Source organism: Pseudomonas sp. GW823-FHT02C02 (assembly GCF_058797635.1).
Genome location: NZ_JBXAJV010000002.1, coordinates 287407 through 345077 on the forward strand (window position 1 = coordinate 287407; position 57671 = coordinate 345077).

Annotated in this window: 50 protein-coding genes (2 of these 50 only partly in view); 17 read left to right on the forward strand and 33 right to left on the reverse strand. The window is 59.4% G+C overall.

Annotation, left to right across the window (positions count from 1 at the left end; genetic code table 11):
* Positions 1-522, forward strand: partial view of a glutamine--tRNA ligase/YqeY domain fusion protein gene (locus tag AC1ROI_RS04005; RefSeq protein WP_102595562.1) — the 3' end only. 1176 nt of this gene lie to the left of the window's left edge; 522 of the gene's 1698 nt are visible here — the last part of the coding sequence; its start codon lies beyond the left edge, outside the window; the stop codon is at positions 520-522.
* A gap of 15 nt (positions 523-537) precedes the next feature.
* A complete protein-coding gene (cysS, locus tag AC1ROI_RS04010) occupies positions 538-1920 on the forward strand; it encodes a cysteine--tRNA ligase (protein ID WP_010458820.1) in 1383 nt (460 codons plus the stop codon).
* Between the two features lie 216 nt (positions 1921-2136).
* Here cysS and AC1ROI_RS04015 read toward each other — a convergent pair whose 3' ends face one another.
* On the reverse strand, positions 2137-3984 hold the full coding sequence (locus tag AC1ROI_RS04015; protein WP_102595560.1) for a sigma-54-dependent Fis family transcriptional regulator: 1848 nt from the start codon (positions 3982-3984) through the stop codon (positions 2137-2139).
* 374 nt (positions 3985-4358) lie between these two features.
* Between AC1ROI_RS04015 and AC1ROI_RS04020 the strand changes: the two genes are divergently transcribed.
* Genes AC1ROI_RS04020 through AC1ROI_RS04045 form a run of 6 tightly spaced genes read left to right on the forward strand, consistent with a single transcriptional unit; the run spans position 4359 to position 10296 of the window.
* Positions 4359-5453, forward strand: a complete 1095-nt coding sequence (locus AC1ROI_RS04020) for an ABC transporter ATP-binding protein (RefSeq protein ID WP_010458822.1) — start codon at positions 4359-4361, stop codon at positions 5451-5453.
* Entirely contained in the window at positions 5453-6550 is a 1098-nt protein-coding gene (locus AC1ROI_RS04025; RefSeq protein ID WP_077748734.1) for an ABC transporter ATP-binding protein, read from the forward strand. The genes AC1ROI_RS04020 and AC1ROI_RS04025 overlap by 1 nt, the downstream gene beginning before the upstream one ends.
* Positions 6547-7413, forward strand: coding sequence for a carbohydrate ABC transporter permease (locus AC1ROI_RS04030; RefSeq protein ID WP_102595558.1), 867 nt, complete (start codon positions 6547-6549; stop codon positions 7411-7413). The genes AC1ROI_RS04025 and AC1ROI_RS04030 overlap by 4 nt, the downstream gene beginning before the upstream one ends.
* Before the next feature lie 8 nt (positions 7414-7421).
* The gene (locus AC1ROI_RS04035; RefSeq protein WP_010458825.1) at positions 7422-8222 is read left to right on the forward strand and encodes a carbohydrate ABC transporter permease; all 801 of its coding nucleotides are present in this window, start codon (positions 7422-7424) and stop codon (positions 8220-8222) included.
* Positions 8223-8232: 10 nt separating this feature from the next.
* Complete coding sequence (locus AC1ROI_RS04040) at positions 8233-8505, forward strand: DUF2160 domain-containing protein (protein ID WP_010458826.1); 273 nt, start codon at positions 8233-8235, stop codon at positions 8503-8505.
* 48 nt (positions 8506-8553) lie between these two features.
* A complete protein-coding gene (locus AC1ROI_RS04045; protein ID WP_010458827.1) occupies positions 8554-10296 on the forward strand; it encodes an ABC transporter substrate-binding protein in 1743 nt (580 codons plus the stop codon).
* 126 nt (positions 10297-10422) lie between these two features.
* On the opposite strand, the gene AC1ROI_RS04050 is transcribed toward AC1ROI_RS04045, so the two are convergent.
* Together AC1ROI_RS04050 and AC1ROI_RS04055 are read right to left on the reverse strand one after the other, a co-directional pair.
* The gene (locus AC1ROI_RS04050; RefSeq protein ID WP_102595557.1) at positions 10423-11832 is read right to left on the reverse strand and encodes a heavy metal sensor histidine kinase; all 1410 of its coding nucleotides are present in this window, start codon (positions 11830-11832) and stop codon (positions 10423-10425) included.
* Complete coding sequence (locus AC1ROI_RS04055; RefSeq protein ID WP_010458829.1) at positions 11829-12503, reverse strand: heavy metal response regulator transcription factor; 675 nt, start codon at positions 12501-12503, stop codon at positions 11829-11831. Before AC1ROI_RS04055 ends, AC1ROI_RS04050 begins: the two co-directional genes overlap by 4 nt.
* Before the next feature lie 410 nt (positions 12504-12913).
* Here AC1ROI_RS04055 and AC1ROI_RS04060 point away from each other — a divergent pair, with 410 nt between their 5' ends.
* From AC1ROI_RS04060 to AC1ROI_RS04080, 5 genes are all read left to right on the forward strand, one after another.
* The gene (locus AC1ROI_RS04060; RefSeq protein ID WP_102595556.1) at positions 12914-14161 is read left to right on the forward strand and encodes a TolC family protein; all 1248 of its coding nucleotides are present in this window, start codon (positions 12914-12916) and stop codon (positions 14159-14161) included.
* 49 nt (positions 14162-14210) lie between these two features.
* Positions 14211-15404 carry an efflux RND transporter periplasmic adaptor subunit gene (locus AC1ROI_RS04065; RefSeq protein WP_102595555.1) on the forward strand — a complete coding sequence of 398 codons (1194 nt, stop codon included), beginning with the start codon at positions 14211-14213 and terminating at the stop codon, positions 15402-15404.
* Positions 15405-15445: 41 nt separating this feature from the next.
* Positions 15446-18601, forward strand: coding sequence for a CusA/CzcA family heavy metal efflux RND transporter (locus AC1ROI_RS04070; protein ID WP_102595554.1), 3156 nt, complete (start codon positions 15446-15448; stop codon positions 18599-18601).
* Between the two features lie 235 nt (positions 18602-18836).
* Positions 18837-19037 carry a co-regulatory protein PtrA N-terminal domain-containing protein gene (locus AC1ROI_RS04075; RefSeq protein ID WP_010458836.1) on the forward strand — a complete coding sequence of 67 codons (201 nt, stop codon included), beginning with the start codon at positions 18837-18839 and terminating at the stop codon, positions 19035-19037.
* Between the two features lie 79 nt (positions 19038-19116).
* Positions 19117-19449, forward strand: coding sequence for a DUF2790 domain-containing protein (locus AC1ROI_RS04080; RefSeq protein ID WP_077748809.1), 333 nt, complete (start codon positions 19117-19119; stop codon positions 19447-19449).
* 168 nt (positions 19450-19617) lie between these two features.
* Here the strand turns inward: AC1ROI_RS04080 and AC1ROI_RS04085 are convergent, their stop codons facing one another.
* From AC1ROI_RS04085 to AC1ROI_RS04205, 25 genes are all read right to left on the reverse strand, one after another.
* Positions 19618-20943, reverse strand: a complete 1326-nt coding sequence (locus AC1ROI_RS04085; RefSeq protein WP_077748738.1) for an OprD family porin — start codon at positions 20941-20943, stop codon at positions 19618-19620.
* 174 nt (positions 20944-21117) lie between these two features.
* Positions 21118-21432: a helix-turn-helix domain-containing protein gene (locus AC1ROI_RS04090; RefSeq protein WP_010458842.1), complete on the reverse strand. Its 315-nt coding sequence runs from the start codon at positions 21430-21432 to the stop codon at positions 21118-21120.
* Positions 21422-21772, reverse strand: a complete 351-nt coding sequence (locus AC1ROI_RS04095) for a toxin (protein ID WP_102595127.1) — start codon at positions 21770-21772, stop codon at positions 21422-21424. The genes AC1ROI_RS04090 and AC1ROI_RS04095 overlap by 11 nt, the downstream gene beginning before the upstream one ends.
* A 288-nt stretch (positions 21773-22060) precedes the next feature.
* Positions 22061-23524 (reverse strand): NADH-quinone oxidoreductase subunit NuoN, encoded by a 1464-nt coding sequence (gene nuoN / locus AC1ROI_RS04100; RefSeq protein ID WP_010458846.1) that lies wholly within the window; start codon positions 23522-23524, stop codon positions 22061-22063.
* Between the two features lie 7 nt (positions 23525-23531).
* Positions 23532-25064: an NADH-quinone oxidoreductase subunit M gene (gene nuoM, locus AC1ROI_RS04105; protein WP_010458848.1), complete on the reverse strand. Its 1533-nt coding sequence runs from the start codon at positions 25062-25064 to the stop codon at positions 23532-23534.
* Between the two features lie 40 nt (positions 25065-25104).
* Entirely contained in the window at positions 25105-26958 is a 1854-nt protein-coding gene (gene nuoL / locus AC1ROI_RS04110) for an NADH-quinone oxidoreductase subunit L (RefSeq protein WP_010458850.1), read from the reverse strand.
* The gene (nuoK, locus tag AC1ROI_RS04115) at positions 26955-27263 is read right to left on the reverse strand and encodes an NADH-quinone oxidoreductase subunit NuoK (protein WP_010458852.1); all 309 of its coding nucleotides are present in this window, start codon (positions 27261-27263) and stop codon (positions 26955-26957) included. The genes nuoL and nuoK overlap by 4 nt, the downstream gene beginning before the upstream one ends.
* A gap of 2 nt (positions 27264-27265) precedes the next feature.
* Positions 27266-27769 (reverse strand): NADH-quinone oxidoreductase subunit J, encoded by a 504-nt coding sequence (gene nuoJ / locus AC1ROI_RS04120; protein WP_007905076.1) that lies wholly within the window; start codon positions 27767-27769, stop codon positions 27266-27268.
* A 9-nt stretch (positions 27770-27778) separates the two neighbouring features.
* Positions 27779-28324: an NADH-quinone oxidoreductase subunit NuoI gene (gene nuoI, locus AC1ROI_RS04125; protein ID WP_007905075.1), complete on the reverse strand. Its 546-nt coding sequence runs from the start codon at positions 28322-28324 to the stop codon at positions 27779-27781.
* A gap of 12 nt (positions 28325-28336) precedes the next feature.
* Positions 28337-29344, reverse strand: coding sequence for an NADH-quinone oxidoreductase subunit NuoH (nuoH, locus tag AC1ROI_RS04130; protein WP_008146046.1), 1008 nt, complete (start codon positions 29342-29344; stop codon positions 28337-28339).
* Complete coding sequence (gene nuoG, locus AC1ROI_RS04135) at positions 29341-32055, reverse strand: NADH-quinone oxidoreductase subunit NuoG (protein ID WP_102595126.1); 2715 nt, start codon at positions 32053-32055, stop codon at positions 29341-29343. The genes nuoH and nuoG overlap by 4 nt, the downstream gene beginning before the upstream one ends.
* Before the next feature lie 137 nt (positions 32056-32192).
* Complete coding sequence (nuoF, locus tag AC1ROI_RS04140) at positions 32193-33548, reverse strand: NADH-quinone oxidoreductase subunit NuoF (RefSeq protein WP_010458862.1); 1356 nt, start codon at positions 33546-33548, stop codon at positions 32193-32195.
* On the reverse strand, positions 33545-34042 hold the full coding sequence (gene nuoE / locus AC1ROI_RS04145) for an NADH-quinone oxidoreductase subunit NuoE (protein WP_007946422.1): 498 nt from the start codon (positions 34040-34042) through the stop codon (positions 33545-33547). Before nuoE ends, nuoF begins: the two co-directional genes overlap by 4 nt.
* A gap of 2 nt (positions 34043-34044) precedes the next feature.
* Positions 34045-35829 (reverse strand): NADH-quinone oxidoreductase subunit C/D, encoded by a 1785-nt coding sequence (nuoC, locus tag AC1ROI_RS04150; protein WP_083377168.1) that lies wholly within the window; start codon positions 35827-35829, stop codon positions 34045-34047.
* A 72-nt stretch (positions 35830-35901) separates the two neighbouring features.
* The gene (locus AC1ROI_RS04155) at positions 35902-36576 is read right to left on the reverse strand and encodes a NuoB/complex I 20 kDa subunit family protein (RefSeq protein WP_010458867.1); all 675 of its coding nucleotides are present in this window, start codon (positions 36574-36576) and stop codon (positions 35902-35904) included.
* 10 nt (positions 36577-36586) lie between these two features.
* Positions 36587-37000 carry an NADH-quinone oxidoreductase subunit A gene (locus AC1ROI_RS04160; RefSeq protein ID WP_003223812.1) on the reverse strand — a complete coding sequence of 138 codons (414 nt, stop codon included), beginning with the start codon at positions 36998-37000 and terminating at the stop codon, positions 36587-36589.
* Positions 37001-37638: 638 nt separating this feature from the next.
* A complete protein-coding gene (aceA, locus tag AC1ROI_RS04165) occupies positions 37639-38964 on the reverse strand; it encodes an isocitrate lyase (protein WP_010458877.1) in 1326 nt (441 codons plus the stop codon).
* A 499-nt stretch (positions 38965-39463) separates the two neighbouring features.
* On the reverse strand, positions 39464-40225 hold the full coding sequence (locus AC1ROI_RS04170; RefSeq protein ID WP_102595125.1) for a secretin N-terminal domain-containing protein: 762 nt from the start codon (positions 40223-40225) through the stop codon (positions 39464-39466).
* A 252-nt stretch (positions 40226-40477) separates the two neighbouring features.
* Positions 40478-40903 (reverse strand): GNAT family N-acetyltransferase, encoded by a 426-nt coding sequence (locus AC1ROI_RS04175; RefSeq protein WP_083377166.1) that lies wholly within the window; start codon positions 40901-40903, stop codon positions 40478-40480.
* Positions 40896-42065 carry a ribosomal protein uL16 3-hydroxylase gene (locus AC1ROI_RS04180; protein ID WP_010458883.1) on the reverse strand — a complete coding sequence of 390 codons (1170 nt, stop codon included), beginning with the start codon at positions 42063-42065 and terminating at the stop codon, positions 40896-40898. The genes AC1ROI_RS04175 and AC1ROI_RS04180 overlap by 8 nt, the downstream gene beginning before the upstream one ends.
* Positions 42066-42151: 86 nt before the next feature.
* Complete coding sequence (gene purB / locus AC1ROI_RS04185) at positions 42152-43522, reverse strand: adenylosuccinate lyase (protein ID WP_010458886.1); 1371 nt, start codon at positions 43520-43522, stop codon at positions 42152-42154.
* Positions 43523-43648: 126 nt separating this feature from the next.
* The gene (gene hflD, locus AC1ROI_RS04190) at positions 43649-44272 is read right to left on the reverse strand and encodes a high frequency lysogenization protein HflD (protein WP_010458887.1); all 624 of its coding nucleotides are present in this window, start codon (positions 44270-44272) and stop codon (positions 43649-43651) included.
* Positions 44269-45393: a tRNA 2-thiouridine(34) synthase MnmA gene (mnmA, locus tag AC1ROI_RS04195; protein WP_010458889.1), complete on the reverse strand. Its 1125-nt coding sequence runs from the start codon at positions 45391-45393 to the stop codon at positions 44269-44271. Before mnmA ends, hflD begins: the two co-directional genes overlap by 4 nt.
* Positions 45394-45452: 59 nt before the next feature.
* Complete coding sequence (locus AC1ROI_RS04200) at positions 45453-45899, reverse strand: NUDIX hydrolase (protein WP_010458891.1); 447 nt, start codon at positions 45897-45899, stop codon at positions 45453-45455.
* A gap of 213 nt (positions 45900-46112) precedes the next feature.
* Positions 46113-48338, reverse strand: coding sequence for an NADP-dependent isocitrate dehydrogenase (locus AC1ROI_RS04205; protein WP_102595123.1), 2226 nt, complete (start codon positions 48336-48338; stop codon positions 46113-46115).
* Positions 48339-48832: 494 nt separating this feature from the next.
* On the opposite strand from AC1ROI_RS04205, the gene icd reads away from it, so the two are divergent.
* Entirely contained in the window at positions 48833-50089 is a 1257-nt protein-coding gene (gene icd, locus AC1ROI_RS04210) for an NADP-dependent isocitrate dehydrogenase (RefSeq protein WP_102595122.1), read from the forward strand.
* A 74-nt stretch (positions 50090-50163) separates the two neighbouring features.
* On the opposite strand, the gene AC1ROI_RS04215 is transcribed toward icd, so the two are convergent.
* On the reverse strand, positions 50164-50445 hold the full coding sequence (locus tag AC1ROI_RS04215; RefSeq protein ID WP_042932186.1) for a cold shock domain-containing protein: 282 nt from the start codon (positions 50443-50445) through the stop codon (positions 50164-50166).
* A gap of 224 nt (positions 50446-50669) precedes the next feature.
* On the opposite strand from AC1ROI_RS04215, the gene clpS reads away from it, so the two are divergent.
* Complete coding sequence (gene clpS / locus AC1ROI_RS04220; protein ID WP_010458899.1) at positions 50670-51053, forward strand: ATP-dependent Clp protease adapter ClpS; 384 nt, start codon at positions 50670-50672, stop codon at positions 51051-51053.
* A 30-nt stretch (positions 51054-51083) separates the two neighbouring features.
* On the forward strand, positions 51084-53354 hold the full coding sequence (gene clpA / locus AC1ROI_RS04225; RefSeq protein ID WP_007946437.1) for an ATP-dependent Clp protease ATP-binding subunit ClpA: 2271 nt from the start codon (positions 51084-51086) through the stop codon (positions 53352-53354).
* Between the two features lie 242 nt (positions 53355-53596).
* Here the strand turns inward: clpA and infA are convergent, their stop codons facing one another.
* From infA to trxB, 4 genes are all read right to left on the reverse strand, one after another.
* Positions 53597-53815 (reverse strand): translation initiation factor IF-1, encoded by a 219-nt coding sequence (infA, locus tag AC1ROI_RS04230; RefSeq protein WP_002553999.1) that lies wholly within the window; start codon positions 53813-53815, stop codon positions 53597-53599.
* 100 nt (positions 53816-53915) lie between these two features.
* Complete coding sequence (locus AC1ROI_RS04235; protein ID WP_010458901.1) at positions 53916-54623, reverse strand: arginyltransferase; 708 nt, start codon at positions 54621-54623, stop codon at positions 53916-53918.
* A gap of 57 nt (positions 54624-54680) precedes the next feature.
* Entirely contained in the window at positions 54681-55361 is a 681-nt protein-coding gene (aat, locus tag AC1ROI_RS04240) for a leucyl/phenylalanyl-tRNA--protein transferase (protein ID WP_010458902.1), read from the reverse strand.
* A gap of 63 nt (positions 55362-55424) precedes the next feature.
* Complete coding sequence (gene trxB, locus AC1ROI_RS04245; protein ID WP_102595121.1) at positions 55425-56384, reverse strand: thioredoxin-disulfide reductase; 960 nt, start codon at positions 56382-56384, stop codon at positions 55425-55427.
* A gap of 307 nt (positions 56385-56691) precedes the next feature.
* Here trxB and AC1ROI_RS04250 point away from each other — a divergent pair, with 307 nt between their 5' ends.
* A protein-coding gene (locus AC1ROI_RS04250) for a DNA translocase FtsK (protein ID WP_010458906.1) crosses the window boundary here: on the forward strand, positions 56692-57671 show its 5' end (the start). The gene runs 1429 nt beyond the window's last position; the window shows 980 of its 2409 coding nt (coding positions 1-980); the start codon lies at positions 56692-56694; its stop codon lies beyond the right edge, outside the window.

Consider the following 57671-nt stretch of genomic DNA (forward strand, 5'->3'; position numbering starts at 1 on the left):
TTCGCCCGTGAGATCTACATCGACCGTGAAGACTTCATGGAAGAGCCGCCGAAAGGCTACAAGCGCCTGGAGCCGAACGGCGAAGTGCGTCTGCGCGGCAGCTACGTGATCCGTGCCGACGAAGCGATCAAGGACGCCGAGGGCAACATCGTCGAACTGCGTTGCTCCTACGACCCGGAAACATTGGGCAAGAACCCTGAAGGCCGCAAGGTCAAAGGCGTGGTGCACTGGGTGCCGGCCGCGGCCAGCGTCGAGTGCGAAGTGCGTCTGTACGATCGCCTGTTCCGCTCTGCGAACCCTGAGAAGGCCGAAGACAGCGCCAGTTTCCTGGACAACATCAACCCTGACTCGCTGCAAGTCCTCACCGGTTGTCGTGCTGAACCCTCGCTGGGCAATGCACAGCCGGAAGACCGTTTCCAGTTCGAGCGCGAAGGTTACTTCTGCGCGGATATCAAGGACTCGAAACCAGGTGCTCCGGTATTCAACCGTACCGTGACCTTGCGTGATTCGTGGGGCCAGTGATTCAAGGAAACTAAAGTGCTTACGATCTACAACACGCTCACCAAGAGCAAAGAAGTCTTCAAGCCGCTGGATGGCAACAATGTGCGCATGTACGTCTGCGGGATGACCGTGTACGACTACTGCCACATTGGCCATGGCCGCAGCATGGTCGCGTTCGACCTGGTGACCCGCTGGTTGCGGTTCAGCGGTTATAACCTGACGTATGTGCGCAACATCACCGACATTGAAGACAAGATCATCAATCGGGCCAAGGAGAACGGCGAACCGTTCGACGTGCTGACCGAACGCATGATCACCGCGATGCATGAGGACGAGGCGCGCCTCAATATCCTCAAGCCGGACATGGAGCCGCGGGCCACCGATCACATCGCTGGCATGCAGACCATGATCCAGACCCTGATCGACAAGGGTTACGCCTACGCACCGGGCAACGGCGACGTGTACTACCGCGTCGCCAAGTTCATGGGCTACGGCAAGCTGTCGCGCAAGAAAATCGAAGACTTGCGCATCGGCGCGCGGATCGAAGTCGATGAGTCCAAGCAGGACCCGCTGGACTTCGTGCTGTGGAAAGGCGCCAAGCCGGGCGAGCCGAGCTGGCCTTCGCCGTGGGGCGACGGGCGTCCGGGCTGGCACATTGAGTGCTCGGTGATGTCGACCTGCTGCCTCGGCGAGACCTTCGACATTCATGGCGGCGGCAGCGACCTCGAATTCCCGCACCACGAAAACGAAATCGCCCAGAGCGAAGCGGCCACCGGCAAGACCTACGCCAACGCGTGGATGCATTGCGGCATGATTCGCATCAATGGCGAGAAGATGTCCAAGTCCTTGAACAACTTCTTCACCATTCGCGACGTGCTGGAAAAGTACCACCCGGAAGTCGTGCGTTACCTGCTGGTGTCGAGCCACTACCGCAGCGCGATCAACTATTCGGAAGACAACCTCAAGGACGCCAAAGGCGCACTCGAGCGTTTCTACCATGCGTTGAAAGGCCTGCCGAGCGTGGCGCCGGCTGGCGGCGAAGCCTTCGTCGAGCGTTTCACCCAGGTGATGAACGACGACTTCGGCACGCCGGAAGCCTGCGCGGTGCTGTTCGAGATGGTTCGCGAGATCAACCGTCTGCGCGAGAGCGATCTCAATGCGGCGGCAGGTTTGGCGGCGCGCTTGAAGGAACTGGCCAGCGTGCTGGGCGTGCTGCAGCTTGAGGCCGATGACTTCTTGCAGGCCGGCGCTGAAGGGCGCGTGGATGCGGCTGAGGTTGATGCGCTGATTCAGGCGCGTTTGACCGCCCGTGCCAACAAGGACTGGGCTGAGTCCGACCGTATCCGCGACCAGTTGACCGCGATGGGCGTTGTGCTGGAAGACGGGAAGGGCGGCACGACCTGGCGGTTGGCTGACTGACTGCTTCGAATGCCGCAAAACAAAACCCGCCTTGTGCGGGTTTTTGTTTTTGGGCAGTCCGCGAGGTTATGTGGTGTTTGATCTGGCGCCTTCGCGGGCAAGCCTCGTTCCTACAAGGTCGCGTCGTACACAATATTGGCGAACGACGTGCCCCTGTAGGAGCGAGGCTTGCCCGCGAAGGGTCTCCAGCCGGCCCCAGCCACGAGTGCTCACTCGTCAATCAGCCTGGCGCAACCGCTTGTAAAGAGTATTGCGGCTAACGCCAAGACGCCGGGCAAGGTGCGAAATATTCCCCCCAGCCGCCTGCAACAACCGGTTCAAATCCTCGGCATCATTCAAATCCACCGCCAGCGGTTCCGGCGAATCCACCGGCTCCATCTCCAGATCGACAAAAAAATCATCCGGCAAATGCTCCGGCCGCACCGGTTGTTCTTCGGCCATGGCCAGCGCCACCTGCATCACGCTGCTGACCTGCCTTAAATTCCCCGGCCACGGATGACGGCCGAACAACTCCATCACCTCACGGCTCAACCCGGCCCACTGCGATGGCTCGCGATGCTGTTCCCACAAGCGCTTGAACAGCGCCTGTTTGTCTGTGCGTTCCCGTAACGGCGGCAATTCCAGGGTCAAACCGCCGATTCGGTAATAAAGGTCCTCGCGAAACCGCCCGAGCTGCACTTGCTCGCGCAACGAACGGTTGGTCGCGGAAATGATGCGGATGTCCACCGGGAACAACTCGCTGCTGCCTACCGGTTGCACGCACCGTTCCTGCAAAACCCTTAGAAGGCGAGCTTGTGTCGGCAATGGCATGTCACCGATTTCATCAAGGAACAGGGTGCCTTTGTCGGCCTTGCGGATCAGTCCGATGCTGCCTTTCTGATTGGCACCGGTGAATGCGCCTTTCTCGTAGCCAAACAGCTCGGACTCCACCAGTTCGGCGGGGATCGCTGCACAGTTGACGGCGATGAACGGTTGTTTGCTTCGCGAACTGGCCTGATGCAGCGCTTTGACGAAGACCTCCTTGCCGACCCCGGTTTCACCGTGGATCAATAGCGGAATATCTTTTTCCAGCAAACGCTCGGCCTGACGCACGGCTTTTTCCACGCGACTGTCGCCGAAATGCAAGGTGCTGAGGCTGATTGTGGCGGGCATGGTCGCCGGCGGTTCCGCGCTCTTGGCCTCAGAAAACAGTCGAGCTTGAATCGACACCTGTTTCGGCCGCTTCAACAGGCATTGAAAACGGTTGCGCCCGGAGGCTTGCAACGCAAAAGGCAGGCCTTCCGGCTGGTTCAGCAATTCCAGCAACGACACCTTGAACAGGCTCTCGACACTGACCCGGGACAGGCTGATACCCAGCAGATTGTCAGCCCGGCGGTTAGCCGACAGCACCTGGCCGGTTTCATCGAAGATCAACAATCCGGCCCATTGGCTGTCGAGGTTGTTCAGCCCGGTGTTGAAGGTCAGTTGAAAATGCTGGCCGTGAAAGAGGTTGAGGATCAGCCGGTTTTCCACGGTCTGGCTCATCATCTTGACCATGCCAAGGGTGTGGGACGGCGGCAGGTAGCTGTCGCTGGACACGTCCAACACCGCGATCACCTTGCGCTCAGCATCGAAAATCGGCGCGGCGGAACCGGTCATGAAGCGGTTGGCTTTCAGGAAGTGTTCATCGTGTTCGATATGCACGGCCTGCTCGCAGGCGAGGGCGGTGCCGATGGCGTTGGTGCCGCTGCAACGCTCCATCCAACTGGCCCCGGCGCTAAAGCCGCGGGTCAGGCTCGGCTCGATGAAGCGCTGGGTGCCCCAGGACGTCAGCACCTGGCCCTGATTGTCGGCGAGCATGATCAGGCAATTGGAATTGCTCAGGATGTTTTCGTAATACGGCAGGACTTCCTGGTGCGTGGTCTGCACCAGCGAATGCTGGCTTTCCAGCAACTGGGCGATGCCATCGGCAGGCAACTGATCGAACGCCGGTGCGCTTTGATGATTGAGGCCGAACGCGCGGCAACGGGACCAGGAGTCCTGGATGATGGTGTCGTGGGACAAAACGGGGGCAGGTGCGGCCATGACAGTCAGCCTCTGAATAACGCTTTTATTGTTGTTATAGGTATTCCTTTGTGGGAGCGAGCTGCTCGCGATAGCGGTGGGTCAGTCAATACTGATGTCGACTGATCCACCGCTATCGCGAGCAGGCTCGCTCCCACAGGTTTTTGCTCGCGGGAAGGCAAAAAGCATCCGTAGAGTGTTGTTCACTATTGTTCATTGTCAACGGCTGGATTGTTCAATTGTTCAGTCGCCGTTGTTCATTTCTGTTCAGCAACGAACGTTGATTTGTCATCACTTCAAACATTTTCAAAGCAGATCAATAGCTTGCAATTTCTGGCATGAAACTCGCTCTACAGCCTGGGTCGCTTGACTCCAAATAATAAAAAGGCCGAGCCATGTCATTAACCCTGGAGCACGTCAGCCGTACCGTCGAGGGCCAGACCTGGATCGACGATGCGTGCCTGAGTTTCGAACCCGGATCCTTCAACGTTTTGCTCGGGCGCACGCTGTCCGGCAAGACCAGTCTGATGCGCCTGATGGCGGGCCTGGACAAGCCCGACAGCGGCCGGATCCTGATGAACGGTGTCGATGTCACACAACGCCCGGTGCGTTTGCGCAACGTGTCGATGGTCTATCAGCAGTTCATCAACTACCCGACCATGACCGTCTTCGACAACATCGCTTCGCCATTGCGCCAGGGCGGTGTCTCCAACGAGTTGATCCAGAGCAAAGTGCTGGAAACCGCGAAGATGCTGCGCATCGAGAAATTCCTCAAGCGCTATCCGCTGGAGCTTTCTGGCGGCCAACAGCAGCGCACCGCGATGGCCCGGGCGTTGGTCAAGGATGCCGAGCTGATTCTGTTCGACGAGCCGCTGGTGAACCTCGACTACAAACTGCGTGAAGAACTGCGCCAGGAAATGCGCGAGCTGTTCAAGGCCCGGCACACCATTGCGATTTATGCCACCACCGAACCCAACGAAGCGCTGGCATTGGGTGGCACCACCACCATTCTTCACGAAGGCCGGGTGGTCCAGAGCGGTAAATCCTCCGAGGTCTATCACCAGCCAAAAACCGTGCTGGCTGCCGAATTGTTCTCCGAGCCGCCGATCAACCTGATGCCGGGACGGATTGCCGGTAACGAAGTGAGCTTCGCCAATTTTGTGCACTTCCCGTTGAACGTCGATTTGCGCCCGGTGGGCGAGGGCGAGTTCCGTTTTGGCGTGCGCCCAAGCCATATCTCACTGGTGCCGAGCAACGACGATGACCTCGAACTCGCGGTGACCGTCGAGGTCGCCGAGATCAGCGGCTCGGAAACCTTCCTGCACGTGCGCAACGAGCATTTCCTGCTGGTGCTGCACTTGCCCGGCGTCCACGAATACGACGTCGACGCGCCGATCCGCATCTATATCCCGACCCATAAACTGTTTGTATTCGATGCGCAGGGGCGGCTGGTCCAGGCGCCGGGTCGCCGTATCGCGAGGGTTGCCTGATGGCCGAAATCCGTTTGCAGAACCTCGCCCACAGCTACACCAGCACGCCGACCGGCCCCGAGGATTACGCGATCCGCGAGATGGACCACGTCTGGGAACAGGGCGGTGCTTATGCCTTGCTCGGGCCTTCGGGCTGCGGCAAGTCGACGCTGCTCAACATCATTTCCGGGTTGCTCAGCCCGTCCCAGGGCCAAGTGCTGTTCGACAGCAAAGTGGTCAACGACCTGACTCCCGAGAAGCGCAACATTGCCCAGGTTTTCCAGTTTCCGGTGGTCTACGACACCATGACGGTGTTCGACAACCTGGCCTTCCCCCTGCGCAATCAGGGCATGGCCGAGGCGAAAATTCACAGCAAGGTGCAGGAAATTGCCGAGGTCCTTGACCTCCAGGCGCTGCTGAGCAAAAAGGCGCGCAACCTCACCGCCGACGAAAAACAGAAAGTCTCGATGGGCCGTGGACTGGTCCGCGACGACGTTTCGGCCATCCTCTTTGATGAACCGCTGACGGTGATTGACCCGCACCTGAAGTGGAAACTGCGGCGCAAGCTCAAGCAGATCCACGAGCAGTTCAACATCACCATGGTCTACGTCACCCACGATCAACTCGAAGCGTCGACCTTCGCCGACAAGATCGCGGTGATGTACGGCGGCCAGATAGTGCAGTTCGGCACCCCGCGAGAATTGTTCGAGCGGCCGACCCACACCTTTGTCGGCTATTTCATTGGCAGCCCGGGGATGAACCTGATCGAGGTGCAGCCACAACCGGGCGGCGTCGGTTTTGCTTCGACGCATCTGCCTTTATCCGACGCACAACAGAAGCGTATCGCCGAGTCCGAGTGGAAAACCCTGAAGGTCGGCATCCGTCCGGAGTTCGTGCACGTGTGGGACGAGCCGTTCGATGACGCGATGCAGGCACAAGTCGTACACGTCGAAGACCTCGGCACCTACAAGATCATGACCCTGAACCTTGACGGTGCGCCGTTGAAAGTGCGCCTGGCCGAAGACAAACCGGTACCGGAAGGCACGGCCTGGATCAGCTTCCCGGCGCAGTGGTTGATGGTCTATGCGGACGATTACCTTCTGGAGGTGCAGCCATGAACAAGGTGCAGAACAACAAGGCCTGGTGGCTGGTCCTGCCGGTGTTTCTGCTGGTGGCGTTCAGTGCGGTGATCCCGATGATGACCGTGGTCAACTACTCGGTGCAGGACATCTTCGACCAGTCCAGTCGCTACTTCGTCGGTGCCGACTGGTACAAACAGGTGCTGCTTGATCCGCGCCTGCACGACTCGCTGCTGCGGCAATTCATCTATTCCGCCTGCGTGCTGCTGATCGAAATTCCGTTGGGCATCGCCATCGCCCTGACCATGCCGACCAAGGGCCGCTGGTCATCGCTGGTGCTGATCATTCTGGCGATTCCGCTGCTGATTCCGTGGAACGTGGTCGGCACCATCTGGCAGATTTTCGGTCGGGCCGACATCGGTCTGCTCGGCGCCAGCCTCAAGGCCATGGGCATCAACTACAACTATGCGGCCAATACCATGGACGCCTGGGTCACGGTGCTGGTGATGGACGTCTGGCACTGGACGTCGCTGGTGGCGCTGTTGTGTTTCTCCGGGTTGCGAGCGATTCCGGACGTGTACTACCAGGCGGCGCGAATTGATCGGGCCTCGGCCTGGGCAGTTTTCCGACATATCCAGTTGCCCAAGCTCAAGAGCGTGCTGTTGATCGCCGTGATGCTGCGGTTCATGGACAGTTTCATGATTTACACCGAGCCCTTCGTCCTCACGGGCGGTGGTCCGGGGAATGCCACGACCTTCCTGAGTCAGACGTTGACCCAGATGGCCGTAGGGCAATTCGACTTGGGGCCAGCTGCTGCTTTCTCCTTGGTGTATTTCCTGATCATCCTGTTGGTGTCCTGGCTGTTCTACACCGCCATGACTCACTCTGACGCCAACCGCTGAGGTCCGCCATGAGTAAAAGAAAGCTCATTCCACTGCTGATCTACATCCTGTTCCTGCTGGTGCCGATCTACTGGCTGCTGAACATGTCCTTCAAGAGCAACACTGAAATCCTCGGCGGTCTGACGCTGTTTCCGCAGGATTTCACCTTCGCCAACTACAAGGTGATCTTCACCGATCCGAGTTGGTACAACGGCTACCTCAACTCGCTGTACTACGTGAGCCTGAACACGATCATTTCCCTGAGCGTGGCGTTGCCAGCGGCTTACGCGTTCTCGCGCTACCGCTTTCTCGGTGACAAGCACCTGTTTTTCTGGTTGCTGACCAACCGCATGGCGCCGCCGGCGGTGTTCCTGTTGCCGTTCTTCCAGCTGTATTCCTCGATTGGTCTGTTCGACACGCACATCGCCGTGGCGCTGGCTCATTGCCTGTTCAACGTGCCGTTGGCGGTCTGGATTCTGGAAGGCTTCATGTCCGGCGTTCCGAAAGAAATCGACGAGACCGCCTACATTGACGGCTACAGTTTCCCCAAGTTCTTCGTGAAGATTTTCGTCCCGCTGATTGGTTCCGGGATCGGCGTCACGGCGTTCTTCTGCTTTATGTTTTCCTGGGTCGAACTGCTGCTGGCGCGAACGCTGACATCGGTGAATGCCAAACCGATCGCGGCGGTGATGACCCGCACGGTCTCGGCGTCGGGTATCGACTGGGGCGTGCTGGCAGCGGCGGGGGTGTTGACCATTCTGCCGGGCATGCTGGTGATCTGGTTTGTTCGCAACCACGTGGCCAAGGGCTTTGCCCTGGGCCGGGTCTGAGGAGCTGATGATGGAATGGATGAGCTGGACGGTCCCCACTGCGGCGTTCTTCATTGTCATTGGCCTGATTCTGACGGGCATGACGACCTGGGAATTACGTTCGCCGAGTGTCCCTCGGCGTGGTTTCTTGCCGATTGCCACTACCCGTGGCGATCGGCTGTTTATCGGTCTTCTCGGCAGCGCCTACCTGCATTTGCTGGTAATCGGCGTCACCGACTGGAGCATCTGGGTTGCGTTCGCGTTGTCCCTGGTGTGGCTGTTGGCTGTGATGCGTTGGGGCTAGTCGAAATCGATCGGCAATGTTGCTCCAAAAACCAAACAGGAGGTCTCTATGTTCGACAAAAACAATAAGCTGCGACATAGCATTTCATTGGCAGCCATGCTGGCACTCAGCGGTCTGAGCGCTTCGGCCTGGGCCGATGCCTACGAAGACGCCGCGAAGAAATGGATTGGCAGCGAGTTCAAGCCGTCCACCCTTACGCCAGAGCAGCAGCTCGAAGAGCTGAAGTGGTTCATCAAGGCCGCCGAGCCGTTTCGCGGGATGAGCATCAAGGTGGTTTCGGAAACCATCGCGACCCACGAATATGAATCCAAAACCCTGGCCAAGGCCTTCACCGAAATCACCGGGATCAAGCTGACCCACGACTTGCTGCAAGAAGGCGACGTGGTGGAAAAGCTGCAAACCCAGATGCAGTCGGACAAAAACATCTATGACGGTTGGGTCAACGACTCGGACCTGATCGGTACGCACTTTCGCTACGGCAAGACCGAATCGATCACCGACCTGATGGCCAATGAAGGCAAGAACTTCACCTCGCCGACCCTGGACCTCAAGGACTTTATCGGCATTTCGTTCACCACTGCACCGGACGGCAAGATCTATCAATTGCCTGACCAACAGTTCGCCAACCTGTACTGGTTTCGCGCCGACTGGTTCGAGCGGGCGGATTTGAAAGCGAAATTCAAAGAAAAATACGGTTATGAACTGGGCGTTCCGGTGAACTGGTCGGCCTATGAAGACATCGCCAAGTTCTTCAGTGAAGACGTCAAGGAAATCGACGGCAAGCGCGTCTACGGGCACATGGACTACGGCAAGAAAGACCCGTCCCTCGGCTGGCGCTTCACCGATGCCTGGTTCTCCATGGCCGGTGCCGGCGACAAAGGCATTCCCAATGGCTTGCCGGTGGACGAGTGGGGCATCCGCGTCGAGGATTGCCACCCGGTCGGTTCCAGCGTGACCCGTGGTGGCGACACCAACGGCCCGGCGGCGGTCTACGCGACGCAGAAATACGTCGACTGGCTCAAGGCCTACGCGCCACCGGAAGCAGCGGGCATGACCTTCTCCGAATCCGGCCCGGTGCCGTCCCAAGGCAACATCGCCCAACAGATCTTCTGGTACACCGCGTTCACCGCCGACATGACCAAACCGGGCCTGCCGGTGATGAACGCCGACGGCACGCCGAAATGGCGCATGGCGCCATCGCCACGTGGACCGTACTGGGAAGAGGGCATGAAGCTCGGTTATCAGGACGTGGGTTCGTGGACGTTCATGAAGTCCACGCCTGAGAAGCAGAAACTGGCGGCCTGGCTTTATGCGCAATTCGTCACGTCGAAAACCGTGTCGCTGAAGAAAACCATTATCGGCCTGACGCCGATTCGCGAGTCGGACATCAACTCGCAAGCCATGACCGACCTGGCACCGAAACTCGGCGGTCTGGTCGAGTTCTATCGCAGCCCGGCCCGCGTGCAATGGACCCCGACCGGGACCAACGTGCCGGACTATCCACGTCTGGCTCAACTGTGGTGGAGCCACATCGCGGAAGCGGCCAGCGGCGAGAAGACTCCGCAACAGGCGCTGGATGGCCTGGCCAAGGATCAGGACGCGATCATGGCGCGTCTGGAACGCTCGAAGGCTCAAGCCACCTGCGCACCGAAAATGAACCCGGAGCGCGATGCTCAATACTGGTTCGATCAGCCGGGTGCACCGAAGCCGAAACTGGCGAACGAGAAGCCCAAGGGTGAAACCGTGAGTTATGCCGAACTGCTGAAATCGTGGGAGGCGGCGCGTAAATAAATAGCTCGATCGTGTGAAGCAGAACGGCACCGAGAGGTGCCGTTTTCTTTAGCGTCTGATCCATTGCCATCGCGAGCAGGCTCACGCCCACAATGAGCTGCGTTGTTCACAGCCTGTGTGACCGGCTCAGCGCTCCACCCCATCAACCGCAGGAAATCCCAACCGAAACACCGTCATCGCACCCGGCAAGCTCTTCACCTCGGCCACGCCCTGATGAAGGCTCATGATCGACCGCACTATCGCCAACCCCAGCCCGGTGCTGCCCTGTGAACGCGAGCGGCTGCTATCGACTCGGTAGAACCGATCAAACAGGTACGGCAGATGCTGTGCTTCAATCCCCGCGCCCGGGTTGCTGACCAGCAACGAAACCTGGGTCGCGCCGCGCTCAATCAGCAGCGTCACGGTTTTCCCGACCGGGCAGTGGCGTAGCGCGTTGGACAGCAAATTCGAGATCGCCCGTTGAATCATCAACCGGTCACCCATCACCCGCGCACGGCCGACCACGTTCAAATGGATCTGCTTGTCCTGAGCCGACAGGAAGAACATCTCGGCGACTTTCCAGGCTTCTTCTTCCAGGGCAACCGACTCGAACGGCACGAGTGCCGACGGGTGACTGACCTGTGCCAGAAACAGCATGTCCGAGACGATCCGCGCCACGCGCTCCAGTTCTTCAGTGCAGCACACCAGCACATCCTTGTACTCATCCACGCTGCGTTCGCGAGACAACGTCACCTGCGCCTTGCCCATCAAATTGTTGATCGGCGTGCGCAGCTCGTGCGCCAGATCATCGGAGAACTGTGACAACTGCTGCACACCGGTATCGAGGCGATGCAGCATGAAGTTGATGCCCTGCGCCAACTCACTCAGCTCCTGGGGCATATTCACCACCGACAGCCGATGATCCAGATCCTGAGTCGAGACCATCGCCGCCACTTTGCGAAACTCGCGCATCGGCGCCAGACCACGCTGCACCGCACCCCAGGCACTCAGTCCGATAAAGATCAGCAGCAACGGCAAGGCAATCAGGGTCGAGCGCAGGTAGGCGCTGAGCAAGGCCTCATTGTGGGCGTTGTCCATCGACAACAGCACCGGGACACGGGTGCCGTCCTTGAGGCTGATCAGCCTGGACGCCGTGAGGAATTTCGCCCCCTCGGCGTCAGTGCTGGTGGCGTAGGCCAACTCGTCGCTGACGGCCCGCACCACCTTCAATTCAAGTCGTGGATCGGCCAAGCCGGTGCCGGATTTGAGCAGTTGCGTGCGCAGGTTGCTGCGGTCGTAAATCGTTAGCGTGAGGTTGTCATGGCCCATGACCTGATCGAGCAGAATGTGCGGTTTCGCACTGATTTCGCCGGTGTCGGTGTACAGCGACAGGCTGTGTTCGACCTGCTCCATCTTCTTCTCCAGACTGTCCCTGGATAACGCGTTCAGCTCATGGGTCAGTGCGAAATACGCCAGGATCGCCAGGGACACCACCAGCAGCGCGCCGAGAATACTGACCGTCAGCCCCAGCCGCATCGACAGGCTGGCCGGCTTCATTCCCGCGACTCCAGCACGTAACCGACACCGCGCAGGGTGTGGATCAACTTGTTGTCGAACGGGTCATCGATCTTTGCCCGCAAACGCCTGATCGACACTTCGACCACGTTGGTGTCGCAGTCGAAGTTCATGTCCCACACCAGCGAAATGATCTGCGTGCGTGTCAGCACCTCGCCGGACTGGCGCATCAACAGATGCAGCAGGGCGAACTCCTTGGTGGTCAGGTCGATGCGTTGCTTGCCACGAAACGCACGATGACGGCAGGGGTCGAGTTCCAGATCGGCGACTTTCAGTACCTGTGGCAGCGGGATGTTCTCGCTGCGGCGCATCAGGGTGCGCACCCGTGCGAGAAGTTCGGGAAACTCGAACGGCTTGACCAGATAATCATCCGCGCCCAGATCGAGGCCACGAATCTTGTCCGCCAGACGCCCGCGCGCCGTGAGCATCATCACCCGGGTGGAGTGAGTGCGGCGCAGTTGTTCCAGTACGTCCCAGCCGTCCAGTTCCGGCAGATTCACGTCGAGAATAATCAGGTCATAGGCCTGCTGTTGCGCCAGATGCAATCCATCCGCGCCGGTGGCCGCGTGGTCAACGATATAACCACTTTCGGTCAAACCCTGATGCAAGTATTCGGCAGTTTTAAGCTCGTCCTCGACGACAAGGATTCGCATGATCTATCACCACTTTTATTTAAGGGATATTTAATTAAGTTGAGCGGGAAGTTGTTGTTTTTGTAGAGGGTCCGAATGAGTTTCGATCACTGAATGGCGGATACGGTAAAGGCTGTAGTGGCTACAGGGTCAACGTCCGAAGCCTTTAAATCGGCGGTCTGCGACAGCCTGTCGCAGCAAGAATGCGTCAATAGCCATGTATTGCATCCAGCAAGTGCTGTTCGGCAGATAAGTGCCGAGTATTTGTTTCCATACATTGCGACAAAGCCCTGGTGCACTTCGCATCCTAGAACAAAACAACTTCAGCCAACCGTGGATAACGGATTTGTAATGGTCCTGTCACCTTGTCGATAAGTTCAAAACCCTACCGTGGCGGCATCAAAGATTCTTGAATAAAGGAAGACTTCCAATTGCCCGGTTTAACACACCTGACGGCGCGGTCACGCCTGAAAAAAACAGCCAGCGGCATTCTGTTGTTGGCCAGTACAAGCCTTGCGGGGGCATCGACCCTGACCCTGGATCAGGCCCTGCAAACAGCCTTTGCCGGCAACCCGGATCTGGCCGCGGCCCAATGGGAAATTGGCATCGCTGAGGGTGAGCGCAAACAGGCCGGACTGATCCCCAATCCCGAATTGTCGTGGGAAGCCGAGGACACCCGCCGCAATTCGCGCACCACCACTGTGATGCTCAGCCAGCCGATTGAGCTGGGTGGCAAGCGCGGTGCGCGGATCGATGTCGCCAGCCGCGCCCAGGATGCCGCCGGGATCGAACTGGAGCGCAAGCGCAATGCCTTGCGCGCCGATGTGATTCAGGCGTTCAACCGCGCGCAAACCGCGCAGCAAAGACTGCAACTGTCCCGCCAGTCGCTGCAACTGGCCGAGGATGGCTTGCGCGTGGCCAAGGGGCGAATCGAGGCGGGCAAGTCGTCGCCGGTCGAAGGCACGCGGGCGCATGTGCAACGCTCGGAAGTACGCCTGGAACTGAGCCGCGCCGAGCGCGATCAGGCCAACGCTTATCAACAACTGGCGCAGGTCATGGGCGCACCGTTGCCGACCTCGGCAACCGTACAGACCGCCACGCAAAACCTGCCGACAGTGCCGCCGCCGACCCGTTTGCTTGAGCGTCTCGACGAGACCGCCGAGCTGCGCCTGGCCAAGCTCCAGATCAACCAGCGCGAAGCGTCGCTGGGGCTGGAAAAGTCCCTGCGCATCCCCGACCTGACCGTGAGCATCGGCAGCCAATACAGCGAAACCGAGCGTGAGCGGGTCAACGTCGTCGGCCTGTCGATGCCGATTCCTCTGTTCAACCGCAATCAGGGCAACGTGCTGGCGGCGGCACGCCGCACCGATCAGGCGCGGGATCTGCGCAACGCCACCGAACTGCGCTTGCGCACTGAAATCCAGACCACCCTTGAGCAGTGGCAGACCGCCAACGGCGAAGTCCAGGCGTTCAACCAGACCATTCTGCCCGCCGCACAAAATGCGGTTGAGAGCGCCACGCGCGGCTTCGAAATGGGCAAGTTCGGTTTTCTCGACGTGCTCGATGCCCAGCGCACTCTGATCAGCGCCCGCAGCCAATACATCCAGGCCGTCAGCGAGGCGACAGACGCTCGCGTGCGCATCGAACGGATCTTCGGCGACCTCGTCGTCAACCCTTGAATTTCACCCTTTTGATCACTGCGCGACGGTACGGCGCAGAGGAGTTTCCATGGATAAAAAACTGATGGGTGTCGTGGTGGCGACGTTGGTGCTGGGCATGGGTATCGGTTCGATGTGGGCGGGCAAGGCACCGCTTGAGGCCCACGCCGATGAAGCGGCCGAACACGCGGATCACGCTGAAGAAAACGCGGCAGCCGAGGGCGAGCATGGCGAAGAAGGGCGCATCAAGTTGAATGCCGAACAGATTGCGGCGGCGGGTATTGAACTGGTCGAAGCGCGGGCGCAGAGCATCAGTTCCGGCCTGTCGTTCCCGGGCGAAGTGCGCTTTGACGAGGATCGCACCGCCCACGTTGTACCGCGGGTTCCCGGGGTGGTCGAGTCGGTGGCGGTCAACCTCGGGCAGCCGGTGAAAAAGGGCCAGTTGCTGGCGGTGATCGCCAGTCAGCAGATTTCCGATCAGCGTAGCGAACAGGCGGCCGCGCAACGTCGTTTGGCCTTGGCCCGCACCACTTATGAGCGCGAGAAAAAGCTGTGGGAAGACAAGATATCCGCCGAGCAGGACGTGTTGCAGGCAAAACAGGCGTTGGAAGAAGCCGAAATCGCCGTGAACAACGCCCGACAGAAAATCAGCGTGCTCAGCGGGAGCGTGGTCGCCACCGGCGGCAATCGCTATGAACTGCGCGCGCCGTTCGACGGCATGGTGGTGGAAAAACACCTGGCACCGGGTGAGGTAGTCGATGAAACCACGGCGGCCTTCACGCTCTCGGATCTGTCGCGGGTCTGGGTGACGTTCGGCGTTTCGCCCAAGGATCTGAACAAGGTGCAAGTGGGCAAAGCCGTCACCGTCAGCGCGCCGGAACTCAACGCCGAGGTCACTGGCACGGTGGCCTATGTCGGCAGCCTGCTCGGCGAACAGACCCGCACGGCCACCGTACGTGTGACCCTGGAGAATCCGCAGGGCTCGTGGCGTCCGGGGTTGTTCGTCACGGCGCGTGTAGCGACCGACAGCCGTCAGGCCAGGGTCACCGTGCCGGAAGCCGCTATCCAGACCGTCGAGGACAAACCCACGGTGTTCTTGCGCACTGACGATGGCTTCAAGGCGCAGGCGGTGGAGTTGGGCAGCCGCGCGGCCGGTTTGGTGGAAGTCACTCAAGGGCTGGACGCCGGGGTGCAAGTCGCCAGCGCTGGCAGCTTCGTTCTCAAATCGGAACTGGGCAAAGCCTCGGCCGAGCACAGTCATTAAAAAGCGCGCTGAAGACGCCCATTAATCCGTGGAAGGTTCTCATGTTTGAACGCCTGATCCAGTTTGCCATCGAGCAGCGCATTATCGTGCTGCTCGCCGTTTTGCTCATGGCCGGCCTCGGGATCGCCAGTTATCAAAAACTGCCGATCGACGCCGTGCCCGACATCACCAATGTCCAGGTGCAAATCAACACCGGCGCCGCCGGGTTCTCGCCGCTGGAAACCGAGCAGCGCATCACCTTCCCGATTGAAACCGCCATGGCCGGTCTGCCGGCGCTGGAACAGACCCGTTCGCTGTCGCGTTCGGGGCTGTCGCAAGTCACGGTGATTTTCAAGGACGGCACCGACCTGTTCTTCGCCCGGCAATTGGTCAACGAGCGGTTGCAGATCGCCAAGGAGCAATTGCCCGAGGGCACCGAAGCGGTGATGGGGCCGATTTCCACCGGCCTCGGCGAAATTTTCCTGTGGACCGTGGAAGCCAGAGACGGTGCGCTCAAGGACGACGGTAGCGCCTACACCCCGACGGATCTGCGGGTGATTCAGGACTGGATCATCAAGCCGCAACTGCGCAACGTCCCTGGTGTGGCCGAGATCAACACCATCGGCGGCTTTGCCAAGGAATACCAGATCGCTCCCGATCTGAAACGGCTGGCGGCGTACAAGCTGACCCTCACCGACCTGATCACGGCGCTTGAGCGCAATAACGCCAACGTCGGCGCCGGGTACATCGAGCGCAGCGGTGAGCAGTTGCTGATTCGTGCGCCGGGACAAGTGGCGAGCACCGAGGACATCGCCAATATCGTCATGGCCAACGTCGATGGCACGCCGATCCGGGTGAAGAACGTCGCCACCGTGGACATCGGCCGCGAACTACGCAGCGGCGCGGCCACGGAGAACGGCCGTGAAGTGGTGCTCGGCACCGTGTTCATGCTGATCGGCGAAAACAGCCGCACCGTGTCCCAGGCCGTCGCCAGCAAGCTGGAACAGATCAACCGATCGCTGCCCAAAGGCGTGATCGCGGTGCCGGTGTACGACCGCACGCACCTCGTGGACAAAGCCATCGCTACCGTGAAAAAGAACCTGATTGAAGGTGCGATTCTGGTGATCGCAATTCTGTTCCTGTTCCTGGGCAACATCCGTGCGGCATTGATTACCGCGATGGTGATTCCGCTGTCGATGCTGTTCACTTTCACCGGCATGTTCAGCAACAAGGTCAGCGCCAACCTGATGAGCCTGGGGGCACTCGACTTCGGCATCATCGTCGACGGCGCGGTGGTGATTGTCGAAAACACCCTGCGACGGCTGGCCCATGCACAGCAGCATCACGGGCGTTTGCTGACCCGTTCCGAGCGCTTCCATGAAGTGTTTGCGGCGGCCAAAGAGGCGCGGAGACCGCTGATATTCGGCCAGTTGATCATCATGGTCGTGTACCTGCCGATCTTCGCCTTGAGCGGCGTCGAAGGGAAAATGTTCCACCCGATGGCGTTCACGGTGGTGATCGCGTTGCTCGGCGCCATGCTGCTGTCGGTGACCTTTGTGCCGGCGGCGATTGCGTTGTTTGTCACCGGCAAGGTCAAGGAAGAAGAGGGCATCGTGATGCGCGGTGCGCGCCGGGTGTATGCGCCGGCGCTGGCGTGGGTGATGAACCATCGCACCGTGGCGGTGGGCGCAGCGCTGGGTGTGATCGTGCTCAGCGGCGTGCTGACCAGCCGCATGGGCAGCGAGTTTGTGCCGAGCCTCAGCGAAGGTGATTTCGCCCTGCAAGCCTTGCGCGTGCCGGGCACCAGCCTCACGCAATCGGTGGACATGCAGCAGCGTCTGGAGACGTTGATCCTCAACAAAGTGCCGGAAGTCGAGCGGGTGTTCGCCCGCACCGGCACCGCGGAAATCGCCTCCGACCCGATGCCGCCGAACATCTCCGACAGCTACGTGATGCTCAAGCCAAAAGAGCAATGGCCGGACCCGGGCAAGTCTCGCGAAACCCTGATGGCGCAACTGCAGCAGGCCGCCGCGACGTTGCCGGGCAGCAACTATGAACTGTCGCAGCCGATCCAGTTGCGCTTCAACGAACTGATCTCCGGTGTGCGCAGCGACGTCGCGGTCAAAGTGTTCGGCGATGACATGGACGTGCTCAACGCCACGGCAGCGAAGATTGCCGCCGCGATGCAGAAGGTCAACGGTGCGTCCGAGGTCAAGGTCGAACAAACCACCGGGCTGCCGGTGCTGACCATTAACATCGACCGCGACAAGGCAGCGCGTTACGGGCTCAACATCGGCGATGTGCAGGACACCATTGCCGTCGCGGTGGGTGGGCGTCAGGCCGGCACGCTGTATGAGGGCGACCGACGGTTCGACATGGTGGTGCGATTGTCCGATGCCATGCGCAAGGACATCGACGGTTTGTCGGCGCTGTTGATTCCGGTGCCGGCACCGCTCAATGCCGCGGCCGATCAGATTGGTTTTATTGCCTTGAAGGAAGTCGCCAGCCTTGATCTGGTGCTGGGACCCAATCAGGTCAGCCGTGAGAACGGCAAGCGCCTGGTGATCGTCAGCGCCAACGTGCGCGGGCGCGATATCGGTTCGTTCGTCGCAGAGGCGGGCGAGGTGATCGAGCGAGAGGTGCAGGTGCCCGCGGGTTACTGGACAAGTTGGGGCGGGCAGTTCGAGCAACTGCAATCGGCGGCCAAGCGCCTGCGGATCGTGGTGCCGGTGGCGTTGCTGCTGGTGTTCGGGTTGCTGTTCATGATGTTCAACAACCTCAAGGATGGCTTGCTGGTGTTCACCGGGATTCCGTTTGCGTTGACCGGCGGGGTCATGGCGCTGTGGTTGCGGGATATTCCGTTGTCGATCTCGGCGGGGGTGGGCTTCATCGCGCTGTCGGGGGTCGCGGTGCTTAACGGGCTGGTGATGATCGCGTTCATCCGCAACCTGCGGGAGGAGGGGCGTTCACTGTCTGATGCGATCAACGTTGGAGCGCTGACACGTTTGCGCCCGGTGTTGATGACGGCGCTGGTGGCGTCCCTGGGCTTTATTCCGATGGCCCTGGCGACCGGTACTGGCGCGGAAGTGCAGCGACCGCTCGCAACCGTAGTGATCGGTGGAATCCTGTCCTCCACCATCCTGACGTTGCTGATCTTGCCGGCGTTGTATCAGCTCGCCCATCGCCGCGATGAGGACACGATCCCCACCCAACCGTGAACACAAACCCTGTGGCGAGGGAGCTTGCTCCCGCTGGACTGCGCAGCAGGCCCCGCTTTTCAGATGAAGAGCGGGGGCCGCTTCGCGCCCCAGCGGGAGCAAGCTCCCTCGCCACAGTTCTTTCTCAGGCCTGACCTGCCTACCCCACATAACGGATATGTAATTTGTGCGCCACCGTCACGAAAGGTTCGGATTGTTACCTTGATTCCGTCAGCTACCAAACGAGGAATCAAACATGAAATTTGCACACATCAGTACCTTTGCAGCAGCGTTGGCGATGTCTTCTCTGGCCTTGGCCGAAGGCGGCGGTGACCGAACGTTCCAACGCATGATGACTGCCAATGACCGATCCGTAGAGCTGTTCGTCGCAAAGGAAAAGGCGCGCGACCCGGTCGTCGTCAATGAAAAGAAAGACGACAACACCAACGACTTGTAAGCGCATCGCACTTGAACAGGCCTGTCATCGAGTCCCGATGCCGGGCTTTTTTTTGAGCCAGGATTGGAAGGGAGTGGATATGAAAGTACTTCAGTTGATGACGTTCGCCGGCATGCTGGCGATGTCCCTGAATGTGTTTGCCGAGGGGGGTGGTGACCGGACGTTCGAGCGGGCGCTGAGTGCTAACACCAAAGCCATGGAGCAGTACGCGGCCAACCAGGGAAAACCGGCGCCGCAGGTCAAGGACTACGAATACGGAATGAAGCTGGACGTGGCTAAAGTGGTCAGCGTTGTGCGTCCGCAAGTGGCTTGCGCTGTGGTGCCTGCCGCCATGACCTATGAAGACTCGAAAGGCCAACTCAACACCATCAGATACACCGTGGCGGGGGATTGCCGCAATCGCGGCAGCTGACACCGCCCTGATGGCCAGGGCCGGATTCCCTGCAGGCGCTGCCGAACCTTCGGCAACGCCTGCAGGTTTTACTCAGGCATAAAAAACGCGCCCCGAAGGACGCCAAAGATTCACCTCTTACCAAAGGAGCAAGGAGCTTCTAAAGGTGAATGTGTATCAGCCGCTTGATCAGAGAATCGCCAACGGGTACTCGACAATCACCCGCACTTCATTCAAATCCGATTCAAATGCCGTGGCGCGCGTCGTGGCCTGGCGCAAACGCAGCGACAGGTCTTTCATCGAACCACTCTGCACCACGTATTTGACTTCGACGTCACGTTCCCAGCGCTTCTGGTCGGTCAGTGGATTGCCGTCAGCATCGCGGCGCATGTACACGGCGTTGGCGTTGGTGTAATCGGCGTCGGTGCCTCGGGCGTAACGAGTCATGAACGAGAGCCCCGGTACGCCGTAAGTAGTCATGTCGAGGTCGTAGCGCGCCATCCACGAACGTTCCTTGGGCGAGTTGAAGTCGTTGTACTGGATGGAGTTGTCGAGGAAGATCGAGTCGGATTGACGCAGGTAATCGAAGTCGTCGTTGCCGTTGTTGCGCTGGTGTGAAAGCGCAACGGAGTGCGCGCCGAGTTTCACGCCGACCCGGCCGCTCCAGATGTTGTTGTCGAACTTGCCGAGCAGTTGTTTGCCTTCGTCGACCGCCTTGTAATAGTTCAGGCCGCCAAACAGTGACAGGTCATCCGATAGCGGATAGGTCCAGGCAGTGCCGGCGTAGTACTGATTCCAGGCATCCTTGAGGCGGCTGGAGTACAGGCTGAAGCTGAGGTTCTTGTTCAGTGCATAGTCGCCGCCACCGTAAGCGATCCATGGCGAATTGACCGGGCCGGCATAAAACGTGGCGAAGTTCTCGCGCATATCGCTGGACACGGGTTGGCTCATCGCATGCAGCCGACCGCCCTGAACCGACAGACCCTCGAGGCTGGTGTTGACCGCCGTCACACCGCGAAAGCTCTCCGGCAGCAATCGCGAGTCACCTGCCGCCACCACCGGGTTGGCCGGGAACACGTCACCGACCTTGACCACCGTATCGAAGGCTCGCACTTTGGCGGCTCCACCGACCTTGGTGTACTCGTCCCGCGCCTCGCCATCACTGTTGACGGGCAGCACATCAAACGAACTACGGCCACCGTTGCGCCCGTCACCGGTGTCGAGCTTCAAGCCGATCATCGCAAACGCATCGACACCGACGCCGACAGTGCCTTGGGTAAACCCGGATTCGAACTTGCTGATCACTGCATGGGCCCAGGTTTCTGAATAACCATTGCCGGTGGGGCTGGACTGGCCATTGCGGTGATCACGGTTGAAGTAGAAATTACGGTTGAGCACCGTCAGGCTGCTGCCCTCGATAAACCCTTCGGCTTTATCATCCGCCATTACCATGGACGGTCCGGAGCCGACCACCACCGCTAAAGCGGCCATCGACATTTTTGTATTGTTAACCATCAATCACTCCTTGGGTTCGGCAGACGGGAACGTGCTTCGGCGTGGGTTTTATTGTTCGGCGGAGAAGGCCCGCCGGCATGGTCGCCGGGTGACATCGTTGCAAGCTGCGGATAACGCCAAGGTGATGGGGGAATTACAATTTCGTTATGTGGCTGGAGTAACAGCCCTGAGCATTCAGGTCAGGGCTGCGAGCTGTTCGATTGTCTGCGGAAAGCGTTCAACCAGACGTATCAGGGTCGTGGCTTGGGCATTGGGTATTGCCCGTCCCTGTTCCCAGTTCTCAAGGGTTCGGGTGTTGGTGCGCAGATACATGGCGAACACTGGCCGGGAGAGGTTGAGCTGTTGGCGTATGGCAACCACTTCCTCGGCCGTGATGGGCATCAGTTTTGGCAGCTGGACCTTGTGGGTGCGCAGAGTGATCTTGCCTTGGCGCTCTTCGGCCAGCGCTTCGAGGCCATCCATCAGTTCGGAAAAAATGTCACGTTTCATAGTGGGATCTCGTGTTGATTTCTCTATCTAGCGCTTGTCTGAAAATGTTTTTCTGGGAGGGCGACAGGTCGTCTTGCTCGTTTTTGCTATACACGGTGAACAGCCAGAATTGATCGAAGCCTGACCACCCGTAATAAATCACCCGCAATCCGCCGCGCTTGCCCTTGCCTCGTCGTTGATCGCAGAAGCGGATTTTGCGCAGCCCACCGGTGCCCTCAATGAGATCGCCCGCTTCTGGATTCTTCAGCAACTTCAGTTGAAAGCTGCGAAACAGATCGTAATCCAGGTACTCGTCTCGATGTTTCTGGAACATACGTAATTCGATGAAAAGAGCATCCATGTTCTGTACGCTACCTACGTATAGCTTTGTCTCGATAATCGAATCGGTCAAGGCATCGACGCCATCCTTTTCGTTCCCGATTTCAACGGTAGACCCCGCTTGTAAAAACACCTGTAGGACGAATCGACCCGTGCGGTAAGAGCGTTCGATAAAAGAGAGGGGATACTTCGCAGTGGGACTGACCTCTGAGGCGGTGCATAAAACGATGCCTGAACATCACGACCCCACAAACGCAAAAACGGCACCCGAAGGTACCGTTTCTGTTTTCTACCGAGTGTCGCTATGCGATCAGCCCGCCAGACCCGCCTGCTGAACCAGGGTCAGCAATGGCTGCGGGTAGACGCCGAGGAAGAATGCCACCAGAGCGATGGCCAGCAGCATCACGCCGCCTGCACGTTGTTCCCAGTGCAGTTGCGCATCGTGGCGACGCAGGTTCGGTTCGATCAGGTACAAGGTGACCATGACGCGCAGGTAGTAGAAGACGCCGATGGCGCTGCCCAGTACCAGGGAACCGACCAGCCACCATTGGTGCGACTCGACACCGGTGGCGATGATGTAGAACTTGCCGATGAAGCCCGCGGTGAGCGGGATACCGGCCAGGGACAGCATCATCACGGTCATGACGGCGGTCAGGTACGGACGGCGCCAGAACAGGCCGCGGTACTCGTACAGGGCGTCGGCGTCACGGCCGTTGTACGGCGAGGACATCAGCGTGATCACGCCGAACGCGCCGAGGCTGGTGATGACGTAGGTGACCAGGTACACGCCGATGGCTTCCACGGCCAGACCCTTGCTTGCCACCAGGGCAATCAGCAGGTAACCGAAGTGAGCGATGGACGAGTAACCCAGCAGACGCTTGAGGTTGCTCTGGGTCAGTGCCAGCAGGTTACCGAACAGGATCGACGCAATGGCGATGATGGTCAGCACGTCGCTCAGCACACCGCTGCTTGCCGCCGGGGAGATCTGGAACAGACGCACCATCACCGCGAACACGGCCACTTTGGACGCGGTCGCCAGGAACGCCGCCACCGGTGCCGGAGCACCTTCGTAGACGTCCGGGGTCCAGAGGTGGAACGGTACCAGCGACAGTTTGAACGCCAGACCGATCAGCATCATGCCCAGGCCCAGTTGTGCCAGCGAGCTTGGCAGGCCGGTGGCCGCGAGGGCCTGGCCGATACCGACGAAGCTCAGGCTGCCGGAGTCGGCGTACAGCAGGGCCATACCGAACAACAGGAACGCCGAACCGGCCGCCGACAGCACCATGTACTTGATACCGGCTTCCAGCGAGCGCTTGTTGAAGAAGGCATACGCCACCAGACCGTAGACCGGCACCGAAAGCAGTTCCAGGCCGATGAACAACCCGGCCAGGTGCTGCGCGCTGACCAGGACCAGGCCACCGGCGGCGGCCATCAGGATCAGCAGGTAAAGTTCTTCACGGTTGCCCGGGTAACCCGAACCGCCATCGCCAAGGTAGGCGTGGGCGAGGGTTACACAGGCGAGGGTGGCGACCAGGATCAGCGCCATGTACAGGCAAGCGAAGGTGTCGATCTGCAGCAACGGAGTCACGGCCAGGGGCGCGACTTTCAGGGCTGGCAGGATCGACAGCAACGCCAGGTTCAGACCCGCCACGGAGATCAGGAAGGTCTGTGAGTGGTTGCGGCGCCAGGCAATCGCCAGCATCACCACGATGATCGTGGCGCTGGTGATCAACAACGGCGCAAGCGCAATAAAGTGTTGAGTCGTGAATTCCATAGCGCTCTTACCGGGCCGAAGCGAGTTGAGTGAAGGCGGTGCCGAGCCATTGCTGCACGCCATGCATCGTCGCAGCAGAGGTATCGAGGAACGGTTGCGGGTACACGCCGATGTAAATCAGCAGTGCCGCCAGACCGACCACCATGATCAGTTCGCGACCATCCATGCCATGCAGCACCGCGTCCGATTTGGACGGGCCGAAGTAGGCACGGTGGATCATGATCAGCGAGTAGACCGAACCGAACACCAGACCGGACGTCGCGATGATCGTGATCCATGGGGCGGCCGGGAACGTGCCGATCAGGATCAGGAACTCACCCACAAAGTTACCGGTACCCGGCAAGCCCAGGGACGCGGCGGCAAAGAACAGGCTGATGGCTGGCAGGTAAGCGATCTTCGACCACAGGCCACCCATTTCACGCATGTCGCGGGTGTGGGTGCGTTCGTACAACTGACCGCTGAGGATAAAGAGTGCCGCGGCCGACAGACCGTGCGCCAGCATCTGCATCACCGCGCCCTGCAGCGCCAGTTGGCTGCCGGAGTAGATGCCGATCAACACGAAGCCCATGTGGGAAACGGAGGAGTAGGCGATCAGACGCTTGATGTCGGTTTGGGCGAAGGCCAGGAACGCACCGTAGAAGATCCCGATCAGACCCAGGGTCATGGCAATCGGCGCGAACTCGGCCGAGGCATTCGGGAACAGCGGCAGGGCGAAACGCAGCAGACCGTAAGCCGCCGTCTTCAACAAGATACCGGCCAGGTCGACCGAACCTGCGGTTGGTGCCTGGGCATGAGCGTCAGGCAGCCAGGAGTGGAACGGCACCACCGGCAGCTTCACCGCGAAGGCGATGAAGAAGCCGAGCATCAGGATGTACTCGGTGGTGAGCGACATCTTGGTTTTCAGCAGGTCGGCGTAGTTGAACGTGATCACGCCAGTGCTGTTGAAGTTGACCAACACCAGACCCAGGATCGCCACCAACATGATCAGGCCGGACGCCTGAGTGAAGATGAAGAACTTGGTCGCCGCGTAGATCCGGGTTTTCTTGCCGTCCGAAGAACTGTGACCCCAGAGCGCGATGAGGAAGTACATCGGCACCAGCATCATTTCCCAGAAGAAGAAGAACATGAACAGGTCGAGGGCGAGGAACACGCCGACGACACCGCCCAGGATCCACATCAGGTTCAAGTGGAAGAAGCCAACGTGACGCTGGATCTCTTTCCACGAGCAGAGTACCGAGAGGATACCCAGCAGACCGGTCAGCAGGATCATCAGCAGCGACAGGCCATCGAGCGCCAGGTGCACGCTGATGCCGAAGCGCTCGATCCAGATGTGCTTGAACTCAAGCGCCCAGGTCGGATCGGCGCCAGGCGCCGGAGCAAATGAATAATTACCGTGGGCCCACAGCCAGAGGCCGAGCGCGAGTTCCAGGGTCATGGTCAACAGCGCAATCCAGCGGGGGAGGGTAGCGCCGAAGCGCTCACCCATCCAGCACAGCAGGCCGCCGATGAAGGGGATCAGGATTAGCCAAGGCAGAATCATGACGGGCTCAATTCCTTTCGCAAGTTCGCAAGGTTCATATTCAGACCGCTACCAGCACGATGGCGCCGATGACCAGCACGGAGCCGGCTGCCATCGATGCCGCGTACCAACGCAGTTGACCGGTTTCGGTACGGCTCAGGGCGGTGTGACCGCCTTTGGCCATACGCGGGATCAGACCGATGGTCTGGTCGAGCGGGTCTTTGCGCAGTGCGTGGCTGATCGCAAGGTATGGCTTGACGAACAGTTTGTCGTAGATCCAGTCGAAGCCCCAGGCAGCGAACCACCAGGCCGAAAGGAAGCGGCCGATGCCGCTGTTGGCGATTGCAGTGACGAAACGACGCTTGCCGAGGAACAGCAGCGCGGCCAGCAGGATACCGGCCAGGGCGATGGCGCCCGAGGCGATTTCCAGGCTGTGCTTGGCTTCGCCGCCGGCATGGCCGACGCTTTCCGGCAGCACGCCGTGCAGTGGCGGAACGATCATGGCGCCGACGAAGGTCGACAGCACGATCAGCACCGACAGCGGCAACCAGTGAGCGATGCCGTGACCGGCGTGCGCTTCAGTCTTCGCTTCACCGTGGAACGCGATGAAGATCAGGCGGAAGGTGTACAGCGAAGTCATGAACGCGCCGACCAGACCTGCGTAGAGCAGACCGTGGTTGCCGCTGGCAAACGCTTCCCAGAGGATTTCGTCCTTGGAGTAGAAGCCTGCGGTCACCAGTGGCAGGGCGGACAGTGCCGCGCCGCCGACGATGAAGCTGGCGTAGGCCAGCGGCAGTTTCTTCCACAGGCCGCCCATCTTGAAGATGTTCTGCTCGTGGTGGCAGGCAACGATCACCGCACCGGACGCAAGGAACAACAGTGCCTTGAAGAAGGCGTGGGTCATCAGGTGGAAAATCGCGCCATCCCATGCGCCAACGCCCAGCGCCAGGAACATGTAGCCGATCTGGCTCATGGTCGAGTAGGCGAGGATACGTTTGATGTCGGTCTGGACCAGTGCGGCAAAACCGGCGAGTACCAGGGTCACGCCGCCGACGATGCCAACGAGCTGCAGGATGTCCGGCGCCAACGCAAACAGGCCGTGGGTACGGGCAATCAGGTAGACGCCCGCGGTCACCATCGTTGCGGCGTGGATCAGTGCCGAAACAGGGGTAGGACCGGCCATTGCGTCCGCCAGCCAGGTTTGCAGTGGCAGTTGCGCGGATTTACCGACAGCGCCGCCCAGCAGCATCAGGGTGGCCATGACCATCCAGAAGTCGCCGGCCTGGAATTTCTGCGGTGCCAGCACCAGCAGTTCCTGGATGTTCAGCGTGCCCAACTGTTGGAACAGGATGAACAGGCCGATCGCCATGAACACGTCGCCGATACGGGTCACGATGAAGGCTTTGAGTGCCGCGTTACCGTTGTTGCGGTTGCTGTAGTAGAAACCGATCAACAGGTACGAGCACAGGCCCACGCCTTCCCAACCGAAGTACAGGAACAACAGGTTATCGCCCAGGACCAGGAACAGCATGCTGGCGATAAACAGGTTGGTGTAGGCGAAGAAGCGCGAGTAACCGGCTTCACCGCGCATGTACCAGGACGCAAACAGGTGGATCAGGAAGCCGACACCGACGACCACGCCGAGCATGGTTACGGACAGGCCATCCAGGTACAGCGCGAAGTTCGGCGTGAAGCCTTCCACCGCCATCCACTGCCACAACACTTGCGTGTAGTGACCGCCTTCAGGCGGGGCGACGTTGAATTGCCAGATCACGTAGGCCGTGACAATGGCAGACAAGCCGATGGAACCGACGCCAATCAGCGCCGAAAGGTTTTCCGAGAAGCGGCCGCGTGAGAACGACAGCAGCAGGAAACCTATGAGAGGGAATACGAAAGTCAGATAGAGAAGATTCATCCGCGCATCTCGCTGGCAGCGTCGATATCGAGAGTGTGGAAGCGGCGATACAGCTGCAACAGAATCGCCAGGCCAATACTGGCCTCGGCGGCTGCCAGGCTGATCACCAGGATGAACATGATCTGTCCATCCGGCTGACCCCAGCGGCTACCGGCGACGATGAAGGCCAAGGCGGAGGCATTCATCATGATCTCCAGGCTCATCAGCACGAAGAGAATGTTGCGCCGGACCATCAGGCCGACCAGACCGAGGCAGAACAAGATGCCGGCGACCGCCAGACCATGCTCCAAAGGGATAGCAGGCATCGTCATTGCTCCTTGGCTTCGTTGCGGCCCAAGTGGAACGCCGTGACGGCTGCGGCAAGCAGCAGCATCGAGGCGAGTTCGACCACCAGCAGATAAGGACCGAACAGGCTGATGCCCACGGCCTTGGCGTCTACGGTGGTGTGGCCGATGGCCTGGCCGCTGGCGTCGCTGAACAGTACGTACAACAGTTCAACCAGCAGCAGGGTGCCGAGGGCGACCGGGCCGAGCCAGATGCCGGGCTTGAGCCAGACGCGCTCTTGCTGAACCGAGGCCGGGCCCAGGTTCAGCATCATCACCACGAACACGAACAGCACCATGATGGCGCCAGCGTAGGCGATCACTTCCAGCACACCGGCAAACGGTGCGCCGAGGGCGAAGAACGTCATGGCCACGGCGATCAGCGAAATGATCAGGTAGAGCAGGGCGTGCACAGGGTTAGTGTTGGTGATCACGCGAAGCGTGGACACCACAGCGATACCCGATGCGAAATAGAAAGCGAATTCCATCTTTCTTCCTTAAGGCAGCAAGCTCTTCACGTTGATCGGCTGGGCTTCATTCTGCGCGGAGCCTTTAGGCTTCCCGGCAATCGCCATACCTGCAACACGATAGAAGTTGTAATCAGGGTTTTTGCCGGGGCCGGAGATCAGCAGATCTTCTTTCTCGTAAACCAGGTCCTGACGTTTGAACTCGGCCATCTCGAAATCCGGTGTCAGCTGGATCGCGGTGGTCGGGCAGGCTTCCTCGCAGAGGCCGCAGAAAATGCAGCGCGAGAAGTTGATGCGGAAGAAGTCCGGGTACCAGCGACCGTCTTCGGTTTCAGCTTTCTGCAGCGAGATGCAGCCAACCGGGCACGCCACGGCGCACAGGTTGCAGGCGACACAACGCTCTTCGCCATCAGGGTCGCGGGTCAGGACGATACGGCCACGGAAGCGCGGCGGCAGGTACACGGCTTCTTCCGGGTACTGCAGCGTGTCGCGCTTGCGGAAGGCATGGCCGAAGATCATCACCAGGCTGCGAAGCTGGGTGAAGAAGCCATGCACGATGTCAAATATGTACTTCATGATTCTCTATCCTCACTGAGCCGCGACGGCGGGCGTGTTGAGCAACACGATCGCAGCGGTCACCAGCATGTTGACGAGGGTCAGCGGCAGGCAGAACTTCCAGCTGAAATCCATCACTTGGTCATACCGTGGGCGCGGGATCGAGGCGCGCAGCAGGATGAAGAACATGATGAAGAACGCGGTTTTCAGCGCGAACCAGATGAACGGGATCTGCGGCAGAATGCCGAACGGACCGTGCCAGCCACCGAAGAACAAGGTCACCAGCAGCGCCGAAATCAACACGATGCCGATGTACTCGCCGACGAAGAACATGCCCCATTTCATGCCGGCATATTCAATGTGGTAACCGTCGGCCAGTTCCTGTTCCGCTTCCGGCTGGTCGAACGGGTGACGGTGAGTCACGGCGACGCCGGCGATGAAGAAGGTCAGGAAACCGAAGATCTGCGGAATCACGAACCACAGGTTCTGCGCCTGGTATTCAACGATGTCGCGCATGTTGAACGAGCCGACCTGGATCACGATGCCCATCAGCGACAGGCCCATGAACACTTCGTACGACACGGTTTGCGCCGAGGCCCGCAAGCTGCCCAGCAGGGCGAACTTGTTGTTGCTGGACCAGCCGGCGAACAGCACCGCGTAGACCGACAGACCGGCCATGGCGAAGAAGAACAGGATGCCGATGTTGATGTCCGCCACACCCCAGGTCGGGGTGATCGGGATGATCGCGAAGGCAATCAGCAAGGCGCTCATGGCCACGACCGGTGCCAGGGTGAAGATCACCTTGTCGGCGAACGGTGGCGTCCAGTCTTCCTTGAAGAACATCTTGATCATGTCGGCTGCAATCTGGAATGCGCCGAACGGGCCGACGCGGTTCGGACCGTAACGGTCCTGCCAGAGGGCGAGCAGACGACGCTCGACCCAGCTCAGCAGCGCGCCGCACACCACCACGGCGAGCAGAATCACGATGGCCTTGAGGACCGCGATGATCACGTCAATCACTTCAGGCGTGAACCAGGTCATTGAGCTGCCTCCTGCAGACCGTCAACGGTTTTGCCAAAGATCGCTGGCGGAATGCCGGCGATACCGGCCGGCAGTGCGACCAGACCGGCACCCAGCTCTTCGTTGATGCGCAGCGGCAGACGCAAGGTCTGGCCAGCCACGTTCAAGCTGAGCAGGGCGCCGTCATTGACACCCAGGCGATCGGCTTCGGATTTGGCCAGCGACACATAAGCGGCCGGGATGCGTTCCTGAACCGGCGCGGCTTTGGAAGAGGTCTCTTCGCTGCCGAACAGGTGGAAGAACGGCACAACCTGCCAGGTGCCCGGCGCCGGGTTGAATGCACGTGGAACAGCCGCGAACCAGTTCAGCGAATCACCGGTGCTTTCGATCAGGCGGGTGCCTGGGTCGCCAGCGCGGATGTGACCACCGACTTCGTCCTGGAACTTGTTCCAGGCTTGCGGCGAGTTCCAGCCCGGAGACCAGGCGAATGGCACTTGCTGACGCGGTTCGACCGAGCCCGAGTAACCTTCCATGGAGAAGGAGAACGCGGTGTCGATGTCCTGGGAAGTACGCGGTTCGTGCACGCTGATGTCGGCGCGCATGGCGGTACGGCCGGAGTAACGCAGCGGTTCGCGAGCCAGTTTCAGGCCTTTGATACGGAACGCGGCGGACGGCGCAGCGTCGACGATGCCCGCCAGTTGCGGTGTGCAGGCGGCGACGGCGGCGGTGACGTGGTCCAGTTGGGTCCAGTCGATCGGCTGGTTCAACAGGGTGGCGCGCAGGGCATGCAGCCAGCGCCAGCCTTCGTGAACCAGGATGCTCGCGTCGAGGTAAGTCGGGTCGAACACCTGGAAGAAGCGCTGGGCGCGACCTTCCTGGCTGACCAACGTACCGTCGCCTTCAGCGAAGCTGGCCGCTGGCAGAACCAGGTGCGCGCGATCGCTGGTGGCGGTTTTCTGATGGTCTGCAACGATCACCACTTTCGCGGCGGTCAGGGCAGCATCAACCTTGGCTTTGTCGGTGCGGGTGTACAGATCGTTTTCCAGCACGACGAGGGCGTCGGCCTTGCCGTCGATCACCGCTTGCAGCGCTGCGTCGACCGAGTCACCACCGAGCATGGCCAGGCCGAGGCTGTTGGCCTCTGGCACGATCAGGCTGATGGAACCGTTCTTCTCGCGCAGCTTCAAGGCTTTGGCGATGTTGGCGGCGGCTTCGATCAGGGCTTTGGAGCCCAGGGAAGTGCCGGCAATGATCAGCGGGCGCTTGGCCGCGAGCAGGGCGTCGGCGATGCGCTTGGCCAGTTCGAGGGCTTCAGCATCGAGGCCTTCAACCGCCGGGGCGCTGGCGTCGAGGGCGTGAGCCACGGCGAAACCGATGCGCGCCAGGTCGTCTGGAGCGGCGTGAACGCATTCTTCAGCGATGTCGTCGAGCTTGGTTTCAGCCAGGCTGGCGATGAACAGCGGGTTCAGCGCGTGCTGACCGATGTTCTTCACTGCCGCGTCGAGCCAAGGCTGAACGCGCATGGCATCGGCCATGTCTTCGGCTTTGCCTTTGACCGATTGACGCAGGGACAGGGCCATACGTGCAGCGGTCTGGGTCAGGTCTTCGCCGAGGACGAAAATCGCATCGTGGTCTTCGATGTCGCGCATGTTCGGGATCGGCAGCGGGCTGTCTTTCAACACCTGCATGACCAGGCGAATGCGTTCCAGCTCGGCGGCTTCGATACCGGAGTAGAAGTGCTCGGCGCCGACCAGTTCGCGCAACGCGTAGTTGCTTTCGAGGCTGGCACGTGGCGAACCGATACCGACAATGTTGCGACCACGCAGCAGGTCGGCGGCTTTATCCAGCGCTTCGTCCAGGCCCAGCTTGGCGCCGTTGGCCAGCAATGGCTGACGCGGGCGGTCTTCGCGGTTGACGTAGCCATAGCCGAAACGGCCACGGTCGCACAGGAAGTACTGGTTGACCGAACCGTTGAAGCGGTTTTCGATACGACGCAGTTCACCGTAGCGCTCGCCCGGGGAGATGTTGCAACCGCTGGAGCAGCCATGGCAGATGCTCGGCGAGAACTGCATGTCCCACTTGCGGTTGTAGCGCTCGGAGTGAGTCTTGTCGGTGAACACACCGGTCGGGCAGACCTCGGTGAGGTTGCCGGAGAACTCGCTTTCCAGGGTGCCGTCTTCAACGCGACCGAAGTACACGTTGTCGTGGGCGCCGAACACACCGAGGTCGGTGCCGCCGGCGTAATCCTTATAGAAGCGCACGCAGCGGTAGCAAGCGATGCAGCGGTTCATTTCGTGGGAAATGAACGGGCCCAGTTGCTGGTTCTGGTGAGTGCGCTTGGTGAAGCGATAACGGCGCTCGTTGTGGCCGGTCATCACGGTCATGTCTTGCAGGTGGCAGTGACCGCCTTCTTCACAGACCGGGCAGTCGTGAGGGTGGTTGGTCATCAGCCATTCGACGACGCTGGCGCGAAACACTTTCGCTTCTTCGTCGTCGATGGAGATCCAGCTGCCGTCGGTGGCGGGGGTCATGCAGGACATGACGATCCGACCACGCTTGTCGTTCTCGTCGGTGTACTGCTTGACCGCGCACTGGCGGCAAGCGCCAACGCTGCCTAGGGCTGGGTGCCAGCAGAAATAAGGGATATCGAGGCCTAGCGACAGACATGCCTGTAACAGGTTGTCTGCCCCATCGACTTCGAGCTCTTTGCCGTCTACGTGGATAGTGGCCATGGTTCAAAGTTCTTCGTTGGCCCGGTGTCAGCGGGCGTGGCTAATGGAATCTTGTTATTCGCGTGAATCAACACAGCCGTTTACGGCGTCATCACACGACAAAGCGAAGGGCACGGACCCTTCGCTTTTTTAAGCGTTTACGCGCCGACTACGATCGGCCTTGCCAGAGGCGGGACGACGGCGCTGGTGGGCGCGATGCCGGCTTCGAACTCGTGGCGGAAGTATTTGATTGCGCTGCCCAACGGCTCCACGGCGCCCGGTGCGTGAGCACAGAAGGTCTTGCCTGGGCCGAGGAAACCGACCAGACCCAGCAGGGTCTCGATATCGCCGGCTTGCCCTTCACCGTTTTCGATGGCGCGCAGAAGCTTGACGCTCCACGGCAAACCGTCACGGCACGGGGTGCAGAAACCGCACGATTCACGGGAGAAGAACTCTTCCATGTTGCGCAGCAGGGACACCATGTTGACGCTGTCGTCCACCGCCATGGCCAGGCCGGTACCCATACGGGTGCCCACTTTGGCGATGCCGCCGGCGTACATTTGTGCGTCCAGGTGTTCCGGCAACAGGAAACCGGTACCGGCGCCGCCTGGCTGCCAGCACTTGAGCTTGAAGCCATCGCGCATGCCGCCGGCGTAGTCTTCGAACAACTCGCGACCGGTGACGCCGAACGGCAATTCCCACAGGCCCGGGTTCTTGACCTTGCCGGAGAAGCCCATGAGCTTGGTGCCCATGTCTTCGCTGCCTTCGCGGGCCAACGATTTGTACCAGTCCACGCCGTCGGCAATGATCGCCGGCACGTTGCACAGGGTTTCAACGTTGTTCACGCAAGTTGGCTTGCCCCACACGCCAACGGCGGCAGGGAAGGGCGGCTTGGAGCGCGGGTTGGCGCGACGGCCTTCCAGGGAGTTGATCAGTGCGGTTTCTTCACCGCAGATGTAACGCCCGGCGCCGGTGTGGACGAACAGCTCGAAATCGAAGCCGCTGCCCAGGATGTTCTTGCCCAGCAGACCGGCTGCCTTGGCTTCTTCCACGGCACGGTTGAGGTGCTTGGCGGCGGTGGTGTATTCGCCACGCAGGAAAATGTAGCCACGGTAGGTTTTCAGCGCGCGAGCACTGATCAGCATGCCTTCGATCAGCAGATGGGGCAGTTGCTCCATCAGCATGCGGTCTTTCCAGGTGTTCGGTTCCATCTCGTCCGCGTTGCACAGCAGGTAGCGGATGTTGATGGATTCGTCTTTGGGCATCAGGCCCCACTTCACGCCCGTGGGGAAGCCTGCACCGCCGCGACCTTTAAGGCCGGCGTCTTTCACGGTCTGGACGATGTCGTCCTGAGCCATGTCAGCGAACGCTTTGCGCGCTGCCGCGTAACCGTTCTTGGCCTGGTACTCGTCGAGCCAGACAGCTTCGCCGTCGTCGCGCAGACGCCAGGTCAGCGGGTGAGTCTCGGCCGAACGCTTGATGCGGTTGGCTGGACCGAAGGAAGTCAGGGTCATACGTAGCCCTCGAGCAATTTGGCAACGCCGGCAGGCTGCACATCGCCGAAAGTGTCGTCGTCGATCATCAACGCCGGCGCCTTGTCACAGTTGCCGAGGCAGCAGACCGGCAGCAGGGTGAAACGACCGTCGGCGGTGGTCTGACCCAGGCCGATACCCAGATTGCTCTGGATTTCGCTGACCACCGATTCATGGCCGCCGATGTAGCAGACCATGCTGTCGCAGACGCGAATGATGTGACGGCCCACTGGCTGACGGAAGATCTGGCTATAGAACGTCGCCACACCTTCAACGTCGCTCGCCGGGATGCCGAGGATCTCGCCGATGGCGTAGAGCGCGCCGTCAGGCACCCAGCCACGTTCCTTCTGGACGATCTTCAGGGCTTCGATCGACGCCGCGCGCGGGTCTTCGTAGTGATGCAGCTCGTGCTCGATGGCCGAGCGCTCGGTTTCACTCAAGGTGAAACGGTCTGTCTGGATAAGCGTGCTGTTCATGCTTAGCGGTCCACGTCGGCCATAACGAAATCGATACTACCCAGGTACGCGATCAAGTCCGCGACCATGCTGCCTTTGATCACCGAAGGGATCTGCTGCAGGTGCGGGAAGCTTGGGGTGCGAATCCGGGTGCGGTAGCTCATGGTGCCGCCATCGCTCGTCAGGTAATAACTGTTGATGCCCTTGGTCGCTTCGATCATCTGGAAGGATTCGTTGGCCGGCATGACCGGGCCCCACGAAACTTGCAGGAAGTGCGTGATCAGGGTCTCGATGTGCTGCAGCGTGCGTTCTTTCGGTGGCGGCGTGGTCAGCGGGTGATCCGCCTTGTACGGGCCTTCCGGCATGTTGCGCATGCACTGCTCGATGATCTTGATGCTCTGGCGCATTTCTTCGACGCGCACGATGCAACGATCGTAGGCATCGCCATTGACGGCCAGCGGCACTTCGAATTCGAAGTTCTCGTAACCGGAGTACGGGCGCGCTTTGCGCAGGTCGAAGTCGCAACCGGTCGAACGCAAGCCTGCACCAGTGACGCCCCATTCGAAGGCTTCTTTGGTGTTGTAGGCGGCGACACCGATGGTCCGGCCTTTGAGGATGCTGTTGTCCAGCGCGGCTTTCTGGTATTCGTCCAGGCGCTTTGGCATCCACTCGACGAAGTCTTTCACCAGTTTTTCCCAGCCGCGTGGCAGGTCGTGAGCGACGCCGCCGATGCGGTACCACGCCGGGTGCAGACGGAAACCGGTAATGGCTTCGATCACCGTGTACGCCTTCTGACGGTCGGTGAACGTGAAGAACACCGGGGTCATGGCGCCGACGTCCTGGATGTAAGTCCCCAGGAACAGCAGGTGGCTGGTGATCCGGAAGAACTCGGCCATCATGATGCGGATGACGTCGACCTTCTCGGGCACCTTGATGCCGGCCAGCTTCTCGACCGAGAGCACGTACGGCAGGTTGTTCATCACGCCGCCGAGGTAGTCGATACGGTCGGTGTACGGAATGAAACTGTGCCAGGACTGACGCTCGGCCATCTTCTCGGCACCACGGTGGTGGTAACCGACGTCCGGCACGCAGTCGACGATCTCTTCACCGTCCAGCTGCAAGATGATGCGGAACGCACCGTGCGCAGAAGGGTGGTTAGGACCGAGGTTGAGGAACATGTAGTCCTCGTTCGCCCCGGAACGCTTCATGCCCCAGTCTTCAGGCTTGAAGCGCGCGGCTTCTTCCTCAAGCTGTTGCTTGGCCAGGGTCAGGCTGAACGGATCGAACTCGGTGGCACGGGCCGGGAAGTCCTTGCGCAGCGGGTGACCTTCCCAGGTCGGCGGCATCATGATGCGGGTCAGGTGCGGGTGACCGGCAAAGTTGATGCCGTACATGTCCCACACTTCACGCTCGTACCAGTTGGCGTTCGGCCAGATACCGGTCACGGTCGGCACGCTAAGGTCGCTCTCGGACAAGGCAACCTTGATCATGACGTCACTATTACGTTCGATCGACATCAAGTGATAGAACACAGTGAAGTCGGCGCCGTTTGGCAGCCCTTGACGCTTGGTGCGCAGACGCTCGTCCACGCCGTGCAGGTCATAGAGCATGACGTACGGCTTGGGCAGGTTGCGCAGGAAGGTCAGGACTTCGACGAGTTTGGCACGGGCAACCCAAAGCACCGGCATGCCGGTGCGGGTAGGCTGGGCGGTGAACGCCTCGGGGCCAAAACGGTTGTTCAGTTCGACGACCACATCCTGGTCGTCTGCCTTATAAGGCGGGATGTACAGAGCACTGCCTGTAGTCATGGTTATTTATCGCTTTCGGTCAACGTAAAGAATGAAGCCAGGTTCTCGTTCTATTAAAGAAGCAGAGCTGGATCAGACTTCGTCGGGGCTGCGCAGGTTGGTGACTGCGATTCGCTGTTCGCGGCGCTGTTCCTTTTGCGAAGGCATCTCGGCGCGGTATACGCCTTGATCACCGACGACCCAGGAAAGCGGACGACGCTCCTGTCCAATCGACTCTTGCAAGAGCATCAAGCCTTGCAAAAAAGCTTCAGGGCGGGGCGGGCAGCCAGGCACGTAGACGTCCACGGGCAGGAACTTGTCCACCCCTTGAACGACGGAGTAGATGTCGTACATGCCACCGGAGTTGGCGCACGAACCCATGGAGATAACCCATTTAGGTTCGAGCATTTGCTCGTAGAGACGCTGAATGATCGGCGCCATCTTGATGAAGCAGGTACCAGCGATAACCATGAAATCCGCCTGACGCGGCGATGCCCGGATAACCTCGGCGCCAAAGCGCGCGATGTCGTGGGGCGCCGTGAAGGCGGTGGTCATTTCCACGTAGCAGCACGAAAGACCGAAGTTATACGGCCACAGGGAGTTCTTGCGCCCCCAGTTGACTGTGCCGTTAAGCACGTCTTCTAGCTTGCCCATGAAGATGTTTTTGTGGACTTGATCTTCTAACGGATCGGAAACGGTTTCCCGTTCGCCAATCGGGTACTGCTCGTTAGGAGCATCGGGGTCGATCCTGGTGAGATTGTATTGCATTGCCAAAGCCTCATTGTTTCAGCTTCGCCTGCCGCTTGCGACGAGCTTCCGGAGCCCAGTCAAGGGCGCCCACTCGGAACAGGTAGACAAGACCTGCCAACAGAATTGCTATGAAAACGAGAGCTTCGACGAATCCGGTCCAGCCGCTTTCGCGGACGGACACAGACCAGGCAAAGAGAAAGAGGGCTTCGATATCGAAGATCACGAAGAGCATCGCGACCAGATAGAATTTGGCTGAGAGCCGCAAGCGGGCGCCACCTGTAGGTAGCATGCCTGACTCGAACGGTTCGTTTTTGCTGCGGCCCCAGGCTTTTGACCCGAGGAGGCTGGAGACGCCGAGCATGAAGGCGCAGAGGCCGACAACGCCCAGAAGGAAAATGGCAAAGCCCCAGTTGTGGGCCATGAGTCCTGTCGCTTCGGGCATGCTGGAAATCCTTAACAGAGAGCAAAGGTCTCTGAGCTTGAAAAAGAAACAACGCAGTGACGATATGTCGCAGCAATCAATCCCGCTGATTTTATGGCACAACACCGTGCAAGTAAAATTCCTATAGCGAAATTATTTACAGGAATAAGGACATAGCGCACCTCCAAAGCCACGCAGCCCATGCGTTGCGGGCATTAGCCGGGTTTTCATCAATATTGTTTTGTAGGGAATGTAACGAACATAGTTGCCGCCAAATGACAATCATTATTGTTTGCGATGGTTTTTAAACTGGTTATCCAGGTTGGGGCGGGGAAGTTGTCTTATATGCGCGTTACTACAAGTAGCGGGCGGGGTTGTTTTACCCTGCTTTCCTGATCTTGAAACTGCTCTGAATCAAGGTTTTTGGCTGCACGCGTTCCCCCGTAGGAGCGAGGCTTGCCCGCGAAGAATACGCCGCGGTGCTTCAGACTTACCGCGTCATCGTTCTTCGCGGGCAAGCCTCGCTCCTACGGGGGGGCGGTGGTGTTTCAAAAAATGCAGGCAAAAAAACGCCCCGAACCAGTCGGGGCGTCAGATGTGCGACGTTGCGGTTAGCTTTCTATTCGGTCCGCAACGGCCGTTTGCTCAGGCGAATCGGATTAGTGGAACTGTTCTTCTTCAGTCGAACCGGTCAGAGCGGTTACCGAAGACGTGCCACCTTGAATCACGGTGGTCATGTCGTCGAAGTAGCCGGTGCCCACTTCCTGCTGGTGAGCCACGAAGGTGTAGCCCTTCGAAGCGTCAGCGAACTCTTGCTCTTGCAGTTTCACGTAGGCAGTCATGTCGTTGCGGGCGTAGTCGTGCGCCAGGTTGAACATGCTGTGCCACATGTTGTGAATGCCGGCCAGGGTGATGAACTGGTGCTTGTAACCCATGGCGGACAGTTCGCGCTGGAACTTGGCGATGGTCGCGTCGTCCAGGTTTTTCTTCCAGTTGAAGGAAGGCGAGCAGTTGTACGACAGCAGTTGGTCCGGGTATTCCTTTTTGATCGCTTCAGCGAAACGACGCGCTTCGTCCAGGTCCGGCTTGGCGGTTTCGCACCAGATCAGGTCGGCATACGGAGCGTAAGCCAGGCCGCGAGCGATCGCCTGGTCCAGGCCGGCGCGTACTTTGTAGAAGCCTTCCTGAGTACGTTCGCCAGTCACGAACGGCTGGTCGTATGGGTCGCAATCGGAAGTCAGCAGGTCAGCCGCGTTAGCGTCGGTACGAGCCAAAATGATGGTCGGTGTGCCAGCAACGTCAGCTGCTAGACGAGCAGCGGTCAGCTTCTGCACAGCTTCCTGGGTAGGAACCAGTACCTTGCCGCCCATGTGGCCGCATTTTTTCACGGAAGCCAGTTGGTCTTCGAAGTGAACGCCGGCGGCGCCTGCTTCGATCATGCTCTTCATCAGCTCGTAAGCGTTCAGAACGCCGCCGAAACCGGCTTCAGCGTCAGCCACGATCGGTGCGAAGTAGTCGATGTAACCTTCATCGCCCGGGCCTTTGCCGGCTTTCCACTGGATCTGGTCGGCACGACGGAACGAGTTGTTGATGCGCTTGACCACGGTTGGAACCGAGTCCACCGGGTACAGCGACTGGTCCGGGTACATCGATTCGGCGGAGTTGTTGTCCGCAGCAACCTGCCAGCCCGACAGGTAGATTGCCTGGATGCCGGCTTTGACTTGTTGTACAGCCTGGCCGCCGGTCAGGGCGCCCATGCAGTTGACGAAATCTTTATCAGGACGGAAGGATGGCTTGGCGCCCTGGGTGACCAGGTTCCACAGCTTCTCGGCGCCCAGTTTTGCAAAGGTGTGCTCAGGTTGAACCGAGCCACGCAGGCGGACGACGTCAGCAGCGGAGTAAGCGCGTGTCACGCCTTTCCAGCGTGGGTTTTCAGCCCAATCTTTTTCGAGGGCTGCAATTTGCTGTTCGCGTGTCAGTGCCATGGAGATAAACCTCGTCGCATAGGTCTGTGTGGAAAATTCCTGCTCCTGCCAAGTACGCGATTCAATTGGGGCGTAAGAGGCTGCTCGCTGACCAGAAGCTTAGGTGGTCAAGTCGGATTCGGCGGGATTGGCGACGGGATGAACGATGGGCTCGAGGGGAAGTGAGCAGGTAAGGGCGAACTGGCGAGCGCATTCGGGCGTCGTGGGCCTTGGTACGAACTTCAGTGTGGAGCCGGGTTACCTAATTACGCTTCCGTCCCTCGGGACAACTTCGTTCCAGTCGGCAACCTCGTCAAACACACCTTGTGGGCGGTACAGACACGAAGCGGCTCGCGGGGTAGATGCGAGCAGCGCCTCGAAGGCCCTTGCCAGGGCCCCTGATTAGCGGGAGCGAGGCCATCATGCCTTTGCTTTTTTGTATCGTCAAACGTTTTGTAGTGCTTTTTTTCGGGCACTACATCTTTGGTCTAATACGACTAATCAGTCAGTTTTCGGTGGTTTAGTCCAAAGTATCGACTTTCACCCGCAACGTCATGTCATCCCTGCCCTGAGTCGAGTAGCTGCGGGTCTGGCCCTGTTTATCGGCTTGGGTCTGACGGTTCACACCGGCCAGGGTGATCCACTCGCCCAAGCGTCCCGTGACAGTTGTGTCGGTACTTTGCACATTCACTACATCTGGGCGTTCCTGGCTCATGCGGTCACGGTTGGTACTGATCGCCAGGTGAACGATGTCGCCGGTAACGCTGGCGGTGACGTAGAAGCCCTGAGTGACGTTGCGGTACTCGGTCTGGCTGCGCAGATCACCATAGGAATCGGTCTGAGTGCTGGTGAGCGGGACGCTTTGGCCGACCTGAATCAGCGCCGGTGTGCCTTCACTGGCCTGAATCTGCTGGATGCCGCCATCACGGCTGTCGGTGCTGCGATTGATGATGCGCGTCTGGCTCGGTTTGGCGCCGTTGACCGAGTAGCCCTCGTCGCCCTGGAAGTTGTTTTCGTTGGTGTCGACCGTGATCAGCAGGCGCTTTGCAGCAACGTCGAGTTGTGCGACAAGGGCCTTAAGTTCGTCGATCTTGCGCTGTTCTGCGTTGACAATCAGTTGGTTGCCGTAAGCGCTGACCTGTCCGTCCTTGCCGATGAAATCCTGTGCCATGGGTAGCATATCGGCGCTGGTGTGGTAATTCAGGGGCACGATCTCGGTGGCTGCCATGACTGAAAAACTGCACGTCAGCAGCAGCGTGGTGAGCAGGGTGCGTAGGGACATATCCGTTATCTCCGACATCTTGAAGTGTTGATATTGCCAGTTTGTCGGCCCGGCGTGGGGCAAGTTGAATCGTAGACAGCAAAACGCCCCGGCATCGGTCGATGGCGAGGCGTTTTGTGGTGTTCTGGTGGGCTTTTGTGGCGAGGGAGCTTGCTCCCGCTGGGCTGCACGGCAGCCCTAAAAATCTTGGGAACGCTTCGCGCCCCAGCGGGAGCAAGCTCCCTCGCCACAGTAATCTCCCATCACAGGGAATTAAGCGGAGTGCCGCACCATGTCCACATGCGGAATCCCGGCTTCCAGGAACTCCTCACTGACCAGGCTGAAGCCCAGGCGCTCATAGAACGCCGTGGCCTGGACCTGTGCGCTCAGCATCTGCTGCTTCAGATCGCGCTTCTCGGCTTCACCGATCACCGCTTGCATCAGCGCATCGCCGACTTTCAAACCGCGCCAGTCTTTCAGCACCGAGACCCGGCCAATGTGCCCGTCGGGCAGCAGGCGGGCGGTGCCAATCGGAAAGTCGCCTTCGAAGGCCAGGAAATGCACCGCCGTTGCGTCATCCGCATCCCATTCCAATTCTGGCGGAACGGATTGCTCGGCAATGAACACCGTCTCACGAATGCGCCGGATCTCGGCGTTGTCCTTTTGCCAGTCTGCGACACGAACGTGAATTTTATTCATCGGCAAACCCCAGGCTTCCTTGCTTGATCAGTTCGCACAGCAAGCCGCGGCTGTCTTCGTCGGTCAGCCACTCGCCCAGATTGTCGGCGTGCAGGGAGTCGGCAGCGCAGATCATTTTCAGCAGCTCACGCAGCTTGCCTGGCAGATAACGGCTCTGGCCGCTGGCGAACAGCAACAGGTCGTCATCGACTTCGGACCAGGCCAGGCGTGCGCTCGGGTTGCGGATCAGTATTGCGCCTTGCTCCAGGCTGGCAAGCAGGTCGTCTTCTTCGATCTCTTCCGGGCCTACCACGAGTTCCGGGTAGCGCGGCTCGGTCATGTACTGGCCAAACCAGGTCAGCAGCAGGCGCTCGTCGCTCATGTGCTCGGCCAGCAAGGCTTTCAGGCGATCAAGGGCGTCGTGCTGAATCTGGTGCGGATCGACCGCCGGCAGGGCGTCGGCATCGGTGTAGCGCTCTTCATCGGTCAGGAACTGGCTGAGGAAGTCAGTGAAGTGAGTCAGCACTTCAGAAGCGCTCGGGGCGCGGAAGCCGACCGAGTAGGTCATGCAGTCATCAATCGCAACACCGCAGTGGGCCAGGCGCGGCGGCAGGTAGAGCATGTCGCCAGGCTCCAGGACCCACTCATCGGTGGCTTCGAAATCAGCGAGGATGCGCAGGTCCGCGTGTTGCAGCAACTTGCTCTCGGAATCGCACATCTGGCCGATTTTCCAGTTGCGCTTGCCGTGACCCTGCAGCAGGAACACATCGTAGTTATCGAAGTGCGGACCGACGCTGCCACCCGGGGCGGCGAAGCTGATCATCACGTCGTCGACGCGCCAGCTCGGCAGGAAGCGGAAGTTTTCCAGCAGCTCAGAAACTTCCGGGACGAACTGGTCAACCGCTTGAACCAGCAGGGTCCAGTCACGTTCCGGCAGTTTGCTGAATTCGTCTTCGGCGAACGGACCGCGACGCAATTCCCAAGGGCGCTCGCCGTTTTCGATTACCAGGCGCGATTCAACTTCTTCTTCCAGCGCCAGGCCAGCCAGTTCGTCGGCGTCAATCGGGCTTTCGAATTCAGGAATCGCCTGACGGATCAGCAGGGGTTTTTTCTGCCAGTAGTCGCGCAGGAATTCGCGCGCCGTGATGCCGCCCAGAAGTTGAAGAGGAATGTCAGGATTCATGTGTAACCTATTGAAAAAATGCACTTTTCAGACGGGAATAAAAACGCCCGGCGCTGCCGGGCGTCTCAAACGGGTAAAACGGTCGATCAGATGCGTTTGGCTTGTGCCACGGCGTTACCGATGTAGTTCGCCGGGGTGAGCAATTTCAGCTCGGCCTTGGCAGCGGCTGGCATGTCCAGGCCGTCGATGAAAGTTTGCAGTGCTTCAGGGCTGATGCCCTTGCCACGCGTCAACTCTTTCAGCTTTTCATACGGGTTTTCGATGTTGTAGCGACGCATCACGGTCTGGATCGGCTCGGCCAGCACTTCCCAGCACGCGTCCAGGTCAGCTGCGATCTTCTGAGCGTTAAGCTCCAGTTTGCTGATGCCCTTGAGGCTGGCTTCGTACGCGATCACGCTGTGGGCGAAGCCGACACCGAGGTTGCGCAGCACGGTGGAGTCGGTCAGGTCACGCTGCCAGCGGGAGATCGGCAGCTTGCTCGCCAAATGCTGGAACAGCGCGTTGGCGATACCCAGGTTGCCTTCGGAGTTCTCGAAGTCGATCGGGTTGACCTTGTGCGGCATGGTCGACGAACCGATTTCGCCAGCGATGGTGCGCTGCTTGAAATAACCCAGGGAAATGTAGCCCCAGATGTCGCGGTCGAAGTCGATCAGGATGGTGTTGAAACGGGCGATCGCGTCGAACAGCTCGGCGATGTAGTCGTGCGGTTCGATCTGCGTGGTGTACGGGTTGAAGCCCAGGCCCAGCTCGTCTTCGATGAAGGCGCGGGCGTTCTCTTCCCAGTCGATCTCAGGGTAGGCCGACAGGTGAGCGTTGTAGTTGCCGACAGCGCCGTTGATCTTGCCCAGCAGCGGAACGGCAGCGACTTGAGCGATCTGACGCTCCAGACGGTAAACCACGTTCGCCAGCTCTTTGCCCAGGGTGGTCGGCGAGGCCGGTTGACCGTGGGTGCGCGACAGCATTGGCACGTCAGCGAAACGGATGGCCAGTTCGCGGATGGCTTGAGCGGTCTGGCGCATCAGCGGCAGCATCACGTCATCACGACCTTCGCGCAGCATCAGGGCGTGGGACAGGTTGTTGATGTCCTCGCTGGTGCAGGCAAAGTGGATGAACTCGCTGACCTTGGCCAGTTCCGGCAGCTTGGCCGCCTGCTCCTTGAGCAGGTATTCGATGGCTTTGACGTCGTGGTTGGTGGTGCGCTCGATCTCTTTGACACGCTCGGCGTGCTCCAGAGCGAAGTTCTCCGCCAGGGTGTTCAGCACCGCGTTGGCTTCGGCGGAAAACGCCGGCACTTCGCTGATGCCTGGGTGAGCGGCCAGGCGCTGGAGCCAGCGCACTTCAACCAGAACGCGAGCACGGATCAGGCCGTACTCGCTGAAAATTGGGCGCAGGGCCTGGGTTTTGCCGGCGTAGCGGCCGTCAACAGGGGAAACCGCAGTGAGCGAAGAAAGCTGCATGGGGTGTTCTCGGACAGTCGGGCAACGAAATGGGGCGCGTATCATACATGAAAAAATCCGCCGGTCCGTTGCCAACTGACCGGCGTATTACGCGTTACAGATCTAAAGCGGTGTTGCGGGCGCGGTTCAGCTGCTGCGCATCAGCGGGTAAAGCTCTTTGAGCAACTTGCGACGGCTGATCACCAGCTGCCAGCGATGGCCGCCCAACTGCCGCCACAGGCGCGCCGAACGAATCCCGGCCAGCAACAGGGCGCGGATTTTCGAGGCGTTGCTCGGTTGCTGCAGGTTGCGCATGTCGCCGTGGACCTGAATCCGTTGGCGCAAGGTGCTCAGGGTGTCCTGGTACAGCGCACCGCAGGCCGCAATCACGTTTTCGTGGGCCGGGCCGAAGTGCTCGACCTGGGACTGAATCTGCGGCAAACGCTTGCCGATCACATCGAGCAAGTCGTCGCGCTTGGCCAGCTGACGCTCCAGGCCCAGCATGGCCAGGGCGTAACGCAGCGGTTCGCGCTGCAGGGTGCTCGGGTCGCGTTCCAGGGCGCCGATCAATGCGCGATAGCCTTCGCGCAGATTGAGGTCGTCGCCGCCGTACACTTCCAGGGTGTCCTTGGGGTCGCGGATCAGCAGGCTGCCGAGCATGCAGGTCAGGCCGGCTTCGGTGGTCTGGCCGGTCTTGGCAATCTTGTCGACGAGGACGGCGGCGAGAAACACGCCGCCCAGCGCCGTCAGTTGCTCCTGAGTGGGGTTCATGCCTTGCTGCTCCATGGCTCTGCGACTTCAATCACGCCGCCGCCGAGGCAGATTTCACCGTCGTAGAACACCACGGACTGGCCCGGGGTGACCGCGCGCTGTGGGTCATCGAAGGTGGCGCGATAGCCGGTGGCGGTTTTTTCCAGCGTGCAGGGCTGATCGCTTTGGCGATAACGAACCTTGGCGGTCAACTTGCGCGGCTCGGTCAGATCGATCGGGTTGACCCAATAGATGTCCGAGGCGAGCAGGGCGCGGGAGAACAGGTAAGGATGGTCATTGCCCTGGCCGACGATCAGCTCGTTGTGTTCCAGGTCCTTGATCAGCACGTACCATGGCTCGTCACCGGCGTCTTTCAAGCCGCCGATGCCCAGGCCCTGACGCTGGCCGATGGTGTGATACATCAAGCCGTGGTGACGGCCGATGACTTCACCTTCGGTGGTCTTGATCTCGCCCGGTTGGGCCGGCAGGTATTGCTTGAGGAAGTCGCTGAAGCGGCGTTCGCCGATAAAGCAGATCCCTGTGGAATCCTTTTTCTTCGCGGTGGCGAGTTCGTGTTTCTCGGCAATCGCGCGCACTTCGGGCTTTTCCAGTTCACCGACCGGGAACAGCGTCTTGGCGATCTGTTCGCCGCCGACGGCGTGCAGGAAATAACTCTGGTCCTTGTTCGGGTCCAGGCCCTTGAGCAGTTCGGTGCGGCCATCGATGTCGCGGCGGCGCACGTAGTGGCCGGTAGCGATCAGGTCGGCGCCGAGCACCATGGCGTAGTCGAGGAACGCCTTGAACTTGATCTCGCGGTTGCACAGGATGTCCGGGTTCGGCGTGCGACCGGCCTTGTACTCGGCCAGGAAGTGCTCGAACACGTTGTCCCAGTACTCGGCGGCGAAATTGGCGGTGTGCAGCTTGATGCCAATCTTGTCGCACACGGCCTGGGCATCCGCCAGGTCGTCCATGGCGGTGCAGTATTCCGTTCCATCGTCTTCTTCCCAGTTCTTCATGAACAGGCCTTCCACCTCATAACCCTGCTCGATCAGCAGGAGAGCGGAAACGGAAGAGTCCACGCCGCCGGACATGCCGACAATGACGCGCTTCTTTTGTGTGTCAGAAGGGGCTGGATCACGCATAGGGATTCAATGAGTGTCTTGAAAAAGGACGCGATTCTAACAGGCCGAAGCCCGCAAGGCTAAAGAGAAGGGCGGATCAGTTCGAGACTGTAGTGCTGGCCGTCCAGATAATCATCGATACAGCGGATGATCAGCTCACTGCGCCAGTTTGCGCGCTGTGCCAGCAATTCGTCACGCGTCAGCCATTTTGCGCCGACGATGCCGTCATCCAGTTGATAGTCGGGGTAATGTTTGAGCGGCTTTGCGGTGAAACAGACCCGCTGGTAGGTCACGCCGTTGCTGGGGGCGGTGTAGAGGTAAATGCCCACCACGCCGGTCGGTTCGACGTCCCAGCCGGTTTCTTCCAGGGTTTCGCGCACGGCGGCTTCGATCAGGGTTTCGTCCGGGTCCAGATGGCCGGCCGGCTGGTTGAGCACCGTTCGTCCGTGCTTGAGTTCTTCGACCATCAGAAAGCGACCATTGTCTTCGACGATGGTGGCGACGGTGATGTGGGGTAGCCAATCCATGAAGCTTCCTCGGTTTCTAATATTGGAATAAAGAACAGTGTGGGAGCGAGCCTGCTCGCGATGACGGTGGGTCAGTCGACATCAATGTTGAATGATATATCGCTATCGCGAGCAGGCTCGCTCCCACATTGGTGCGTATTTCATAGATGAAAAGTGTGGGGCACAAACAGAAACCCCGGCACTGGGCCGGGGCTTCTTTGCATCCTTACAACCTTAAACCAACGCAGCGATCGCGGCGTTGAAGGTGTTGCTTGGGCGCATGGCCTTGCTGATCAGCTCGGCATTAGCGTGGTAGTAACCGCCGATGTCCACTGGCTTGCCCTGAACGGCGTTGAGCTCGGCAACGATGGTTGCTTCGTTCTCGGCCAGGGTCTTGGCCAGTTCGCCGAACTGCGCTTGCAGTGCAGCGTCTTCGGTCTGGGCGGCCAGGGCCTGGGCCCAGTACAGCGCCAGGTAGAAGTGGCTGCCGCGGTTGTCGATATTGCCGACTTTGCGCGATGGCGACTTGTTGTTGTCCAGGAACTGGCCAGTGGCCTGATCCAGGGTCTTGGCCAGCACCAGCGCTTTCGGGTTGTTGTAAGTAACACCCAGATGCTCAAGGGAAGCGGCCAGGGCCAGGAACTCGCCCAGGGAATCCCAGCGCAGGAAGTTCTCTTCCAGCAGCTGTTGAACGTGCTTCGGTGCCGAACCGCCGGCGCCGGTTTCGAACAGACCGCCGCCATTCATCAGCGGAACGATCGACAGCATCTTGGCGCTGGTGCCCAGTTCCATGATCGGGAACAGGTCAGTCAGGTAGTCGCGCAGTACGTTGCCGGTCACCGAGATGGTGTCCTTGCCTTCGCGGGTACGGCCCAGGGTGAAGGCCATCGCGTCGACTGGCGACATGATGCGGATGTCCAGGCCGGAGGTGTCGTGATCCTTCAGGTAGGCCTGAACTTTCTCGATCACTACACCGTCGTGGGCGCGCATCGGGTCCAGCCAGAAAATAGCCGGGGTTGCGCTTGCACGGGCACGGTTGACGGCCAGTTTGACCCAATCCTGGATCGGCGCGTCTTTGGTCTGGCACATGCGGAAGATGTCGCCGGCTTCAACCGACTGCTCCAGCAGAGTGCGGCCAGCGCCGTCGGAAACCCGAACCACGCCGTTGGCCTTGATCTGGAACGTCTTGTCGTGGGAACCGTACTCTTCGGCTTTTTTCGCCATCAGGCCAACGTTTGGCACGCTGCCCATGGTGGTCGGATCGAAAGCGCCGTGCAGCTTGCAGTCTTCGATCACCGCCTGGTAGATGGTGGCGTAGCAGCGATCCGGGATCACCGCCTTGGTGTCGTGCAGCTGACCGTCAGTGCCCCACATTTTGCCGGAGTCACGGATCATCGCCGGCATCGAGGCGTCGACGATCACGTCGCTCGGCACGTGCAGGTTGGTGATGCCTTTGTCGGAGTTGACCATGGCCAACGACGGACGAACGGCGTAGACCGCCTGGATGTCCGCTTCGATCTGCGCTTGTTGCTCGGCCGGCAAGGCCTTGATGCGAGCGTACAGGTCGCCGATGCCGTTGTTCAGGTTGAAACCGATCTGTGCCAGCACGTCAGCGTGCTTGGCCAGTGCGTCTTTATAGAACTCGGCTACGATCTGGCCGAACATGATCGGGTCGGAGACCTTCATCATGGTGGCTTTCAAGTGAACCGACAGCAGCACGCCTTTTTGTTTGGCGTCTTCGATCTCGGCAGCGATGAAGCTGCGCAGAGCGTTTTTGCTCATGACCGCGCAATCGAGGATCTCACCGGCTTGCACGGTGGTTTTTTCTTTCAGGACGGTGGTGGTGCCGTCTTGAGCGATCAGTTCGATTTTGACGGCATCAGCGGCGTCGATCAGGGCGGCTTTTTCGCTGCCGTAGAAATCACCGGTGCTCATGTGTGCGACATGGGACTTGGAGTCCGCAGCCCAGGCGCCCATTTTGTGCGGGTGCTTGCGTGCATAGTTCTTGACCGACAGCGGTGCACGACGATCAGAGTTGCCTTCGCGCAGAACCGGGTTCACGGCGCTGCCCTTGATCTTGTCGTAACGCGACTTGGCGAGCTTGTCGGCGTCGGTGGTCACGGTTTCCGGGTAGTCCGGCAGGGCGAAGCCCTGGGCTTGCAGCTCTTTGATTGCGGCTTGCAGTTGCGGAACCGAGGCGCTGATGTTCGGCAGCTTGATGATGTTGGCTTCAGGCGTAACGGCCAGATCGCCCAGTTCGGCGAGGTGGTCGGCTACGGCTTTGTCACCCAATTGCTCGGGGAAGCTGGCCAGGATGCGCCCTGCAAGAGAGATATCGCGGGTTTCCACGGCGATATCAGCCGAAGCGGTGAACGCTTCTACGATAGGCAACAGTGAATAGGTGGCGAGGGCGGGAGCTTCGTCGGTGAAGGTATAGATGATCTTCGAGCGGGTGGGCATATTCGGATTAACTCTCTCTTCTTTGCTAAAGCGTGCGCAGAAACTCGAGGGGCGCCGGGTAAGCGCGTTCGTTCAAAGTCATCCATGAGCCGAATGTCGAGGTTTCTTTGCGGTGATGTTGGGTGCATCGGTCGAGCGTCAAGCGGGTGGGTTGCGGTAACAACCCTGCTTTTTCAGGCCCCAAGCCTCGTAGTAGAGAGGTCGGCCATCGTGACTCTGCGGTCAGCGGGCGGCATTATACATAGGTAGCTGGCAATCTGCCGATGGTTCATATGCAACGATTCTCGTCCATTGGTCTAAAGGTCGCAGGGGCGAGGGGGGCGTAGAGTCTTGCACCGTGCTTGAGTTTGGCGCTTTTCCCTTTGCTTTCAGGCTTGTACGTCGCGAACTGTGCAGCTTTGCGGCAGATGGATGGAACATAGGGTTTGCGTGCCGATTTAACTGGGGTACGCTCGAACGAAGCCAGATGTTCAATCCAAACAATGGAGTTCAGCATGGGATACAAGAAGATTCAGGTTCCAGCAGTCGGCGACAAAATCACCGTCAACGCGGACCATTCTCTCAATGTTCCTAACAACCCGATCATCCCCTTCATCGAAGGTGATGGTATTGGCGTTGATATCAGCCCGGTCATGATCAAGGTTGTCGATGCTGCTGTTAAGAAGGCTTACGGCGGCGAGCGCAAAATTTCCTGGATGGAAGTCTATGCCGGGGAGAAAGCGACTCAGGTTTACGATCAGGACACCTGGCTTCCCCAGGAAACCCTGGACGCAGTCAAGGATTACGTGGTTTCCATCAAGGGCCCTCTGACCACCCCGGTCGGTGGCGGTATCCGTTCCCTGAACGTGGCCCTGCGTCAGCAACTCGACCTTTATGTATGCCTGCGCCCGGTGCGCTGGTTCGAAGGCGTGCCTAGCCCGGTCAAGAAGCCAGGCGATGTCGATATGACGATCTTCCGTGAGAACTCGGAAGACATCTACGCCGGTATCGAATGGAAAGCCGGTTCGCCGGAAGCGACCAAGGTCATCAAGTTCCTCAAAGATGAAATGGGCGTCACCAAGATCCGTTTCGACGAAAACTGCGGTATCGGCATCAAGCCGGTTTCCCTGCAAGGCACCAAGCGTCTGGCGCGCAAGGCGTTGCAGTATGTGGTCGACAACGATCGCGACTCGCTGACCATCGTGCACAAAGGCAACATCATGAAGTTCACCGAAGGTGCCTTCAAGGAATGGGCCTACGAAGTGGCCGCTGAAGAATTCGGTGCGACCCTGCTCGACGGCGGTCCGTGGATGCAGTTCAAGAACCCGAAAACCGGCAAGAACGTCATCGTCAAGGACGCCATCGCCGACGCCATGCTTCAGCAGATCCTGCTGCGCCCGGCCGAATACGATGTGATCGCGACCCTGAACCTGAACGGCGACTATCTCTCTGACGCCCTGGCGGCGGAAGTGGGCGGTATCGGTATTGCACCGGGCGCCAACCTGTCCGACACCATTGCCATGTTCGAAGCGACCCACGGTACTGCGCCGAAATACGCCGGCAAGGACCAGGTCAACCCGGGTTCCCTGATCCTGTCCGCAGAGATGATGCTGCGCCACATGGGTTGGACCGAAGCGGCAGACCTGATCATCAAGGGCACCAACGGCGCGATTTCCGCCAAAACCGTGACCTATGATTTCCATCGTCTGATGGACGGCGCGAAACTGCTGTCTTCTTCTGCGTTTGGTGATGCGCTCATCTCGCACATGTAAGCGAGTTCCCGCATAACAAAAACCGCCCGATTCAGTGATTGAGTCGGGCGGTTTTTTTATGACTGAATGATGCGTCAGCTCGTTACTGTTTCCTGCGGGGTGACAGCGGCAGTCTGTTCATTTTCGGTTGTCGCAGCCTTGATTTCGACGGCATGCAGCCCCTTGGGGCCCTGAACAATCTGGAAACTCACGATTTGCCCGGCCTTGAGGGTTTTATATCCGTCCATCTCAATGGCCGAGTAGTGGGCAAAGAAGTCGATATCTTTTCCATCTTCGTCACGACCTTCTCTGGCGTCGGTGTTAATGAAACCGAACCCCTTGGCATTGTTGAACCATTTCACCTTGCCGACTGACATACCCATATCCCTCTGCAACAGACTCCATCACTGGAGTATCATCCAGTACATCCGCAGTCGAATCTCGAAATAAGATTGACTCCGCGGACCTTTTTTACCCACTGTGGGCTCTATTGGTTGTAACACCGTTTTGCCGATAGTCAAGGTGACCGGGCGGTCGGAGTTGAAATCGTCCATAGCCGCCCCCACCACTGTATTTGAACAACTGACGAACCTTTCTTTCCATGCATGCAATCAGCCAGATTCGACTAACATTCAATCAGGATCGCCCGGCTCTCCAAAAAGATCACCCGGAGCCCCACGACGACGATTCCGCAGGCATTGCTGTTCAGGAGGCAAAGCCTGCATTACAGGCGCCGCCGATGTACAAGGTGGTTTTGTTCAACGATGACTACACACCGATGGATTTCGTCGTCGAAGTGCTCGAGGTGTTTTTTAACCTGAATCGGGAGCTGGCGACCAAGGTCATGCTGGCCGTCCACACAGAAGGACGGGCAGTATGTGGAGTGTTTACCCGCGACATCGCCGAGACTAAGGCCATGCAGGTCAACCAGTACGCCAGGGAAAGCCAGCATCCGCTACTCTGTGAAATCGAGAAGGACGGTTAATCGCCGACCACTTGGGTATGAGGTGAAGCTATGTTAAACCGCGAGCTCGAAGTCACCCTCAATCTTGCCTTCAAGGAGGCTCGATCGAAGCGTCATGAATTCATGACCGTCGAACACCTCCTGCTGGCCCTATTGGACAATGAGGCTGCCGCCACCGTTTTGCGTGCCTGCGGCGCAAACCTCGACAAACTCAAGCACGATCTGCAGGAGTTCATCGACTCCACCACGCCCTTGATCCCCGTCCATGACGAAGATCGCGAAACCCAGCCAACCCTGGGCTTCCAGCGTGTCCTGCAACGTGCTGTTTTCCACGTACAGAGCTCGGGCAAACGCGAAGTGACTGGCGCTAACGTGCTGGTCGCCATCTTCAGTGAGCAAGAGAGTCAGGCAGTGTTCCTGCTGAAACAGCAGAGCGTTGCGCGCATTGATGTCGTCAACTACATCGCCCATGGCATTTCCAAAGTGCCGGGGCATGGCGATCACTCTGAAGGTGAGCAAGATATGCAGGACGACGAGGGCGGTGAGTCTTCTTCTTCAGGCAATCCTCTGGATGCTTATGCCAGCAACCTCAACGAACTCGCGCGCCAGGGTCGTATCGATCCGTTGGTAGGCCGTGAGCTGGAAGTCGAGCGTGTCGCGCAGATCCTGGCGCGTCGTCGCAAAAACAACCCGCTGCTGGTGGGCGAGGCGGGCGTGGGTAAAACCGCGATTGCCGAAGGCCTGGCTAAACGCATTGTCGACAACCAGGTGCCGGACTTGCTGGCCAACAGCGTGGTCTATTCCCTCGATCTGGGGGCCTTGCTGGCCGGGACCAAATACCGTGGCGATTTCGAGAAGCGCTTCAAGGCGCTGCTCAATGAGCTGAAAAAACGTCCGCAGGCGATCCTGTTCATCGACGAGATCCACACCATCATTGGTGCGGGTGCCGCGTCCGGTGGCGTCATGGATGCCTCGAACCTGCTCAAACCGCTGCTGTCGTCGGGCGATATCCGTTGCATCGGCTCAACCACGTTCCAGGAATTCCGCGGGATCTTCGAGAAGGACCGTGCCTTGGCCCGGCGCTTCCAGAAGGTCGATGTGTCGGAGCCTTCGGTTGAAGACACCATCGGCATCCTGCGCGGCCTGAAAGGGCGTTTTGAAGCGCACCACAACATCGAATACAGCGATGAGGCGTTGCGTGCCGCCGCTGAACTGGCGTCGCGCTACATCAATGACCGGCACATGCCGGACAAGGCCATCGATGTCATCGACGAGGCGGGCGCCTATCAGCGTCTGCAGCCGATCGAGAAACGCGTGAAACGCATCGAGGTGCCTCAGGTTGAGGACATCGTTGCGAAAATCGCGCGGATTCCGCCTAAGCACGTCACCAGCTCCGACAAAGAGCTGCTGCGCAACCTTGAGCGTGACCTGAAGCTGACGGTATTTGGCCAGGATGCCGCAATCGACTCGCTGTCGACCGCGATCAAACTGTCCCGTGCTGGCCTCAAGTCGCCTGACAAGCCAGTCGGTTCGTTCCTGTTCGCAGGGCCGACCGGCGTCGGTAAAACCGAAGCGGCGCGTCAGCTGGCCAAGGCGTTGGGCATCGAGCTGGTTCGTTTCGACATGTCCGAGTACATGGAGCGCCACACCGTATCGCGTCTGATCGGTGCGCCTCCAGGTTATGTCGGGTTCGATCAGGGCGGTCTGCTGACCGAAGCCATCACCAAGCAGCCTCACTGCGTGCTGTTGCTCGATGAGATCGAGAAGGCGCATCCGGAAGTCTTCAACCTGCTGTTGCAGGTCATGGACCACGGTACGTTGACCGATAACAACGGGCGCAAGGCGGATTTCCGTAACGTGATCGTCATCATGACGACCAACGCCGGTGCCGAAACAGCAGCGCGTGCTTCGATCGGTTTCACCCATCAGGACCACTCGTCCGATGCGATGGAAGTGATCAAGAAGAGCTTCACGCCGGAGTTCCGCAACCGTCTGGACACCATTATCCAGTTTGGTCGCCTCAGCCATGAGGTCATCAAAAGCGTGGTGGACAAGTTCCTTACCGAGCTTCAGGCGCAGCTGGAAGACAAGCGCGTGCAGCTGGAAGTGACCGACGCTGCGCGAAGCTGGCTGGCAGCAGGTGGCTACGACTCGGCAATGGGTGCTCGACCAATGGCGCGTTTGATCCAGGACAAGATCAAGCGTCCGCTGGCGGAAGAGATCCTCTTTGGCGAACTGGCCGACCATGGTGGCGTGGTGCACATCGACCTCAAGGACGGCGAGCTGACCTTCGAGTTCGAAACCACGGCCGAAATGGCCTGACGTTAACCGCGACAAAGCAAAAGGCGCCGAGAGGCGCCTTTTTGCTGTTCGCCGAATTTGAACGCCTGACACCTCGTCCTGTGGGAGCCTGCTCGCGATGGCGGCGGGTCAGCTTGCATTGATGTTGAATGCAATGCCGCTATCGCGAGCAGGCTCGCTCCCACTGGGGGATGGTGTTGATCCATCAAATCGCAGACAAACAAAAACGCCCGGCATAAACCGGGCGTTTTGTATTGACTTGATTAGCGAGCGCGGTAAGTGATACGCCCTTTGCTCAAGTCATAGGGCGTCAGCTCGACGCGCACTTTGTCACCGGTAAGAATACGAATGTAGTTCTTGCGCATCTTGCCGGAGATATGCGCGGTTACGACGTGCCCATTTTCCAACTCCACACGAAACATGGTGTTGGGCAGGGTGTCGACGACAGTGCCTTCCATTTCGAAGCTGTCTTCTTTCGACATGCAGTAAAGCCCTCGGTGTCCAATGAATGGCCCGGTGCAACTGCGCCAGGCAAAAGCGGCGTGCATTGTGCCCGAAAAATGGGGTTTAAGCCAAGGGGTTCTAGTTCAGGATGACCCAGCGCTGATTAATCAGCAGTTCGATAGGTCGATATTGCGTCTTGTAGCTCATCTTTTTGCAGTTTTTGATCCAGTAGCCGAGGTAGACCGCTTCCAGTCCAAGGCGCCGGGCCTCGCCGATTTGCCAGAGGATCGCGTAGCGACCCAGGCTGCGACGTTCTTCATCGGGTTCGTAGAAGGTGTAGACCGCCGACAGACCGTTCGGCAGCAAGTCGGTAACGGCCACTGCCAGGAGCCGGCCTTCGAGACGAAATTCGTAGAATCGCGAGAATGGCAGGTCGCGCACAAGGAACGTCGAAAACTGGTCGCGACTCGGCGGGTACATGTCGCCATCGGCGTGACGCTGTTCGATGTAGCGCTGGTAGAGATCGAAATACTCTTCGCTGAATTTCGGCCGGGCCGGGCGCACTTGCAGGTCGGCGTTACGTTTGAAAATGCGTTTCTGCTGACGGTTGGGCGAAAATTGCGCCACAGGGATGCGCGCCGGGACGCAGGCATTGCAATTCTGGCAATGAGGCCGGTAGAGATGATCGCCGCTGCGACGAAAACCCATTTCAGACAGGTCTGCGTAGACATGCACATCCATGGGCTGGCTAGGGTCGAGAAACAGGGTCGTGGCCTGCTCCTCGGGCAGATAGCTGCAAGAGTGGGGCTGAGTGGCATAAAACTTCAAACGCGCCAACTCGGTCATGATCAACCCTCGGGAATAAGCTTTGGATTAAGTGTAAGCCACACGGGCAAAAGTCGCTCAGCAAACCCAGGTTGCACGGCTGGGTTGATCCAGATGTTGTGCGAGGAAGTTGGCGAAATCGCGCCGAGGAATCGCTCGGGCGCCGAGGCTGTGCAGATGGTCGGTCGGCATCTGGCAGTCGATCAGCACAAAGCCTGAGTCTTTCAGATGTCGCACCAGCGTGGCAAAGCCATATTTCGAGGCGTTGTCGGCGCGGCTGAACATGGATTCGCCGAAAAACAGCTGACCCATCGCCAGGCCATAGAGCCCGCCGACCAGCACGCCATCATCCCAAACCTCCACGGAATGCGCGTAGCCACGTCGATGCAGCTCGAGGTAAGCCGTCTGCATCGCGTCAGTGATCCAGGTGCCGTCGGCGTAGTCCCGAGGCGCGGCGCAGGCGCTGATCACCGAGGCAAAGTCCTGATCGAAGGTCACTTGATAGCGTTGCTGGCGCAGCAATTTATTCAGGCTGCGCGAGACATGCAGTTCGTCGGGAAATAAGACGGTGCGCGGATCCGGCGACCACCAAAGGATCGGCTGGCCTTCCGAGAACCATGGAAAGCAGCCGTGGCGATAAGCCTGAATCAGACGATCGGCGGACAGATCTCCACCCGCGGCCAGCAACCCGTTGGGGTCGCGCATGGCTTTTTCCAACGGCGGGAACGTCAGGGTGTTGCGTTGTAACCAAGTCAGCATGGCATCCGGGCTTGCAGAAGGGGAGGGCGGTGACGGGCTGGCGGCCCGCCGTGAAGTGTGCCGTCAAACGGTGGGAATGTCGTCGAGGTATTTCTCGGCGTCCAGCGCGGCCATGCAGCCGGCCCCGGCGGAGGTTACGGCCTGGCGGTAGACGTGATCGGCCACGTCGCCGGCGGCGAACACGCCCGGGATCTGGGTAGCTGTGGCATCGCCATCGCTACCGCCCTTGACCAGCAGATAGCCGTCGCGCATTTTCAACTGGCCCTCGAACAGGTCAGTGTTGGGCTTGTGGCCGATCGCGATGAACACGCCGGCCAGTGGCAATTCACGGGTTTCGCATGTGTGGCTGTCGCGCAGGCGGGCGCCGGTCACGCCACTGGCATCACCCAGCACTTCATCGAGATTCTGGTTCCAGTGCAGGCGGATATTGCCGTTGGCGGCTTTTTCGAAGAGTTTGTCCTGGAGAATCTTCTCCGAGCGCAACTTGTCGCGCCGGTGAATCAGGTGGACTTCCTTGGCGATGTTCGACAAGTACAGTGCTTCTTCAACCGCAGTGTTGCCGCCGCCGACCACCGCGACCACTTGGTTGCGATAAAAAAATCCATCGCACGTGGCGCAGGCCGAAACCCCTCGGCCGGCAAAGGCCTCTTCCGAAGGCAGCCCCAGATATTGCGCCGAGGCGCCGGTCGCGATAATCAGCGCGTCGCAGGTGTATGTGCCGCTGTCGCCGATGAGCTCGAATGGGCGTTGTTGCAACTTGGCGGTGTGGATGTGGTCGTAAACGATCTCGGTGGCAAAGCGCTCGGCGTGTTTTTGCATGCGTTCCATCAGCACCGGGCCGGTGAGGCCTTCAACGTCGCCGGGCCAGTTATCGACTTCGACGGTCGTGGTCAGCTGGCCACCTGCCTGTATGCCGGTAATGACAACGGGTTTGAGGTTGGCGCGGGCGGCATAAACGGCTGCGCTGTATCCGGCAGGGCCGGAACCCAGAATGATCAGGCGGGAATGCTTCGGTTCGCTCATAAAAACACCTCATAAGCCTTTGTCACAAAAGAGAATGCATGCTCAAATTGAAACGCGCGTAACGTGCTTTTGGCTATGCTACACCGAAGGGCTTCAAGCATGGCATCGGGCGAACAAACCCGTACAATGCCGTCTGTAACAGTGATTGAAACAAAATAAGCTGTGCGTACCGTGTTTATAAAAACCGGGGTGCAATGTTAAAAGTAGTCCCAGTTGCGCGTGTTAACTTTTTTACCTGCCTGGATTGGGCAGTTTTTTATAGTCATTCAACAGATGGACGCGCCATGGGCGCAGGAAAAGAAGCGTTTTGAAGAAATCCACCGCAGCACCCAAAACAGTCGTCGTTCCACTCTGGCGCCAGCACTTGCACTACCGGCTCAAGGAAGGTGCATTGATCGCCATCGGTGGCCTGTGCCTGTTCCTGATGATGGCCTTGTTGACCTATGGCAAGGACGATCCGGGCTGGAGCCATAACAGCAAGATCGACGACGTACAGAACTTCGGCGGGCCGGTCGGCTCCTACAGCGCCGATATCCTGTTCATGGTGCTGGGTTACTTCGCCTATATCTTCCCGTTGTTGCTGGCGATCAAGGCCTATCAGATCTTCCGTCAGCGCCACGAACAGTGGCAATGGAGCGGCTGGCTGTTCTCCTGGCGCCTGATCGGCCTGGTGTTTCTGGTGCTGTCGGGCGCGGCACTCGCGCATATCCATTTCCATGCGGCGACCGGTCTGCCGGCCGGTGCGGGCGGCGCGTTGGGCGAAAGTCTTGGCGACCTGGCCAGGAACGCGCTGAACATCCAGGGCAGCACGCTCTTGTTCATCGCGCTGTTCCTGTTCGGCCTGACGGTGTTCACTGACCTGTCGTGGTTCAAGGTGATGGACGTTACCGGCAAGATCACCCTCGACCTTTTCGAACTGTTCCAAGGCGCGGCCAATCGCTGGTGGAGCGCCCGTGTCGAGCGCAAACAACTGGTGGCGCAGCTGCGTGAAGTCGACGACCGGGTGCATGACGTGGTCGCCCCGACTGTCACGGACAAACGCGAGCAAGCCAAGGTCAAGGAGCGCCTCATCGAGCGTGAGCAGGCCCTGAGCAAGCACATGTCGGACCGCGAGAAGCAGGTGCCGCCTGTCATCGCACCTGCGCCGCCCAAGCCGGCAGCGCCGAGCAAGCGCGTCGAGAAAGAGAAACAGGCGCCCTTGTTCGTCGACAGCGCCGTCGAAGGCACCTTGCCGCCGATCTCGATTCTCGACCCGGCCGAAAAGAAACAACTCAATTATTCTCCAGA

Coding starts and splice junctions, on each gene's coding strand:
- AC1ROI_RS04015 (WP_102595560.1), bottom strand. CDS start 3,984: ATGGCCGCACCTGCCCCCGTTTTGTCCCACGACACCATCATCCAGGAC.
- AC1ROI_RS04020 (WP_010458822.1), top strand. CDS start 4,359: ATGTCATTAACCCTGGAGCACGTCAGCCGTACCGTCGAGGGCCAGACC.
- AC1ROI_RS04025 (WP_077748734.1), top strand. CDS start 5,453: ATGGCCGAAATCCGTTTGCAGAACCTCGCCCACAGCTACACCAGCACG.
- AC1ROI_RS04030 (WP_102595558.1), top strand. CDS start 6,547: ATGAACAAGGTGCAGAACAACAAGGCCTGGTGGCTGGTCCTGCCGGTG.
- AC1ROI_RS04035 (WP_010458825.1), top strand. CDS start 7,422: ATGAGTAAAAGAAAGCTCATTCCACTGCTGATCTACATCCTGTTCCTG.
- AC1ROI_RS04040 (WP_010458826.1), top strand. CDS start 8,233: ATGGAATGGATGAGCTGGACGGTCCCCACTGCGGCGTTCTTCATTGTC.
- AC1ROI_RS04045 (WP_010458827.1), top strand. CDS start 8,554: ATGTTCGACAAAAACAATAAGCTGCGACATAGCATTTCATTGGCAGCC.
- AC1ROI_RS04050 (WP_102595557.1), bottom strand. CDS start 11,832: ATGAAGCCGGCCAGCCTGTCGATGCGGCTGGGGCTGACGGTCAGTATT.
- AC1ROI_RS04055 (WP_010458829.1), bottom strand. CDS start 12,503: ATGCGAATCCTTGTCGTCGAGGACGAGCTTAAAACTGCCGAATACTTG.
- AC1ROI_RS04065 (WP_102595555.1), top strand. CDS start 14,211: ATGGATAAAAAACTGATGGGTGTCGTGGTGGCGACGTTGGTGCTGGGC.
- AC1ROI_RS04070 (WP_102595554.1), top strand. CDS start 15,446: ATGTTTGAACGCCTGATCCAGTTTGCCATCGAGCAGCGCATTATCGTG.
- AC1ROI_RS04075 (WP_010458836.1), top strand. CDS start 18,837: ATGAAATTTGCACACATCAGTACCTTTGCAGCAGCGTTGGCGATGTCT.
- AC1ROI_RS04080 (WP_077748809.1), top strand. CDS start 19,117: ATGAAAGTACTTCAGTTGATGACGTTCGCCGGCATGCTGGCGATGTCC.
- AC1ROI_RS04085 (WP_077748738.1), bottom strand. CDS start 20,943: ATGGTTAACAATACAAAAATGTCGATGGCCGCTTTAGCGGTGGTGGTC.
- AC1ROI_RS04090 (WP_010458842.1), bottom strand. CDS start 21,432: ATGAAACGTGACATTTTTTCCGAACTGATGGATGGCCTCGAAGCGCTG.
- AC1ROI_RS04095 (WP_102595127.1), bottom strand. CDS start 21,772: ATGGATGCTCTTTTCATCGAATTACGTATGTTCCAGAAACATCGAGAC.
- nuoN (WP_010458846.1), bottom strand. CDS start 23,524: ATGGAATTCACGACTCAACACTTTATTGCGCTTGCGCCGTTGTTGATC.
- nuoM (WP_010458848.1), bottom strand. CDS start 25,064: ATGATTCTGCCTTGGCTAATCCTGATCCCCTTCATCGGCGGCCTGCTG.
- nuoL (WP_010458850.1), bottom strand. CDS start 26,958: ATGAATCTTCTCTATCTGACTTTCGTATTCCCTCTCATAGGTTTCCTG.
- nuoK (WP_010458852.1), bottom strand. CDS start 27,263: ATGCCTGCTATCCCTTTGGAGCATGGTCTGGCGGTCGCCGGCATCTTG.
- nuoJ (WP_007905076.1), bottom strand. CDS start 27,769: ATGGAATTCGCTTTCTATTTCGCATCGGGTATCGCTGTGGTGTCCACG.
- nuoI (WP_007905075.1), bottom strand. CDS start 28,324: ATGAAGTACATATTTGACATCGTGCATGGCTTCTTCACCCAGCTTCGC.
- nuoH (WP_008146046.1), bottom strand. CDS start 29,344: ATGACCTGGTTCACGCCTGAAGTGATTGACGTGATCATCGCGGTCCTC.
- nuoG (WP_102595126.1), bottom strand. CDS start 32,055: ATGGCCACTATCCACGTAGACGGCAAAGAGCTCGAAGTCGATGGGGCA.
- nuoF (WP_010458862.1), bottom strand. CDS start 33,548: ATGACCCTGACTTCCTTCGGTCCAGCCAACCGCATCAAGCGTTCGGCC.
- nuoE (WP_007946422.1), bottom strand. CDS start 34,042: ATGAACAGCACGCTTATCCAGACAGACCGTTTCACCTTGAGTGAAACC.
- nuoC (WP_083377168.1), bottom strand. CDS start 35,829: ATGACTACAGGCAGTGCTCTGTACATCCCGCCTTATAAGGCAGACGAC.
- AC1ROI_RS04155 (WP_010458867.1), bottom strand. CDS start 36,576: ATGCAATACAATCTCACCAGGATCGACCCCGATGCTCCTAACGAGCAG.
- AC1ROI_RS04160 (WP_003223812.1), bottom strand. CDS start 37,000: ATGCCCGAAGCGACAGGACTCATGGCCCACAACTGGGGCTTTGCCATT.
- aceA (WP_010458877.1), bottom strand. CDS start 38,964: ATGGCACTGACACGCGAACAGCAAATTGCAGCCCTCGAAAAAGATTGG.
- AC1ROI_RS04170 (WP_102595125.1), bottom strand. CDS start 40,225: ATGTCCCTACGCACCCTGCTCACCACGCTGCTGCTGACGTGCAGTTTT.
- AC1ROI_RS04175 (WP_083377166.1), bottom strand. CDS start 40,903: ATGAATAAAATTCACGTTCGTGTCGCAGACTGGCAAAAGGACAACGCC.
- AC1ROI_RS04180 (WP_010458883.1), bottom strand. CDS start 42,065: ATGAATCCTGACATTCCTCTTCAACTTCTGGGCGGCATCACGGCGCGC.
- purB (WP_010458886.1), bottom strand. CDS start 43,522: ATGCAGCTTTCTTCGCTCACTGCGGTTTCCCCTGTTGACGGCCGCTAC.
- hflD (WP_010458887.1), bottom strand. CDS start 44,272: ATGAACCCCACTCAGGAGCAACTGACGGCGCTGGGCGGCGTGTTTCTC.
- mnmA (WP_010458889.1), bottom strand. CDS start 45,393: ATGCGTGATCCAGCCCCTTCTGACACACAAAAGAAGCGCGTCATTGTC.
- AC1ROI_RS04200 (WP_010458891.1), bottom strand. CDS start 45,899: ATGGATTGGCTACCCCACATCACCGTCGCCACCATCGTCGAAGACAAT.
- AC1ROI_RS04205 (WP_102595123.1), bottom strand. CDS start 48,338: ATGCCCACCCGCTCGAAGATCATCTATACCTTCACCGACGAAGCTCCC.
- icd (WP_102595122.1), top strand. CDS start 48,833: ATGGGATACAAGAAGATTCAGGTTCCAGCAGTCGGCGACAAAATCACC.
- AC1ROI_RS04215 (WP_042932186.1), bottom strand. CDS start 50,445: ATGTCAGTCGGCAAGGTGAAATGGTTCAACAATGCCAAGGGGTTCGGT.
- clpS (WP_010458899.1), top strand. CDS start 50,670: ATGCATGCAATCAGCCAGATTCGACTAACATTCAATCAGGATCGCCCG.
- clpA (WP_007946437.1), top strand. CDS start 51,084: ATGTTAAACCGCGAGCTCGAAGTCACCCTCAATCTTGCCTTCAAGGAG.
- infA (WP_002553999.1), bottom strand. CDS start 53,815: ATGTCGAAAGAAGACAGCTTCGAAATGGAAGGCACTGTCGTCGACACC.
- AC1ROI_RS04235 (WP_010458901.1), bottom strand. CDS start 54,623: ATGACCGAGTTGGCGCGTTTGAAGTTTTATGCCACTCAGCCCCACTCT.
- aat (WP_010458902.1), bottom strand. CDS start 55,361: ATGCTGACTTGGTTACAACGCAACACCCTGACGTTCCCGCCGTTGGAA.
- trxB (WP_102595121.1), bottom strand. CDS start 56,384: ATGAGCGAACCGAAGCATTCCCGCCTGATCATTCTGGGTTCCGGCCCT.